This is a genomic window from Bradyrhizobium mercantei (assembly GCF_001982635.1).
Taxonomy (GTDB): Bacteria; Pseudomonadota; Alphaproteobacteria; order Rhizobiales; family Xanthobacteraceae; genus Bradyrhizobium; species Bradyrhizobium mercantei.
Window position 1 is genome coordinate 1,143,121 of record NZ_MKFI01000002.1, and the last position, 57,671, is coordinate 1,200,791.

General features: G+C 63.6%; 48 protein-coding genes and 1 pseudogene (2 of these 49 only partly in view). 33 read left to right on the forward strand and 16 right to left on the reverse strand.

The annotated features are described in order from the left end of the window. Positions 1 to 869: the 3' portion of a LysR family transcriptional regulator gene (locus BI327_RS12940; RefSeq protein ID WP_076860790.1), read on the forward strand. Its footprint begins 28 nt before the window's first position; only the last 869 of its 897 coding nucleotides appear in the window; its start codon lies beyond the left edge, outside the window; its stop codon occupies positions 867 to 869. A gap of 9 nt (positions 870 to 878) precedes the next feature. On the opposite strand, the gene dusA is transcribed toward BI327_RS12940, so the two are convergent. After that, on the reverse strand, positions 879 to 1,865 hold the full coding sequence (gene dusA / locus BI327_RS12945) for a tRNA dihydrouridine(20/20a) synthase DusA (RefSeq protein WP_076860585.1): 987 nt from the start codon (positions 1,863 to 1,865) through the stop codon (positions 879 to 881). Positions 1,866 to 2,228: 363 nt separating this feature from the next. On the opposite strand from dusA, the gene BI327_RS12950 reads away from it, so the two are divergent. Both BI327_RS12950 and BI327_RS12955 read left to right on the forward strand, forming a co-directional pair. Then, positions 2,229 to 2,561 (forward strand): hypothetical protein, encoded by a 333-nt coding sequence (locus tag BI327_RS12950; RefSeq protein ID WP_083742040.1) that lies wholly within the window; start codon positions 2,229 to 2,231, stop codon positions 2,559 to 2,561. A gap of 299 nt (positions 2,562 to 2,860) precedes the next feature. Further along, a complete protein-coding gene (locus BI327_RS12955) occupies positions 2,861 to 3,562 on the forward strand; it encodes a transglycosylase SLT domain-containing protein (protein WP_083742041.1) in 702 nt (233 codons plus the stop codon). On the opposite strand, the gene BI327_RS42275 is transcribed toward BI327_RS12955, so the two are convergent. Continuing rightward, positions 3,534 to 3,704, reverse strand: coding sequence for a hypothetical protein (locus BI327_RS42275; RefSeq protein WP_159450440.1), 171 nt, complete (start codon positions 3,702 to 3,704; stop codon positions 3,534 to 3,536). The two genes, BI327_RS12955 and BI327_RS42275, sit on opposite strands and share 29 nt — an antisense overlap. A 292-nt stretch (positions 3,705 to 3,996) precedes the next feature. Between BI327_RS42275 and BI327_RS12960 the strand changes: the two genes are divergently transcribed. Next, entirely contained in the window at positions 3,997 to 6,180 is a 2,184-nt protein-coding gene (locus tag BI327_RS12960; protein WP_143271589.1) for a hypothetical protein, read from the forward strand. Positions 6,181 to 6,205: 25 nt separating this feature from the next. Here BI327_RS12960 and BI327_RS12965 read toward each other — a convergent pair whose 3' ends face one another. From BI327_RS12965 to BI327_RS12980, 4 genes are all read right to left on the reverse strand, one after another. Next, entirely contained in the window at positions 6,206 to 7,093 is an 888-nt protein-coding gene (locus tag BI327_RS12965) for a 2-hydroxy-3-oxopropionate reductase (RefSeq protein WP_076860588.1), read from the reverse strand. A 120-nt stretch (positions 7,094 to 7,213) separates the two neighbouring features. Further along, positions 7,214 to 7,999: a hydroxypyruvate isomerase gene (gene hyi / locus BI327_RS12970; RefSeq protein ID WP_076860589.1), complete on the reverse strand. Its 786-nt coding sequence runs from the start codon at positions 7,997 to 7,999 to the stop codon at positions 7,214 to 7,216. Between the two features lie 38 nt (positions 8,000 to 8,037). Next, the gene (gcl, locus tag BI327_RS12975; RefSeq protein ID WP_076860590.1) at positions 8,038 to 9,825 is read right to left on the reverse strand and encodes a glyoxylate carboligase; all 1,788 of its coding nucleotides are present in this window, start codon (positions 9,823 to 9,825) and stop codon (positions 8,038 to 8,040) included. Positions 9,826 to 9,997: 172 nt separating this feature from the next. Beyond that, complete coding sequence (locus tag BI327_RS12980) at positions 9,998 to 10,837, reverse strand: IclR family transcriptional regulator (protein ID WP_076860591.1); 840 nt, start codon at positions 10,835 to 10,837, stop codon at positions 9,998 to 10,000. Between the two features lie 237 nt (positions 10,838 to 11,074). Here BI327_RS12980 and BI327_RS12985 point away from each other — a divergent pair, with 237 nt between their 5' ends. The 6 genes from BI327_RS12985 to pyk all read left to right on the forward strand — a co-directional run bounded on the left by BI327_RS12985 (position 11,075) and on the right by pyk (position 17,557). After that, positions 11,075 to 11,488, forward strand: a complete 414-nt coding sequence (locus BI327_RS12985; RefSeq protein WP_076860592.1) for a CBS domain-containing protein — start codon at positions 11,075 to 11,077, stop codon at positions 11,486 to 11,488. A 96-nt stretch (positions 11,489 to 11,584) separates the two neighbouring features. After that, a complete protein-coding gene (locus BI327_RS12990; protein WP_076860593.1) occupies positions 11,585 to 12,604 on the forward strand; it encodes a 2-dehydropantoate 2-reductase in 1,020 nt (339 codons plus the stop codon). Between the two features lie 5 nt (positions 12,605 to 12,609). Then, positions 12,610 to 13,392: a fumarylacetoacetate hydrolase family protein gene (locus BI327_RS12995; protein ID WP_076860594.1), complete on the forward strand. Its 783-nt coding sequence runs from the start codon at positions 12,610 to 12,612 to the stop codon at positions 13,390 to 13,392. A 59-nt stretch (positions 13,393 to 13,451) separates the two neighbouring features. After that, positions 13,452 to 14,813, forward strand: a complete 1,362-nt coding sequence (gene oxlT, locus BI327_RS13000; RefSeq protein ID WP_076860595.1) for an oxalate/formate MFS antiporter — start codon at positions 13,452 to 13,454, stop codon at positions 14,811 to 14,813. 29 nt (positions 14,814 to 14,842) lie between these two features. Next, complete coding sequence (locus BI327_RS13005) at positions 14,843 to 16,138, forward strand: glycerate kinase type-2 family protein (RefSeq protein ID WP_076860596.1); 1,296 nt, start codon at positions 14,843 to 14,845, stop codon at positions 16,136 to 16,138. A gap of 3 nt (positions 16,139 to 16,141) precedes the next feature. Next, positions 16,142 to 17,557, forward strand: a complete 1,416-nt coding sequence (gene pyk, locus BI327_RS13010; RefSeq protein WP_076860597.1) for a pyruvate kinase — start codon at positions 16,142 to 16,144, stop codon at positions 17,555 to 17,557. A 33-nt stretch (positions 17,558 to 17,590) separates the two neighbouring features. Here pyk and BI327_RS13015 read toward each other — a convergent pair whose 3' ends face one another. Next, positions 17,591 to 18,511: a LysR family transcriptional regulator gene (locus tag BI327_RS13015; RefSeq protein ID WP_076860598.1), complete on the reverse strand. Its 921-nt coding sequence runs from the start codon at positions 18,509 to 18,511 to the stop codon at positions 17,591 to 17,593. Between the two features lie 97 nt (positions 18,512 to 18,608). On the opposite strand from BI327_RS13015, the gene BI327_RS13020 reads away from it, so the two are divergent. The 21 genes from BI327_RS13020 to BI327_RS13120 all read left to right on the forward strand — a co-directional run bounded on the left by BI327_RS13020 (position 18,609) and on the right by BI327_RS13120 (position 42,669). Continuing rightward, positions 18,609 to 19,385, forward strand: a complete 777-nt coding sequence (locus BI327_RS13020) for an ABC transporter ATP-binding protein (RefSeq protein WP_245334782.1) — start codon at positions 18,609 to 18,611, stop codon at positions 19,383 to 19,385. Then, positions 19,382 to 20,104, forward strand: coding sequence for an ABC transporter ATP-binding protein (locus BI327_RS13025; protein ID WP_076860599.1), 723 nt, complete (start codon positions 19,382 to 19,384; stop codon positions 20,102 to 20,104). The genes BI327_RS13020 and BI327_RS13025 overlap by 4 nt, the downstream gene beginning before the upstream one ends. Position 20,105: 1 nt before the next feature. Continuing rightward, entirely contained in the window at positions 20,106 to 21,020 is a 915-nt protein-coding gene (locus BI327_RS13030; RefSeq protein ID WP_076860600.1) for a branched-chain amino acid ABC transporter permease, read from the forward strand. Between the two features lie 3 nt (positions 21,021 to 21,023). Then, positions 21,024 to 22,097 (forward strand): branched-chain amino acid ABC transporter permease, encoded by a 1,074-nt coding sequence (locus BI327_RS13035; RefSeq protein WP_076860601.1) that lies wholly within the window; start codon positions 21,024 to 21,026, stop codon positions 22,095 to 22,097. 27 nt (positions 22,098 to 22,124) lie between these two features. Further along, positions 22,125 to 23,312 carry an ABC transporter substrate-binding protein gene (locus BI327_RS13040; RefSeq protein WP_076860602.1) on the forward strand — a complete coding sequence of 396 codons (1,188 nt, stop codon included), beginning with the start codon at positions 22,125 to 22,127 and terminating at the stop codon, positions 23,310 to 23,312. 93 nt (positions 23,313 to 23,405) lie between these two features. Next, positions 23,406 to 24,134, forward strand: a complete 729-nt coding sequence (locus tag BI327_RS13045; RefSeq protein ID WP_076860603.1) for a LamB/YcsF family protein — start codon at positions 23,406 to 23,408, stop codon at positions 24,132 to 24,134. A 42-nt stretch (positions 24,135 to 24,176) separates the two neighbouring features. Beyond that, positions 24,177 to 24,419: an acetyl-CoA carboxylase gene (locus BI327_RS13050; RefSeq protein ID WP_076860604.1), complete on the forward strand. Its 243-nt coding sequence runs from the start codon at positions 24,177 to 24,179 to the stop codon at positions 24,417 to 24,419. A gap of 8 nt (positions 24,420 to 24,427) precedes the next feature. After that, positions 24,428 to 25,828, forward strand: a complete 1,401-nt coding sequence (locus tag BI327_RS13055) for an acetyl-CoA carboxylase biotin carboxylase subunit (protein WP_076860605.1) — start codon at positions 24,428 to 24,430, stop codon at positions 25,826 to 25,828. 42 nt (positions 25,829 to 25,870) lie between these two features. Next, positions 25,871 to 26,746, forward strand: a complete 876-nt coding sequence (locus BI327_RS13060; RefSeq protein ID WP_076860606.1) for a 5-oxoprolinase subunit B family protein — start codon at positions 25,871 to 25,873, stop codon at positions 26,744 to 26,746. After that, positions 26,736 to 27,713: a 5-oxoprolinase subunit C family protein gene (locus BI327_RS13065; protein ID WP_076860607.1), complete on the forward strand. Its 978-nt coding sequence runs from the start codon at positions 26,736 to 26,738 to the stop codon at positions 27,711 to 27,713. The genes BI327_RS13060 and BI327_RS13065 overlap by 11 nt, the downstream gene beginning before the upstream one ends. Before the next feature lie 171 nt (positions 27,714 to 27,884). Continuing rightward, entirely contained in the window at positions 27,885 to 28,850 is a 966-nt protein-coding gene (locus BI327_RS13070) for a LysR family transcriptional regulator (protein WP_076860608.1), read from the forward strand. 105 nt (positions 28,851 to 28,955) lie between these two features. After that, positions 28,956 to 29,915 carry an AraC-like ligand-binding domain-containing protein gene (locus BI327_RS13075; protein WP_076860609.1) on the forward strand — a complete coding sequence of 320 codons (960 nt, stop codon included), beginning with the start codon at positions 28,956 to 28,958 and terminating at the stop codon, positions 29,913 to 29,915. Positions 29,916 to 30,092: 177 nt separating this feature from the next. Continuing rightward, on the forward strand, positions 30,093 to 32,117 hold the full coding sequence (locus BI327_RS13080) for a hydantoinase/oxoprolinase family protein (protein ID WP_076860793.1): 2,025 nt from the start codon (positions 30,093 to 30,095) through the stop codon (positions 32,115 to 32,117). A gap of 3 nt (positions 32,118 to 32,120) precedes the next feature. After that, positions 32,121 to 34,082, forward strand: coding sequence for a hydantoinase B/oxoprolinase family protein (locus BI327_RS13085; protein WP_076860610.1), 1,962 nt, complete (start codon positions 32,121 to 32,123; stop codon positions 34,080 to 34,082). Positions 34,083 to 34,188: 106 nt separating this feature from the next. Continuing rightward, positions 34,189 to 35,295 (forward strand): TMAO reductase system periplasmic protein TorT, encoded by a 1,107-nt coding sequence (gene torT, locus BI327_RS13090; RefSeq protein ID WP_076860611.1) that lies wholly within the window; start codon positions 34,189 to 34,191, stop codon positions 35,293 to 35,295. 64 nt (positions 35,296 to 35,359) lie between these two features. Beyond that, a complete protein-coding gene (locus tag BI327_RS13095) occupies positions 35,360 to 36,898 on the forward strand; it encodes a sugar ABC transporter ATP-binding protein (protein ID WP_076860612.1) in 1,539 nt (512 codons plus the stop codon). Then, positions 36,895 to 37,911, forward strand: a complete 1,017-nt coding sequence (locus BI327_RS13100; protein ID WP_076860613.1) for an ABC transporter permease — start codon at positions 36,895 to 36,897, stop codon at positions 37,909 to 37,911. Before BI327_RS13095 ends, BI327_RS13100 begins: the two co-directional genes overlap by 4 nt. Continuing rightward, positions 37,904 to 38,917: an ABC transporter permease gene (locus BI327_RS13105; RefSeq protein ID WP_083742042.1), complete on the forward strand. Its 1,014-nt coding sequence runs from the start codon at positions 37,904 to 37,906 to the stop codon at positions 38,915 to 38,917. Before BI327_RS13100 ends, BI327_RS13105 begins: the two co-directional genes overlap by 8 nt. Beyond that, positions 38,914 to 39,807 carry an FAD binding domain-containing protein gene (locus BI327_RS13110; RefSeq protein WP_076860614.1) on the forward strand — a complete coding sequence of 298 codons (894 nt, stop codon included), beginning with the start codon at positions 38,914 to 38,916 and terminating at the stop codon, positions 39,805 to 39,807. The genes BI327_RS13105 and BI327_RS13110 overlap by 4 nt, the downstream gene beginning before the upstream one ends. A gap of 27 nt (positions 39,808 to 39,834) precedes the next feature. After that, a complete protein-coding gene (locus BI327_RS13115; protein WP_076860795.1) occupies positions 39,835 to 40,293 on the forward strand; it encodes a (2Fe-2S)-binding protein in 459 nt (152 codons plus the stop codon). 15 nt (positions 40,294 to 40,308) lie between these two features. Continuing rightward, positions 40,309 to 42,669, forward strand: a complete 2,361-nt coding sequence (locus BI327_RS13120) for a xanthine dehydrogenase family protein molybdopterin-binding subunit (RefSeq protein WP_076860615.1) — start codon at positions 40,309 to 40,311, stop codon at positions 42,667 to 42,669. A 97-nt stretch (positions 42,670 to 42,766) separates the two neighbouring features. Here the strand turns inward: BI327_RS13120 and BI327_RS13125 are convergent, their stop codons facing one another. After that, positions 42,767 to 43,420, reverse strand: coding sequence for a LuxR C-terminal-related transcriptional regulator (locus BI327_RS13125; RefSeq protein WP_245334783.1), 654 nt, complete (start codon positions 43,418 to 43,420; stop codon positions 42,767 to 42,769). A gap of 474 nt (positions 43,421 to 43,894) precedes the next feature. Between BI327_RS13125 and BI327_RS13130 the strand changes: the two genes are divergently transcribed. Next, positions 43,895 to 44,812, forward strand: a complete 918-nt coding sequence (locus BI327_RS13130; protein ID WP_076860617.1) for a LuxR C-terminal-related transcriptional regulator — start codon at positions 43,895 to 43,897, stop codon at positions 44,810 to 44,812. Between the two features lie 637 nt (positions 44,813 to 45,449). Here the strand turns inward: BI327_RS13130 and BI327_RS13135 are convergent. From BI327_RS13135 to tnpB, 7 genes are all read right to left on the reverse strand, one after another. Continuing rightward, positions 45,450 to 46,877: an HlyD family type I secretion periplasmic adaptor subunit gene (locus BI327_RS13135; protein ID WP_076860618.1), complete on the reverse strand. Its 1,428-nt coding sequence runs from the start codon at positions 46,875 to 46,877 to the stop codon at positions 45,450 to 45,452. Beyond that, positions 46,864 to 49,590 (reverse strand): type I secretion system permease/ATPase, encoded by a 2,727-nt coding sequence (locus tag BI327_RS13140; protein ID WP_076860619.1) that lies wholly within the window; start codon positions 49,588 to 49,590, stop codon positions 46,864 to 46,866. Before BI327_RS13140 ends, BI327_RS13135 begins: the two co-directional genes overlap by 14 nt. Before the next feature lie 511 nt (positions 49,591 to 50,101). Continuing rightward, positions 50,102 to 52,180 (reverse strand): right-handed parallel beta-helix repeat-containing protein, encoded by a 2,079-nt coding sequence (locus BI327_RS43085; RefSeq protein WP_245334784.1) that lies wholly within the window; start codon positions 52,178 to 52,180, stop codon positions 50,102 to 50,104. Between the two features lie 514 nt (positions 52,181 to 52,694). Next, a complete protein-coding gene (locus tag BI327_RS43735; protein WP_159450441.1) occupies positions 52,695 to 53,132 on the reverse strand; it encodes a hypothetical protein in 438 nt (145 codons plus the stop codon). A 263-nt stretch (positions 53,133 to 53,395) separates the two neighbouring features. Further along, positions 53,396 to 54,331: a right-handed parallel beta-helix repeat-containing protein gene (locus BI327_RS13155; RefSeq protein ID WP_076860620.1), complete on the reverse strand. Its 936-nt coding sequence runs from the start codon at positions 54,329 to 54,331 to the stop codon at positions 53,396 to 53,398. Between the two features lie 420 nt (positions 54,332 to 54,751). Next, complete coding sequence (locus BI327_RS13160) at positions 54,752 to 55,663, reverse strand: acyltransferase family protein (protein ID WP_076860621.1); 912 nt, start codon at positions 55,661 to 55,663, stop codon at positions 54,752 to 54,754. A gap of 301 nt (positions 55,664 to 55,964) precedes the next feature. Then, positions 55,965 to 56,120, reverse strand: coding sequence for an IS66 family insertion sequence element accessory protein TnpB (tnpB, locus tag BI327_RS13165; RefSeq protein WP_083742044.1), 156 nt, complete (start codon positions 56,118 to 56,120; stop codon positions 55,965 to 55,967). A 104-nt stretch (positions 56,121 to 56,224) separates the two neighbouring features. On the opposite strand from tnpB, the gene BI327_RS13170 reads away from it, so the two are divergent. Next, complete coding sequence (locus tag BI327_RS13170) at positions 56,225 to 57,046, forward strand: FkbM family methyltransferase (RefSeq protein ID WP_076860622.1); 822 nt, start codon at positions 56,225 to 56,227, stop codon at positions 57,044 to 57,046. A gap of 167 nt (positions 57,047 to 57,213) precedes the next feature. On the opposite strand, the pseudogene istB reads toward BI327_RS13170, so the two are convergent. After that, a pseudogene (istB, locus tag BI327_RS13175) lies at positions 57,214 to 57,671 on the reverse strand (IS21-like element helper ATPase IstB); it runs 377 nt beyond the window's last position.

Here is a 57,671-nt window from a genome sequence, read left to right on the forward strand (position 1 = left end):
TCGCCGTCGCCGAGGAATTGCATTTCGGCCGCGCCGCCTCGCGGCTTGCGATCGCGCAGCCGCCGCTGAGCCGGCAGATCGCGCAGCTCGAGACCGATCTCGGCGTGATGCTGATCGACCGCAGCCGAAGCCAGATCCGGCTGACCCAGGCCGGCAGCGTGCTGCTGGAGCGTGCGCGCGACGTGCTGGAGCGGCTCGACCGCACGCATCGCGAGATCAAGCGGATCGGAGAAGGCTTTTCGGGACACCTGCGCGTCGCCTTCGTCGGATCGGCGACCTATGGCGTTCTGCCCAACGTGATCAAGGCGTTTCGTTCGGCCTATCCCGAGGTGGAGCTCGCGCTGTCGGCGATGAACAACGCCGAGCAGAAGCGCGCGGTGATCCAGCGCGAGATCGATATCGCGGTGGCCCGGCCTTCACTCGACGACGAGGAATTGAAATCGGAGCCGCTCTTGCAGGAGCCGCTGATCCTCGCGCTGTCAGACACCTCGCCGCTGCTCGAACAGCAGGTGACGCGGCTCGCGGCGCTGAAATCCGAGACGTTCGTGCTCTACCCGCGCAAGCCGCGCCCGAGCTTCGCCGACCACATCCTCAACATCTGCCTCGAAGAAGGCTTCATTCCGAAATCCCAGGTGCTGGCGCAGGATTATCAGACCGCGATCAGCCTGGTGTCGGTCGGCGTCGGCATCGCACTGGTGCCGAAATCAGTCTCGCAGGCGGAGCGCCCCGGCGTCGCCTACCGCGCCTATGAGGGACACAATCCGGGCACCGCGCTGTCGCTGAACTACCGGCGCGACAACCGGATGCCGCACATCTTCAATTTCCTGAAGGTCGCGCAGGACGTGATGCGGCGTCAGCGCAAGCCATAGCCCTGGCCGTCAGGCCGCGACCGCCGCCAGCGCGCGGTCGTCAACGCGTGCGATGGCGTCGCGCAGCACGTTGATGTCAGCGCCCGGCCGAACGCCGTTCTCCGCAAGGTGCCTGCGGAACGCACGCGCCCCGGGCACGCCATGGAAGGCGCCGACAAAGTGGCGCGTGATCGAATGCAGCCGCGTGCCTTCGGCCAGTTGCCGCTCGATATAGGGCAGCATCGCCGCAAACACGTCCTTCATCGTCGCATGCGGCTGTGTCTCGCCGAACAGCTCGGAATCGACCGTGAGCAGCCGCCACGGCTCCTGATAGGCCGCGCGCCCCAGCATCACGCCATCGACATGCGCGAGATGCTGCTTCGCCTCCACAAGGCTGGTGATGCCGCCGTTGATGATGATGGGCACGTCCGGCAGTGCCGCCTTCAGGCGATAGACCCGATCGTAATCGAGCGGCGGGATGTCGCGGTTCTCCTTCGGCGACAATCCGTTCAGCCAGGCCTTGCGCGCGTGCACGACAAGCACGTCGGCGCCGGCGGCAATCACGCCGCGGGCCAGCGTATCGAGCGCGATTTCGGGATCCTGGTCGTCGATGCCGATCCGGCACTTCACCGTCACGGGAATCTTCACGGCGCGCTTCATCGCCGCAACGCCGTCGGCGACCAGCGCCGGCTCCGCCATCAGGCAGGCGCCGAAACGGCCGTCCTTCACCCGATCGGACGGACAGCCGACGTTGAGATTGATCTCGTCATAGCCGAACTCCTCGCCGATCTGGGCTGCGGTCGCGAGATCCTGCGGATCGGAACCGCCAAGCTGCAGCGCCACCGGATGCTCGCTGGCATCGAAGCCGAGCAGCCGCGCCCGGTCGCCGTGGATCACGGCGCCGGTCGTCAGCATCTCGGTATAGAGCCGCGCCCGCCGCGACATCAGGCGATGGAAGACGCGGCAATGCCGGTCAGTCCAATCCATCATCGGGGCGACGGAGAATTTCCAATCCATCTCAATTACTTACCCGCAACGCCAGTGCAATGCAACATGGCGCGTTTGATAACCTTGCCGGATGATCGACCGAAATATCGAAAACAACCCCATGCAAAGGCGCACCCTGGTGGGGATCGTCGCCCACTCTGCCCCTTGCATCTGCATCATTCCACGGACACCTGATCCGGCGACCATCCCCTCCGGGCCGGCGGCACCTTCTTCCTACCGCCGTGCCACCCAGCATCTGATAGACATCAACCGGGCTTGAACATATGCCGCGCAGGTCGGGGCACGGTTCAGGTTTTAAGACACCGTGAAGGTTGCGTGTGATTGATGCCACCGGAGATGACACGAACAATATTCCGATACCTGGCCTGGGGGTTGATCCTAGGCCTCTTCATCGTCACCGATACGTCGCTGGCACTGCGTCCCCACACGTTGATATCGCCAAACATCGATCGCTTTGCGGCGCTGTTCGTGGTCGGCGCCGTGTTTTCGCTGGCCTACCCGCAACACGTGCTGCCCATTTTGCTCGGACTTCTGGTCGTCATCATCGGCTTCGAGCTCATCCAGAAGCTGCTGTCCGGCAGGCATGGATACGTGAAAGACATGTTCGTCAAAGGCGCCGGCTGTTGTGCGGGTGTTTTCGCCGCAACCGCTTTGAGACGCGCGCTGTCCGCAATGTCCGGGCGCGCAGATCAAAGCAAATCGTGACGCCCCCCGTCAGGACACTGGCAACCTTTCTGCTCCAGTATGGTCCGCATGTCGAATTGGCCTTGAGGTAAACGAGCCGCGCGCCCCAAGCAAATTCGAGACAGCTCCGCGCAGCCTGCAACGGCTACGCGCCCGCCGCACAAAGCAGGCCTGACATCTCCGTGTCCTCATTGCCCGCCACCAGGCCGGCCGCTCGCAAAAGGCGCGTCCGGCAAGCCTGGACCCCGGCCATTCGGATCGCTCGCGGCTGGCAGGGCGCGCGCAGGAAATGGCGGAACCTGGACGCGCTGCCCACCGCGATGCGGATCGCAATCGTCTGTGTGGGGCTTCTCGTGCTCCTTCCGCTCGCCAACCTCGCCTATCAGATCGTCCGCAAGCCGACTGAGCTGTTCTTTTTCGTCGGCACGGCGCTCGACAAGGAGCCGCCCGAGATGTGGCGGCGGTACGGTGCTCACTTCCGCGCCTACGCCACGGACGCGATCACGCCGGAGCTACTGGCGGCCCTGGCGCAGACCGAGAGTTCGGGCAATCCGGTGGCGCGCACCTACTGGCGCTGGCGACTGACGTGGAATCCCCTCGCGATCTACAAGCCCGCCTCGAGCGCCGTCGGCCTGTATCAGATGACGGACGCGGCGTTCGCGGAGGCGAATGGCTATTGCATCCGCCAGCACACGGTCGTCGCCACGGAGTGCGGGTTCAAGAGCCTCAATGTCCGCACGCTGCCGGCTCATGCCACGGAGCTCACTGCGATATACCTGGACCGTAACGTCGCCAGAGTTCTCGCCGCCGCACCGAAGGCCACCGCGAGTTCCCGGCAGAGGCAGGATCTCGCGGCGCTCATCCATCTCTGCGGCACCGGCCCCGGACGGGCCTTCGTGCGCCGCGGCTTCCAGCCGGCCACCGGAGAGCGCTGCGGCGACCACCTCGTCGCAGCGTACATTGCGAAGGTCAAGGGGATGAAACGCCAATTTCTCAGGCTTGCTGAGAACGATAGAAGCTGAGCCGCAAATGGCAAGCTGTGGGCATCGATTGCAGAATCGCCGAATAGTCCCAGGCCTTGCCGCCGAGGGCGGTACAGCTGTTGAACAGCTGCTGGCCCGGCAGCGGCAGGCGATAGCCTGCAGCGAGAAGATGGCCGGCCATCGAACGTTCTGAGCTCGGGCTGCCTTGGTCAAAGCCCCAAGTGGCGCCGAAGCACAAGCTACCCCCTCGTCTCATGAAGCTGGTGTCAGCGACGAGAACCACAACATTTGGGTTACAACCAGTAGCTCAATGTGAACCAGCTTACACCTCGCCATCCGCCACATCGATATGATCGTTGCACGGAGCTAGTGCTTGACCGGCATTCAGCCGTGTTTCCCAATTGGAGTTCAGAGAACCAAGCAAGCAAAGATCACAAAGGACTCGTCGGTAACGCGTACCCAGGGAGTTGGCCATGCATACGGTCGTAAATCATGGGTTGTGGATCGTATCAGGTCTGTTGTTATTTGTGGTTGCGCTAATACGCTTCAGTAGACCGCCGACAAACCGTACGGGAACGACTTTTCTCCTGTTTTACACGGGAGTGCTGTTCTACTACGCCCTCCTGATCGGGCTCTGGCTCCTGGTCATCATTCTCGTCAGCGCAGGAGGGTATGGAATCGAAGGCGTTCCAATCGCCCAATCCCTAAAGGCAAATGAGTGGCTAAGTCCATCTCTTCCCGTCGTGGGCTTTCTTCTCATTACGGTAGCCTCGCAGTTCAAGTTCGTCAGCAAACTGGATACAGCCGCTCGGCAGTTCTGCATTCAACTCGCCGCAATCCCGGCCGAAGCTGAGCAACTCGCCGTCGAATTGGCGCATGGCCAATTGCTACTCACGGATCGAACTCTCATCGAAAACGTCTCCCGGGAGATCACCAAGAACATTGGCGCGAACGCTCTTCGTCTTGCCAACGATGGCTCGCTGGAGTCACGTTTTACGCGTGCGGTGTCGCTCTATTGGCTGTTCATCATGCCTGACAACATCGGCATCCCTCTACCGTTTCCAACGAACGTCAGTGGGCGATCGACCTACACACGAATAATGCGGCTCAACGAAAAATCCGTGGAGCAGTCAATCGCTCTATACGACAGCCTCTTGGAGAACGCCCTGGCCTGCTTCACGTCGTCAAAGCCGACGCGACCAATGGAGGAGGCCCTAAAGAAGAATATTCATGATCTCTCATTGACGATCTGCAGGCTTATCGCGAGGTGGGTGCTTTATCTTGAGGTAACGGAGAACCAGCGACGCAAACGTCTCTCAAACATGGGCCTCAATCCGCGAGATCACTCTCCGGCGTTCGGGCGTGACCAATGGGTTGCTTCGATCTTGGTCATCATCGTCTTGTTCCTGTTCATGTCGATCGCGATACCCGGACAACAGCCGTTCAGCCAAACTTTCATGTACTCCGTGTTGATGGCAATCCAGTTGGGGATGGCTGTCATAGCGGGCACGGCGGTTGCCCAACGGTTCATCCGTCGACAGGAAGAGAATGTCTGGCAATTTCCTCCTCTCGCGGAGCTCACGATTTCTGCGCTCGTCGTGGTCGGCTTGTGCATCGTGCTGCGGATCGGGTGGCCGTTGGTACCGGATCTTCTCAACACCGGAAGTGTTTCGCTGACGCAATCGCTCACCGAATTCGCGGATCGCTGGCCATTTGTCCTTTTGCCGTTCCTTTGCACCTTCTCAATCGGATTGATGTGCGCTCTCTTGGGTACACAAGCGTGGGGATCGCTTCGGTTCGCACTCCTGGGAGGGATACTCAACGCGGGGACATTCGCAGTTGCGACAATTCTGATTGCCCAGCTCCTGAGCGGTGAGTTCCTGCAACGAATTCAGGGCAACAGCCCAGGCATTGCCCGGCTGCTTGTACCGCTAAGTGTCGCCGGCTTCGTGCTGGGTGCGATCGTGCTTGCGATTTTCCCGAGATCCATTCGTTCGAACAAATTGCCGACCATCTTTGACCCGTTGCGGCCGCTCTCGCTGGGCGCAGATGCAGGTTCAGCGGTTTCCGGAGATCCGTCAGCCGACATGGTCAGCGAGGCCGCTGACCGGACAGGCTCCCGCGCTGCATCGAGGGAACTCGGGGCCTATAATCGAGAGGGTGTGGACGAGTTGCAGGGACGCTATGTTTGCTTCCGGCCAACATTTGGCAATCCCGCTATTGTCAACGCTTACGAGGTGACCATCCATTGGGACGATAAACGCGCGAGCCTTGTATTTGAGGAGCGGAATCGGCCGGACAGCAGCCATTCCCAGGTTGGACTGGTTTACATACCCGATGGCAAGCCCTTCATGAGCTTGGTCACCGCCGACAAGGGAGCCGTTCGCGTCATCATGGTCGCCCGGCCCGACCATGACGGCATCGCTCGCGGACTAATCCTCACGCTCTCGACCCCCGGGGGTATCCACTTTATTCCGGCCAGCGCTCCGGTCGTGTTGCGGCGGCTGAACGAGAAGATTCCGCAATTGGGATTTGTGCATCAAGACTCCGAGGACTATGCGGCATATGTCAGCCAGCTTAGCGAGGTCGCACCGGAATTTGCGACCTTTGCCTCGCTTCCGCACGGCTTGAAGGTCGTAAAGACGTCTGCCGCGTAACAGAGACCCGACATTTGCGCATGGGTCAGGCGGCCGCGACCTCGTGGCCCGACATCACCTCCAGCGCTTTCAGAATCGCCGAATGGTCCCAGGCTTTGCCGCCGAGGGCGGTGCAGGTGTTGAACAGCTGCTGAGCCGCGGCCGTGCCCGGCAGCGACAAGCCGAGCGCCCGCGCACCTTCCAGCGCGAGGTTGAGATCCTTCTGATGCAGCTCGATGCGGAAGCCCGGATCGAAATTGCGCTTGATCATGCGATCGCCGTGCACTTCTAGGATCCGGGACGAGGCGAAGCCCCCCATCAGCGCCTGGCGCACCAGCGCGGGATCCGCGCCCGCCTTCGACGCGAACAGCAGGGCCTCGCTCACCGCCTCGATGGTCAGTGCCACGATGATCTGGTTCGCAACCTTGGTGGTCTGGCCGTCACCATTGCCGCCGACATGGGTGACGTTCTTGCCCATCGTCTCGAACACGGGCTTCATCGCATTGAAGGCCCGCTCCCGCCCGCCAACCATGATGGTCAGGCTCGCCGCCTTTGCGCCGACCTCGCCGCCGGATACCGGCGCGTCGAGATAGTCGGCACCGAGCGCATCGATCTTCCGTGCGAACTCCTTGGTCGCCAGCGGAGAGATCGAGCTCATATCGACCACGATCATGCCCTTCGAAACGCCCTCCGCGACGCCACCCTCGCCGAACAGCACGGCTTCGACATGCGGCGTATCCGGCACCATGACGATCACGGCGTCGGCTTCCTGCGCCACCTGCTTGCCTGACTCGCAGGCGACGCCACCGGCTGCGATCAGTTCGGGCGGAAGCGGCACGACGTCATGCAGGAACAGGCGATAGCCGGCAGCCTGGAGGTGGCTCGCCATCGGACGCCCCATGGTGCCGAGCCCGATGAATCCGATGTCTTTCATTGTCGTTGCTCCTGTCAGCCTGATGAGAGCGTTTTCCAGCGAAGTGGATACCGGTTCGCGTGCAGAAAACGCTGCAAGAAAAAATCTAGAGCTCAGTTCCGATTCAATCGGAACTGAGCTCTAGGTCACGAACGTGTGCGCGGCGTGCCAGGCGAGGCTCTCGAGCGTGGTCGTCCGCGGCTTGTATTCGCATCCGATCCAGCCGCGATATCCGATGCTGTCGAGATGCTTGAACAGATAGGAGTAGTTGATCTCGCCGGTGCCCGGCTCGAAGCGGCCCGGATTGTCGGCGAGCTGGACGTGCGCGATCCGGTCGAGATGCTTTTGCAACGTCCGCGCCAGGTCACCTTCCATGATCTGCATGTGATAGATGTCGTACTGGATGAACAGGTTGGGCGAGCGCACTTCGGAAATCAGCTGCACCGCCTGTTCCGTCCCGTTCAGGAAGAAACCGGGAATATCGAGCGTGTTGATCGGTTCGATCAGGAGCTTGATGCCATGCTGGGCGAGCGCGCCGGCCGCGAAGCGCAGATTGGGCACGAGAACTTCGTTGAGATCCGCGGCATCCGCACCGGCGGGCGCGATGCCGACCAGGCAATTCAGCTGCCGGCAATCGAGCGCCTTCGCGTAGTCGATCGCGCGCACCACGCCGTCGCGAAATTCATCGACCCGATCGCGCAGGATCGCGATGCCCCGCTCGCCGGCGGCCCAATTGCCGGCCGGAAGATTGTGCAGCACCTGGGTCAGTTCAGACCGTGCCAACTCTTCCCGCAACTCGCTTTTTTCGTAGTCGTAAGGAAACAGATACTCGACCGCATTGAAGCCGGCGGCCTTGGCGGCGGCGAACCGGTCGAGGAACGGCAGCTCGTTGAAGAGCATGGTGAGGTTGGCGGCAAATTGAGGCACGGGTCGTCTCTCCGCTTGGAACGCGCTGGATGATGTGGTCAGGCCGGCAGCAGCGTGCCGGATCGTTGTGCGCTCGGCACGTCATCGAGCGGAAGATCGAGCACTTCCTCGAACTCGACGATGTTGTCGATCTCCGTGCCCATCGCGATGTTGGTGACCCGCTCGAGGATGAATTCCACCACCACCGGCACGCGATGCTTGGCCATCAGCTCGCGTGCAGTCGCGAACGCGGCCTGCGCCTCGTTCGGATCCGTAACCCGGATCGCCTTGCAACCCAGCCCTTCGGCGACGGTGACATGGTCGACGCCGTAGACGCCGATCTCGGGCGCGTTGATGTTCTCGAACGAGAGTTGGACGTGATAGTCCATATCGAAGCCGCGCTGCGCCTGCCGGATCAGCCCGAGATATGAATTGTTCACGACGACGTGGATGTAGGGCAGATTGAACTGCGCCCCGACCGCGAGCTCCTCGATCAGGAACTGGAAGTCGTAGTCCCCCGACAGCGCGACGATGTCGCGGTCGGGATCGGCGGCGCGCACACCCAGCGCGGCCGGCAGGGTCCAGCCGAGCGGGCCGGCCTGCCCGGCATTGATCCAGTTGCGCGGGTTGTAGACGTTGAGGAACTGGGCCCCCGCGATCTGCGACAAGCCGATCACGGTCACGTAGCAGGTGTCGCGGCCGAATGCCTTGTTCATCTCCTCGTAGACGCGCTGCGGCTTGATCGGGATGTTGTCAAAGTGACTCTTGCGCAGCATCGAACGCTTACGGTCGCGGCAGGCGGCGGGCCAGGCCTGCCGGTCGCGCAGCTTGCCGGACTTCCGCCACTCCCTGGCGACGCCCACGAACATCTCCAGCGCCGCCTTGGCGTCGGACACGATGCCGAGATCCGGATTGAAGACCCGACCGATCTGCGTCGGCTCGATGTCGACATGGACGAATTTGCGGCCCTTGGTGTAGGTCTCGATCGAGCCGGTATGCCGGTTGGCCCAGCGGTTGCCGATCCCGAGCACGAAATCGGATTCGAGCATCGTGGCGTTGGCGTAGCGATGGCTGGTCTGCAGGCCGACCATGCCGGCCATCAGCGCGTGATCGTCGGGAATGGCGCCCCATGCCATCAGCGTCGGAACGACGGGAACGTTGACCGCTTCGGCGAACTCGACCAGCAGCTTGGATGCATCGGCGTTGATGACGCCGCCGCCGGCCACGATCAGCGGCCGCTCCGCGGCGTTGAGCATCTCGAGCGCCTTCTCGATCTGCTTGCGCGTTGCCGTCGGCTTGTAGACCGACAGCGGCGAATAGGTCTCGTCGTCGAACTCGATCTCGGCCAGCTGCACATCGAGCGGAAGATCGATCAGCACCGGTCCCGGCCGCCCCGACCGCATGACATGGAAGGCCTGGCTGAACACGCGCGGCACCAGCGCCGGCTCGCGCACGGTCACGGCCCATTTCGTCACCGGCTTTGCGATCGACTCGATGTCGACGGCCTGGAAATCTTCCTTGTAGAGCCGCGCCCGCGGCGCCTGGCCCGTGATGCAGAGGATCGGAATCGAATCCGCGATCGCCGAATAGAGGCCGGTGATCATGTCGGTGCCGGCGGGGCCCGAGGTGCCGATGCAAACGCCGATATTGCCCGCGTTCGCCCTGGTATAGCCTTCCGCCATGTGCGAGGCGCCTTCGACGTGCCGCGCCAGAATATGCCGGATCGAGCCGTTGCGCTTCAATGCGGAGTAAAACGGGTTGATCGCCGCACCGGGAACGCCGAAAGCGCAAGTGATCCCCTCGCGTTCCAGTATGCGGACTGCCGCATCCACCGCTCGCATCTTCATGTGATGATCCCGTTTCGCTATGAGTTGGCCTGAGCAGGATCATCAGGCCGGCAACCGTCGATCTCAACGCAAACGCTGGGAATTTCCGCGCTGTGGCAGCGCTCGCGATTTCTTGCATGTCTCCAATTGATTAGCGCCAACTGAAAAATGGAAATCGGAAAGCCCGCGGACCTCAGGCCGCGGGACTGCTGCCACGCAGCTCCGCTGTGAGCTCGGCTGCGATCCGATGCACGGTGGCGCCGATCTCCGGCAGACGATCGTCCGTCATCCGATCCGCGGTGCCCGATACCGAGATCGCGGCGAATGGCTCGCTGCAATCGTTGAAGACCACCGCGGCCACGCAGCGCAAGCCGAGCCGCGCCTCTTCATCGTCCACCGCATAGCCCTGGCGGCGCACGGCCTCCAATTCCCTGAACAGCTCGCCCGGGCGAATGATCGACTTTTCCGTCAGGCGCGGCATGCCGCGGCGGCGGATGATCGCGTTGATGTCGACATCGGAATACGCCGCCAGCACCGCCTTCCCCACGCCGGACGCGATCAAGGCGACCCGTCCGCCGACCTTGGTCAGCGACCGCATGATCTCGCGGCTTTCGATGCGGGACACGATGATGATGGATTCATCATCGACCACCGCAAGGTTGGCGGTTTCCCTGGTCTGGTCGCGCAGCTTGCGCAGATAAGGCAACGCCCGCGCGGAAAAATTGCGCCGGCGCATGAAGGTCGAGCCGACCACGAAGCTTTGCGCGCCGATGTGCCATTTGGATTCCTCGCGGTCGAACTGCACGAACCTGCGGTTCTCCAGCGTCGTCAGCAGCCGATGCGCCGTCGACGGCGGCAAGCCGATGCGGATCGCAAGATCGGTCAGCCGATAGCCTTCGTCATCCTGTGCAAGGGCTTCCATGATCTGCAGCGCGCGATCGACCGATTGAACGCCGCCGTCGCGCGCGTCCTGATCCGGCTGCGCGCGAAAATCGGGATCGGACGGCTTGCGCCGGATCGGCTCTCTTTTCATCACGACCTGCCCCTAACCGGTTGCGGTTCTGAACGGAATTGGCTCGGAGAACGAGCGCTTCAATTGGCATATGGCATGCCAAAAGACTAAAGAGTCAAGGTCAGAGAATTCGCGAATAGGTCAGTATTTTTGCCATTTTAATCGTGAAATGCGTCGATTCTTTTGTTTGACTTCTGGGATAATGTATACCACGATTATTCAATAACGACCCAATCACACAACCGGGAGAACGCTGCCATGTACGTTGGGGACATCCTTCGCGCCAACAGTGCGCACGTGGTGACGATCGGCTCGAACGAATCCGTAAGCATTGCGGCGAACCTCATGTACGCGAGCAATGTCGGCACATTGGTGGTCAGGAACGCCTCGCGCAGCAAGGACGCCGCGGTGGTCGGAATGTTCAGCGAGCGCGACGTGGTCGCTGTGGTTGCCGAGCGCGGCACCGGCGGCCTGGCGATGAAAGTCGCGCAGTTCATTTCGCCGCGGCCGCTGGTGTCCTGCAATTCGCAGGACACGCTCACCGATGTCGAGCATCTCATGGCGCGTCACGGGATCCGCCATATGCCCGTCATCGACAACGGCCGGCTCGTCGGCGTCGTGAGCATGCGGGACATCACCGTTGCTTTCGAGGAAGCCGCCTGCGCGGCCTGACGGACGTTCCCGAGACAATTTGAAGGCCATTGCAACGCTGTACGGTCCGGGCCGCCAAGGCTCGCGCTGTGTTCCCACCCTGCTCGCGAGGATTTCATGAGAGTTTGCATCTACGGCGCCGGCGCTATCGGCGGCTATCTCGGTGTCGAATTGATGCGCGCTGGCGCCGATGTCAGCCTGGTCGCGCGCGGCGCGCACCTCGCCGCGATGCGACAGAACGGCCTGAAGCTCCTGATCGGCCAACAGGAGCGCGTAGTGCATCCCCGCTGCACCGACAATCCCGCCGAACTCGGCGAGCAGGATGTCGTCATCATCTGCCTCAAGGCGCATTCGATCACCGGCGTGATCGAACCGATGCGGCCCCTGCTGGGTGATCGGACCCGCATCGTCACCGCCGTCAACGGCATTCCCTATTGGTATTTCTACAAGCATGGCGGACGGCACGAAGGATCGGCGCTCGAGAGCATCGACCCGGGCGGACGGCAGTGGAACGAGCTTGGCCCCGAGCGCGCGATCGGCTGCGTGGTGTATCCCGCGACCGAGATCGAAGCGCCCGGTGTGATCCGCCACGTCTACGGCAACAACTTTCCGCTCGGCGAGCCCTCCGGCGAGATCACACCCGACGTCCAGCGGCTCTCCGAGCTGTTCGTCGCCGCGGGCATGAAGGCGCCGGTGCTCGACCGCATCCGCGACGAGATCTGGCTGAAGCTGTGGGGCAATGTCTGCTTCAACCCGATCAGCGCCCTCACCCACGCGACCCTCGACGTGATCTGCAGCAATCCCGGCACGCGCGCGCTGTCGCGAGCGATCATGCTGGAGGCCCAGGCGATCGCCGAAAGCCTCGGGGTCAAGTTCCGGGTCGATGTCGACCGCCGCATCGAGGGCGCACGCAAGGTCGGCGCGCACAAGACCTCGATGCTGCAGGATCTCGAGCGTGGACGTCCCGTCGAGATCGATCCGCTGATCACCGTGGTGCAGGAGATGGGCCGGATGACCGGGATTGCAACGCCCGCGCTCGATGCGGTGCTGGCCCTGGTCGCGCAGCGCACCAGGCAGGCCGGCCTCTATGACGGGGCGGCCGGCGCCGCCGTAGCCGAAACCCTGGCGGTCGCGTGATCCCGATGGCAAACGTGACACGCTGGGTTCGCTTCCGCCACCGTGCCGATCTCGGCTTCGGGCAACTCACCCCGTCCGGCATCGCCGTGCACGCCGGGGACATGTTCACCAACGCGCGGCCGACCGGCCGAATGCTGGCGCTTGATGATGTCGAGCTGCTTGCGCCGACCGAACCGAGCAAGATCATCGCGCTCTGGAACAATTTTCACGCGCTTGCGGCGAAACTGCAATCGCCTGAGCCGCCCGAGCCGTTGTACCTGCTGAAGGCGCCGACCAGCGTCACCGCGCCGGGCGCCGTCATCACGCGTCCGGTGGGCTATGACGGCAAGACGACCTATGAAGGCGAGCTCGGCATCGTCATCGGCAAGACCTGCACCGCGGTCGCGCCCGAACAGGCCGACGCCTTCATCTTCGGTTACACCTGCACCAACGACGTCACCGCCGCCGATATCCTCAATCGCGATCCGACCTTCCCGCAATGGGCGCGGGCCAAGGGCTTCGATGGATATGGCCCGTTCGGTCCCGTCATTGCCTCGGGCCTCGACCCCGCACGCCTCGTGGTGCGCACGATCCTCAACGGCGTGGAGCGCCAGAATTACCCGATCGCCGACATGATCTTCAGCGCGCAGACGCTGGTCAGCAAGATCTCGCACGACATGACGCTGTTGCCGGGCGACCTGATCTGCTGCGGCACATCGATCGGCGTCGGCGTGATGAAGGAGCCGGTCAATACGGTCACCGTCGCGATCGACGGCATCGGCGAATTGACCAACGAATTTCGTCAGTAGGCGTCAGGACGACAGCTGACGCCCGGACCAAACGACCAACACCTGCCCTGGGAGCACACATGATCTCCAGCACGACACAGGCATCCTTGCCCGGCGGCTTCCGCTGGTTTCAGCTCGCGATCGGAATCGTCTGCATGGCGATGATCGCCAACCTGCAGTATGGCTGGACGCTGTTCGTCGATCCGATCGACGCACAGTTTCACTGGGGCCGTCCGGCGATCCAGCTCGCCTTCACGATCTTCGTGATGACGGAAACCTGGCTGGTGCCGGTGGAAGCCTGGTTCGTGGACAAATACGGGCCCCGCATCGTCATCATGTTCGGCGGGCTGATGATCGGATTGGCCTGGGTGATGAACTCTTACACCTCCTCGCTGGTCACGCTTTATGCGGCAGCTGTCGTCGCGGGCATCGGCGCCGGCGCCGTCTACGGCACCTGCGTCGGCAACGCGCTGAAATGGTTTCCGGACCGCCGCGGCCTGGCCGCAGGCGCGACCGCCGCCGGATTTGGCGCCGGCGCAGCCCTCACCGTCGTGCCGATCGCCAACATGATTGCCACGAGCGGCTACCAGAACGCCTTCCTGACGTTCGGAATAGGCCAAGGCCTGACGGTTCTCCTGCTCGCCTGGTTCGTCCGTCCGCCTGTCGGCGTCGAGGCTCCCAAGAAGAAGCGTCACAATCTGCCGCAGAGCGCGATCGACTACACGCCGCCCCAGGTGCTGCGCGCGCCGATTTTCTGGGTGATGTACCTGGTGTTCGTCATGGTGGCCTCCGGCGGACTGATGACCGCCGCGCAGATCGGGCCGATTGCCCATGACTTCAAGATCGCGGATACGCCGGTGACGCTGGCGGGCTTCCAGATGGCCGCGCTGACCTTTGCGATCTCGCTCGATCGCGTGTTCGACGGGTTCGGCCGGCCATTCTTCGGCTGGGTCTCCGACAATATCGGCCGCGAGCACACCATGTTCATCGCGTTCGCGACCGCGGCGCTGATGCTGCTGACACTGTCGGTCTACGGCCACATTCCGGTCGTGTTCGTGCTGGCGACAGCCGTCTATTTCGGTGTCTTCGGCGAGATCTACAGCCTGTTTCCGGCGACCGCCGGCGACACATTCGGCTCCAAATACGCAACCACCAACAACGGCATGCTGTACACGGCGAAGGGCACGGCGGCGCTGCTCGTCCCGCTTGCGAGCATCATCTCCTCGCAATTCGGCTGGCAGGCCGTATTCGTCGTGGCCGTCGCGCTCAACGCCACCGCAGCCCTCATGGCCGTGTTCGTGATCAAGCCGCTGCGGCGCGCGTTCATTCTCGGCAGCGAAAGCACGGCAAGCGCTGCAATCTCGCGCGCCAAGGCCCTGCCCGGCGAGAGCGACCTGCTGGAGACACCGGTGTCTTACGACCGTCTCAAGAAGGCGCCATAACACGAGACCACTCGGCCGGGAGCGCAGGATTGAACGACCAATGGACCGACGTGCGAGCACGGACCGCACTGCGGAGAATCTTCGACGCCGCCGTCGCCAGCGCTGATCCCAGGATCACGATCGCCGGCGCCTTGCCGGCAAAGCCGAAGGGCCGATGCATCGTCGTCGGCGCCGGCAAGGCATCGGCTGCGATGGCCGCGGGCCTCGACGCGGCATGGCCCGACGTCGCGCTTTCGGGTGTCGTGGTGACGCGCCACGGCCATTCGGTTCCAGCGGGCCGCATCGAAGTGCTCCAGGCGTCTCACCCCGTGCCCGATGGCTCGAGCGAGGCGGCTGCGCGTCGCATGCTGCGTGCCGTCGAGGGACTTTCGGCCGATGATCTCGTCATCGCCCTGATGTCCGGTGGCGGCTCGGCGCTGATGACCCTGCCTGCGGCCTCGATGACCCTCGCCGACAAGCAGGCGGTGAACCGGGCGCTGCTCGCAAGCGGCGCGACGATTGCCGAGATGAACGTCGTCCGCAAGCATCTGTCCGCGATCAAGGGCGGACGGCTGGCGCTGGCCGCCCGTCCCGCACGTCTCACCACGCTTGTGATATCAGACATTCCCGGCGACGACCCGGCGGCAATCGCGTCCGGTCCCACGCTTCCGGACCCCAGCACCAGAGCTGATGCGCGGGAGATCGTCAGGCGGTTTGCAATCGACCTGCCGGATGCCGCGCAGCGTGTCCTCGCCCAGGCCGATGAGACGCCGAAGCCCGGCGAGATCGATGCCGATGTCCGCATCCTCGCCGCGCCGTTCCTCGCGCTGGACGCAGCAGCCAGAACGGCCCGCGACGAAGGTCTTCATCCGATCATTCTCGGGGACGCCATCGAAGGCGAGGCGCGCGAGCTCGGAACCGTGATGGCCGGCATCGCCCGTTCGGTCGTCACACAGGCGCAACCGGGCCCGGCTCCCGCAGTTCTGCTCTCCGGTGGAGAGACGACGGTCATGATCGGCCGTGGACCGGCCGGCCGCGGCGGCCGCAACACCGAGTTCCTGCTGGGACTTGCCGTCGCCCTCTCCGGCGCGTCCGATATCTGGGCCATTGCCGGAGACAGCGATGGAATTGATGGAACGGAAGACGCGGCTGGAGCTTTGATCGGTCCTGATACGCTGCGGCGCGCCGCCGCTGATCGCCTCGACGCACGGGCTTACCTGGCGGCCCATGACAGCTACACATTCTTCGACCGCCTTGGAGACCTCGTGCGCACCGGGCCAACGCTTACCAATGTCAACGATGTCAGAGCCGTGCTGATTGCAGCCGGCAAGCCAGCAATGAGGTAACCCATGCGTCGTCATCGACGGGCCAAGATCGTCGCAACCGTCGGCCCAGCCAGCAGTTCCCCCGAGATGCTCAAGGCATTGCTGCTGGCCGGCGTCGACACGTTCCGCCTGAACTTCAGCCACGGAACGCAGAGCGACCACGCGCGCATCCACGCGGCGATCCGAAAGCTGGAACAGGAGGTCGGCCGGCCGATCGGCATTCTGATGGACCTCCAGGGTCCGAAAATCCGCGTCGGGACCTTGCGCGATGGCAAGATTATCGCGGCGGCCGGCGAAACCATCCGGTTCGTGCTGTCCGGATCGGACGGCGACCGGTCCTCGATTCCCCTCCCGCACCGGGAGATCTTTGCCGCCGTTGCCCCTGGCCATGACCTGCTGATCGACGACGGCCGGGTCCGCGTTCGCGTCACCGGGCTCGGTGACGATTTCATCGACGCCAAGGTGGTGGTGGGCGGCACGATCTCGAACCACAAGGGCGTCAATCTGCCGGGAACGGTGCTCGATCTGTCGCCGCTGACCGAGAAGGATCGCCTCGATCTGGAGTTCGGCCTCAACCTCGGCGTCGATTGGGTCGCCCTGTCATTCGTGCAGAAGCCCTCCGACATCATCGAGGCGAGAGGCCTGATCGGCGACCGCGCCGGCGTGATGGCCAAGATCGAGAAGCCGGCGGCGCTCGAGCGGATCGACGACATCATCCAGCTCTGCGACGCCATCATGGTTGCCCGCGGCGACCTCGGCGTCGAAATCCCGCACGAGGACGTGCCGGGCCGTCAGAAGGAGCTGGTGCGGGCCTGCCGGCTCGCGGTGAAGCCCGTGATCGTCGCCACCCAGATGCTGGACTCGATGGTCGCGGCGCCCACGCCGACGCGTGCGGAAGTCTCCGACGTCGCGACCGCCATCTATGATGGCGCAGACGCCGTGATGTTGTCGGCGGAATCGGCGACGGGCCGCTATCCGCGCGAGGCGGTCGAGATGATGGACCGCATCATCCGCAGCACCGAGCAGCACAAGATGTACCGCTCGATCGTCGAGGCGACCCAGCCCGGCGAAGAGCAGACCGCGCCGCATGCCGTGGCAACCGCCGCTGCCGATCTCGCCTCGGTGATCCACGCCGCAGCCATCGTGGCCTATACGTCGAGCGGCACCACCGCCGCACGCGTCGCGCGCAAGCGGCCGAGCCTGCCGATCCTCGCCATCACCCCAAGCCGCGAAGTGTCGCGCCGCATGTGCCTGCTGTGGGGAGCGCACAGCGTGCTGTCCGACGACGTCAAGAGCTATGAGGAGATGGTCGAGCGCGCGACGGCGTTTGCGCGTGCGGAGCAGTTCGCATCCAGCCGGGACCTGCTGGTCGTCGTCGCCGGCATTCCCTTTGCGCAGGCGGGAACGACCAACAATCTGCGCGTCGTCTCGCTGCCCTGAGTTTCGAGCCTGGCTGCGAGAGGGCCGCAGTCGCTATTCAAACTGGACCGGCTCGGATCCGGGATAGGAATGGGCCACGAACTCGCAGAACGCGCGGGCCGCGGGCGACAGCTTGGTGTTGTCCTTCCAGGCAAGCCCGACATCCATGGTGTGGACATCGTCATCGAGCGTCTTGAGGTCGATGCGATGTCCCTCGAGCGACCACGGACGGTAGACCATGTCGGACAGGATGGTGATTCCCATGCCGGTTGCGACCATGCTGCGGACCGCCTCGACCGACAGGGTACGGAAGATGACGTTCGGCACATGCGCGGTATGTTGCCAGTAACGCATCGCGGAACGCTCGGCTTCATCGACGGTCAACATCAGATAGGGTTCGCCCGCGAGGTCCGCGAGCTTGATGCTGTCCTTGCGCAGCAACGGATGATTGACGCAGGTCCACAGGCGGCGCGGCGAGCGCAGCAACAGCCGCGAACGAATGGAGTGCCGGTCATGCAAATTCGCGATCAGCATGATCGCCGCATCGACGCTGCCGCTGATCAGGCTCTGCTCGATCGCGTCGCGCGAGAATTCGTGCAGCCGCACCGTGATGTTCGGAAACGATCGCCAGAAGCGCGACAATAGCGGCGGCAGGAAATATCCGGCGACGGTGTAGCTGACGGCAACATCGACGGTGCCGTCGACCTGCGTTCCCCAGCGGGTCGGTCCGCGCACCGCATCCGATACGCTCGACTCGATGGCGCGGGCGCGCTGCAAGAACTCGCGTCCGTCGAAGGTCAGCGTCACCCCGTTCGAGTGACGGTCGAACAGCTTGTGGCCGAGCTCGGCCTCGAGCGCCTTGATGGACGCGGTGACAGCCGATTGCGTCACGCCGAGCGCCGCCGCGGCCGCCGACACCCGCCCGGTCTCGGCAGTTGCAATGAAGTGCCGGACCTGACGGAACGTCAGAGACATAAAAATTTCCGATATCAGCGAACGATATTTCGAATTTTACAATCCCCCGGTGGATCGGAAAAATCAATCCGGCGGTTGCGGGCGAGAAGGCGTTGAGATGATGTCCGATGGTTTGGAGTTGGTCTCTCGCGACGTCAGCGTCCAATTTGAAGGCCTGAAAGCCCTGTCCAACGTCACTTTGGCCGTGCCACGAGGTCGCATCGTCGGACTGATCGGCCCCAACGGGGCCGGCAAAACCACTCTTATCAATGTGCTGACGGGCTTCCAGCCGGTCGGCGCCGGCACCGTGAGGCTGGAGGGCGAGACGCTCGACGGCATTGCAGCGCACATGCTGCGACGCAAAGGCGTGGCGCGAACCTTCCAGTCGGGCCGCCTTTTCCGAGAGCTGCCGGTGACGGACAACCTGGAAGTGACCGGCGTCGGCCTCGGTCAAACCCGCCATGACGCGATCGAGGAGGCCGAACGGGTGATGGCCTGGCTCGGCATTTCGCATCTTGCCGGCACCATTGCCGGCGCGCTGCCCTACACCGACGAGCGCCGCGTCGCGATCGGCCGCGCGATCATGTGCACGCCGCGCTATCTGCTGCTCGATGAACCCGCGGCGGGAATGTCTGAGCACGAGAGCCACGAACTCGCTGCGATCATTCGCCGGATCGCAGGCGAGCTCAATGTCGGCGTGCTGCTGATCGAGCACAATATCGGCTTGGTGCTCGAGCTCTGCGAGCGCATTTTCGTCCTCGATTCCGGCGAGGTCATCGAAGTCGGCCCGCCCGCTCAGATCCGCGACAGCGATGCGGTTCGGCATGCCTATATGGGCACGCAGCGCGACGAATTGATCGCACAGGTCACCGCCGAAGTGGCCGCCGCGTCATGACAGCCCTCGCCGTCGACGACATCACGGTGAGCTATGGCCGCCTCACGGCGCTCCGCGGCGTGACGCTGAAGGTCGATGAGGGCGAGATCCTGTTCGTCACCGGCCCGAACGGCGCCGGCAAGTCGACGCTGCTCAACGCCATCGCAGGCGTCGTACCGACGGGTTCTGGGTCGATCGCGATCGACGGCGCGAAGATCACCGGTGCGGCGCCCGAGGACATCGCCCGCCGCGGATTTTCGCTGGTGCCCGAGGGGCGCAACGTCTTCGGCGCGCTGACGATCGAGGAGAATCTGAAGGTCGGCACCGGCATGCGCGCCGATCGCAGGAAGATCGCCGACGACCTGGATCAGGTCTACCAGGAATTCCCGATGCTGGCCGAGCGCCGCCACACCCCGGCCGGCATGCTGTCCGGCGGCCAGCAACAGATGCTGGTGATCGGCCGCGCGCTGATGGCCGCGCCGCGCATCATGGCGATCGACGAGCCGTCGCTCGGCCTCGCGCCGAAGATCATCGACCAGGTCTACGAGATCCTGCTGCGGCTGCGGGCACAGCGCAAGCTCACGCTGCTGATCGTCGAGCAGAGCTCGACGCGCGCCATGATGACCGGCGGGCGGATGGTCCTGATCCGCGGCGGCCGCATCGTGCTCGAGGGCCCCGCGGCCGAGATGGTCCGGGATGATCGCCTGAAGCAGAGCTATTTCGGCTTTGGAGATCATTGAGATGCGCGAGCTGCTCCAGATCATCTTCGACGCGCTGAGCCTCGGCAGCCTCTATGCGCTCGGCGCGCTCGGGATCGCCCTGATCTTCGGCGTGATGCGGCTCGTCAACTTCGCCCATGGCGATTTCATCGCCTTTTGCGTCTTCGCCATGCTGTGGCCGTCGATCGATGCGGCGGCGGTCGTCTTCGCCGGCCGGCTGCCGTTCTATCTCTTGATCCCGCTGCTGCTGTTGATCGGAGCCGCATTGTCGATCCTGTCGGAGGTCGTCGTCTTCCGCCGCTTCCGCAACGCCAATCCGGCGACGATGATGATCGCATCCTTCGCGCTCGGCTTCGTCATCCGCCACCTCCTCTTGATGCTGTTTTCCAGCCGGCCGAAGTCGATCACGCTGTGGCCGAGCCTCGGCCTGCCGGTCGAATTCCTCGGCGCCCACATCCCGATGCTCCAGGTCGTGACCATCATCATCACCCTGGCCGTGCTGGTGATCCTGGTCCTGTTCCTCAAGCGCACCCGCTACGGGCTCGAGATGCGCGCGGCAGCCGATAATTTCACCATGGCGCGCATGCTCGGGGTCCGCGCCAACGGCGTGATCCTGCTCGCCTTCGCCATCAGCGGCATGCTGGCCGCGGCGATCGGCCTGATCCTGGCAACCAATTCCGGCACCGCCGACATCGGCATGGGCGCCAACGTCATGCTGATCGCGTTCATCGCGACCGTGATCGGCGGCCTCGGCAGTATTCCGGGCGCCGTTGCCGCCGGTTTCCTGATCGGTGCCGCCAGCGTCGTGTTCCAGGCGACCCTGCCGCACGACGCCCGGGTGTTCCGGGACGCCTTCGTCTACGGCGCCGTGATCGTCGTCCTTCTGGTGCGGCCGCAGGGCCTATTCGCACCAAAATCCGCCAAGCAGAGGGTCTGATCGATGTCGCAGCGGCCGTCCGTCATCCGGCAAACGATCATCACGCCGATCGTGCTGATCGTGGCGCTGCTGATCATGGCCGCCCTCACCTATCAATTCGGCAGCCGGGCGTTCAACCGCACCGTGGTCGAGATGTTCATCAACATCATGGTGGTGGTCGGCCTCTACGTCTTCGTCGGGAATTCGGGCCTGCTGTCGTTCGGCCATATCAGCTTCATGTGCCTCGGCGCCTACACGACCGCCTGGCTCACGATTCCGCCGGTCATGAAGTCGATCACGCTCAAGGGTCTGCCGACTTGGCTGCTCCATGCGCAATTGCCGATGTGGGTGGCGACGCCGATCTCCGGCCTGTTTGCCGCATTGTTCGCGCTGATCGTCGGGCGCGTCATCATGCGCCTGTCGGGCATCGCCGCCTCGATCGCGACCTTCGGCCTGCTCGGCGTCATCAACAATGTCTATTCGAACTGGGACTCGGTGACCGGCGGACAAGGATCGATCGTCGGCATTCCGCCCACCATGAATGTCTGGACCGGATGGATCGGCGGCGGCGTGGCGATTGCGATCGCCTATCTCTACTCGATCTCGCGCTCGGGGCTCGCGCTTCGCGCTACGCGCGACGAAGCGGTCGCGGCCAGCGCCTCCGGCATCGACATCGTCCGCGAGCGGCTGATCGCCTTCGTCGTCAGCGCCTTCATCATCGGGCTCGCCGGCGCGCTGTACGCGCATTTCCTGAGCATCGTCAATCCCGGCGCATTCTATCTGCGCACCACCTTCATCACGCTGTCGATGCTGGTGGTCGGCGGCATGTACAGCCTCAGCGGCGCCGTCTCGGGCGTGGTCGCGATATCGGTGCTGATCGAGCTGTTCCGCAATCTCGAGAAGGGCATCAGCCTCGGCGGCCACATCATCGGCTTGCCGAACGGCGCGCAGGAGATCGCGATCGGCATCATCACCATCGTGATCCTGATGTACCTGCCGACCGGACTGACCCGCAACCGGGAATTCTCCTGGCGCCGCTGGCCGTTGCAGCGGCGCATCCCACGCCCGGTCCAGACCGCGCTCAAGGAACTGCACTGACGTTTTGAACAATTGGAGGAGTGGCCTATGCGTTTTGCGACATTGCTCAGTATCCTGGCCGGGGCATCCGCGCTCTGGTTCACGCCGGCCCAGGCGGCCGACGAGATCGTCGTCGGATTTGCGACCGCGGCATCCGGATTCATGCAGGCCTATGACAAGCCGGCGCAGGATGCGGCGCTGATCCGGATCGACGAGATCAACAAGGCCGGCGGCCTGCTCGGCAAGAAGCTCAAGCCGGTGTTCGCCGACACCAAGACCGATCAGGCCGAAGGCGCCAAGGCCGGCCTCGCGGTGCTCGACCAGGGCGCCGATCTCGTCATCGTCTCCTGCGACTATGATTTCGGTGCGCCCGCGGCGCTGCAGGCGCAGGCGGCCGGCAAGGTCTCGTTCTTCCTCTGCGCCGAATCGATCAAGGCCGGCATCCCCGGCGTCGGCCCGTTCTCGTTCTCGGCCTCCGTGCTGGCGCCGGTGCAGGGCGCGACCATGTCGGAATGGGCCTACACCAAGAAGAACGCACGCAGCTTCTACCGGCTGCTCGACAGCTGGACCGTGTACAACAAGGGTATCTGCGACGGCTTCGACTGGATGCTGCCGCGCCTGAAGGACGCCAAGCTGGTCGGCAGCGACACCTTCAAGAACGACGATGCCTCGATCGCCTCGCAGATCACGCGGATCAAGGGCCTGCCGCAGGAGCCCGACGCCATCATGCTCTGCACGATGATGCCGGGCGCCGTCTCGGCCATCAAGCAGATCCGCGCCGCGGGCATCAAGTCGATGATCCTCAACGGTTCGGGTGTCGACGGCAGCTATTGGATGAACGCCGTGCCTGACCTCTCGAACTTCTACGTTCCCGTGCAGGGCTCGGTCTACGGCGACGATCCGAACCCGAAGGTCAACGAGTTCAACAAGAAGTACAAGGAGGTCACCGGCGGCGACCCGTCCAGCCAGTACGTCTATCCGGGCTACGTCCTGATCGACGTCTGGGCCAAGGCGGTCCAGCGCGCCAAATCGACCGACGCGGCGGCGGTCGTGGCCGAGCTCGAGAAGATGAACAACGAGCCCACGCTGTTCGGGCCGCGCACCTTCACCAAGGACATCCACCACCAGAACCAGGGCCGTTACCTGATCGTCGACACCGAGGCCGGCAAGCCGAAGGTGATCGACCAGTGGACGATCTCGGAAAAGATTCCGCTCGACTATCTGGTGTCCAAGTAACCCGGCAATGTGCCGCCCCGGGGGCGCCAGCGCACCCCCGGGGCGACCTTGCCTCCGGTCATATGCAAGAGCCTTTTGGAAGGAACTCAGGAGATGGTCGTGATCAACTGCGACATGGGCGAGGCCTACGGCCTCTACAAGATGGGTGACGACAAGGCGCTGATGCCGCATATCGACGTCGCCAACGTCGCCTGCGGCTTTCATGCCTCCGACTTCAATCACATGCGCAAGACCGTACAGCTCGCCAGGCAGTTCGGCGTCAAGGTCGGCGCACATCCCTCGCTGCCGGATTTGCAGGGATTTGGCCGCCGGGAGATGAAGATCAGCCGCGAGGAGCTGGCCAACTGTCTGCTCTATCAGATCGGTGCGCTCAAGGCGTTCCTGGATGCCGAGGGCATGCCGCTCAATCACATCAAGCCGCATGGCGCGCTCTACGGCATGGCATCGCGCAACGAGGAGATCGCCGAGGCCGTGGCCGACGCCGCCGATGTCTACAAGGTGCCGCTGCTCGGCATGAAGGGAACGCTGCACCAGCAGGTCTATGAGCGGCGCGGCCACGCTTTCGTCGCCGAATACTATGCCGACCTCGACTACAATGCCGACGGCAGCCTGATCATCACGCGCGAGCACGAGGCCAAGGATCCGGCCGATGCCGCCACCCGATGCGCAAGGGCCGTCAATGAAGGCAAGACGCGCACGGTGGCCGGCAACGACATCATGGTCGGCGCCGATTCGATCTGCATCCACTCCGACACGCCGAACGCCGTCGCCATCGCGGAGGCGGTTCGCGAAGCGGTCCGCCCCTATCTCACCGCGCGCTGAGCCGTCGCGCCAACAACCAAGCAATCACCTCAAGAGGAAACCATGGCAACGCAGCAGATCTTCTCGCCGCTCCCGGGCATCTTTTACCGCAAGCCCGCGCCCGACAAGCCGGTCTACAAGAACGACGGCGACGTCGTCGCCGACAACGACACGATCGGGCTGATCGAGGTGATGAAATCCTTCAATGAGGTGAAGGCGGGCATCGCCGGCAAGATCATCCGCTTCCTGGCCGAGAACGAGGACGCCGTGATGGCCGGCCAGCCGATCGCCGAAATCGACGTTTGAGGCCACCGGTGGCGATCAAGAAGCTCCTCATAGCCAATCGCGGCGAGATCGCGGTGCGCATCATCCGCGCAGCGCGCGAGCTCGGCATTGCGACCGTCCAGGTCCACAGCAAGGCCGACAAGGATTCGCTTGCGGTCAGGCTTGCCGACGAAGCGGTCGACATCGGGCCGCCGCAGGCGTCGAAATCCTATCTCAACCAGGCGGCGATCCTGGCCGCGGCGCAGAGCAGTGGCGCCGATGCCATTCATCCCGGCTACGGCTTCCTGGCCGAGAACGCCGAGTTCGCCGCCGCGACCGAGGCCGCCGGACTGATCTTCGTCGGCCCGACCGCGCACTCGATCCGGCTGATGGGCGACAAGGTCGCGGCACGCGAGGCCGCGGCCTCAGCCGGCGTACCGACCGTCCCCGGCAGCCAGGGGCGGCTGGAATCGGCGGACGCGGCCTTCGCTCTGGTCGAGCGGACCGGCTTCCCCGTGATGATCAAGGCCGCCGCCGGCGGTGGCGGACGCGGCATCCGCATCGCGCGCTCGGCCGAGGAATTCCATCATCTGATGCCGCAAGCACAGGCCGAGGCGCTCGCGGCATTCGGCGATGGCGGGCTCTATGTCGAAAAGCTCGTCGAAGGCGCGCGGCACATCGAGGTTCAGGTGCTCGGCGACGGACACAACGTGATCCATTGCTTCGAGCGCGAATGCTCGTTGCAGCGCCGCCGCCAGAAGGTCTGGGAAGAGGCGCCCTCGCCCTCGCTGACCCAGGCCGTGCGTGAAAAACTCTGCACCTCGGCCGTCGCGCTTGCCAGGGCCGTCAATTACCGCGGTGCCGGGACGCTCGAATATCTCTATGATGACACCACCGGCGCGTTCTATTTCCTGGAGATGAACACCCGCATCCAGGTCGAGCATCCCGTCACCGAAATGGTCACCGGCATCGACCTCGTCCGCGAGATGATCCGGATCGCCGGCGGCGAGCCCCTGCGCTTCCGCCAGGACGAGGTGCGCGTCACCGGCCATGCGATCGAGGTCCGTATCAATGCCGAGGACCCCGCCCGGAACTTCCTGCCGAACCCCGGCACGGTGAGCGCGCTCGGCGTCCCCGGCGGTGACGGCGTGCGCTTCGACAGCATGCTCTATCAGGGCTACACGGTGCCGCCGTTCTACGACAGCCTGCTCGGCAAGCTGATCGTGCACGACAGGGATCGCCCGGGCGCCATCCGAAAGCTCGAGCGCGCGCTCGCCGAACTCCACGTCGAGGGCATTTTCACGACAAAGCCACTGCACCAGGCCTTGACGCGCGACGCCGACGTGAAGGCCGGGCGCTTCCATACGGCCTGGCTCGAGCCATGGCTGGAGTCCCACGCTGCCGCCCTTGCCACGGACGAGCCCCCATTGGCCGCAAAGGTCGCCCCATGATCACGAGACAATCCGCCCCGTCAGCAACAGGAGGCCGCTAGCATGCAAACCCGATTTTCCTTCGGCGGCGACGAGCACATTTTTGCCGAGGTCGGCGAAGCGATGTCGCTCGAAGCCTTCTTCAAGAGCCTGTTCATCACCAATGCGGTGCGCGACGCCAAAATCAAGGGCGTGACCGAGATCTGTCCGGCGAACGCGTCCTATCAAGTGAAGTTCGATCCCGATCAGATCAAGCCGGACGATCTGCTGACCGAGCTGAAGCGGCTGGATTCCGCATCCGAGAAATCCGAACCGGTCATCAAGACTCGGATCATCGAGATTCCCGTGCTCTACAACGATCCCTGGACGCACGAGACCCTGATGCGTTTCCGCGAGCGTCATCAGAATCCTGAAGGCACCGACCTCGAATACGCCGCGCGCATCAACGGCCTCGACAGCGTCGACGCCTTCATCAAGGCGCATTCCAGCGCGCCCTGGTTCGTCTCGATGGTCGGCTTCGTCGCCGGCCTGCCCTTCCTCTACCAGATGGTCGAGCGCAAGCGGCAGCTTCAGGCGCCGAAATATCTGCGCCCGCGCACCGACACGCCGAAACTCACCGTCGGGCATGGCGGCTGCTTCAGCTGCATCTACTCGGTGCGCGGCGCCGGCGGCTATCAGATGTTCGGCATCACGCCGATGCCGATCTACGATCCCAACCAGAACATCAGCTATTTGCGCGACTTCATGTGCCTGTTCAAACCGGGCGACATCGTGAAGTGGAAGCCGATCGACCGGGCGGCCTATGACGCCGCGGTCGCCGACGTCGATGCCGGCCGCTTTGCGCCCGTGATCCGCGACGTCTCATTCTCGCTGACCGAGTTCAACCGCGACGTTGATGCCTACAACAGCAAGCTCGATGGAGTTCTCCATGGCCGTTAAGGTTTTGAAGCCGGGTCTTGCGACCACCGTCCAGGACCTCGGACGTCCCGGCTATTATCACATCGGCATCCCCCTCTCCGGCGGCATGGACCGTCACGCGCTGGCCGCCGCCAACCTGCTGGTCGGCAACGAGGCGGGCGCGGCCGTGCTCGAAGCCGTATTCATGGGACCCGAGCTCGAATTCACCGCGGACACCACCGTCGCGGTCACCGGCGCCGAGCTGCCGCCAAAACTCGACGGCGAGCTGCGCGAGACCTGGACCAGCTTCAAGGTCAAGCGCGGCCAGATCCTCTCCTTCGACTTCCTCAAGCAGGGTGCGCGCGGCTACATCGCTGTCGCCGGCGGCATCGATGTGCCCGTCGTTCTCGGCTCGCGCTCGACCTACGCGCTCGGCGCGCTCGGCGGCTTCAAGGGCCGCAAGCTCGAGGCCGGCGACGAGTTGCCCGTCGGCAATGCCGCCGCGACGGGCAAGGACGGCCGCAGCGTTGCCAGGGATCTGCGCGGGCAACCGGCGGGAATGCCGACCGAGCTGCGCGCGATGCCCGGGCTCTATTGGCACCGCATCACCGAGGCGGCCGGCAACGGCTTCTTCTCCGACACCTGGAAGGTCGCGCCGGAAGCCGACCGGATCGGCTATCGCTTCAAGGGCGGCCAGCCGCTCGACTTCGTGCCGCGCGAACCGCCGTTCGGCGCCGGCTCCGACCCGTCCAACATCACCGATGCCTGCTATCCCTACGGCTCGATCCAGGTTCCCGGCGGCACCGAGCCAATCGTGCTGCATCGTGATGCAGTTTCCGGCGGCGGCTATTTCATGGTCGGCACCGTCATCGCCGCGGACATGGACCTGATCGGCCAGCTTCAGCCCAACACGCCGGTGAAGTTCGTCAAGGTCGACATGGATCAGGCGCTGGCGGCCCGCAGGAGCCGATCGGAATTGCTGAGCAGACTGCACAGCGCCCTGGCGTAACTGCCGGTGGCCGGCCTGATCCGATAAGGACAGACCCCGGCCACCGCCGGGGTAATTGCGCACGGCCGGCGTCACCCCTGCGTTCGCAGGCCTGTCGGCACGAGAGTTGCAATGCATAGCGCCGGGCTGAGAAACACCGCTCATGGGTTAGGCAACATCGGAACAAATGCGATGTCCGTTTCTCTGAAACAAATCCGCTACTTCGTCGCTGCCGCCGAGACCGGGCGGATCAGCCAGGCGGCGATCGACCTCAACGTCTCGCAATCCGCGGTCACCGCGGCCATTCAGCAGCTCGAAGCGACGGTCTGCGCCCGCCTGCTGGAGCGCACGCCGAACGGCGTGACCGTCACCATGGAAGGCAGCCGCTTCCTGTCGCAGGGCCGGCAGATCCTCGCCTCGGTCGCCGAAGCGGTGCGCAGCACGCAGATGTCCGCCGGACCGCTGTTCGGGACGGTTCGCATCGGCGTCACCTACACCGTGTCGGGTTATTTCCTGCCGCGCCATCAGATGCGCTTCCAGGCGAGCTTTCCGGGCATCACGGTCGAGCTGTTCGAGGCCCCGCGCGACGTGCTCGAACGGGCACTCGTCGACGGCGCGCTCGATCTCGCCGTCATGCTGGTCTCGAACCTGCGCGACAACGCCATGCTGAGCAGCGAGACATTGCTGCGCTCGCCGCGCCGGCTGTGGCTTGCACCCGAACATCCGCTGACCCGCGCCGAGCGGGTCCATCTCGCCGACATCGCAACCCATCCCTACGTCATGCTCACGGTCGACGAGGCCAAGCACACCTCGATGCGCTATTGGAGCAACGCTGCGCTCGAACCGAAGACGGTGTTCCGCACCTCCTCGGTCGAAGCCGTGCGCTCCATGGTCGCCGGCGGCATGGGCATCGCCATTCTCTCCGACCTGATCTACCGGCCGTGGTCGCTGGAGGGACAGCGGATCGAAACCCGCGTCATCGAGGACGAGGTGCCCAGCATGGATGTCGGTCTTGCCTGGCGCCGCGACACCAAGCCGTCGGAAGCCGCCAAGGCGTTCCACGACTTCATGCGCTTTGCGGTCGCCGGCGTGGGGCCGGGCCGGCCCCCTGTCAGCATGGATCATCGGCAGCAGGCCGAGGAGGCGATCGAAATCTAGAATATCCGGTTCCGTTTTATTCGACTTGACGCCGTCCGGCCGTCCTCGCCACACTTTCACCGGGACGCGACGACCGGAGGCACAGCCGGCGGCGGGGAGTGAAACATGCAAGTCACCTACACCACCAACGACATCCCGTTGCAGAGCCGCCGCCAGTACTGGCAGGAGGTGGTTTCCCGAACCTATTACTCGCTCGACCTGCGCTTCCCGAGCACGCGCGACTTCAATGCGCGCCTGGGCGCCTGGTCGATGGGTCCCCTCTCGGTCTCGCGCAACATCGCCAACGGCCTGCTGTACAAGCGCCACGAGCGGCACCTGCTGAGCGAGCGGGAGGAATCCTTCCTGATCACCGTGCCCGAGCTTGCGGAAATCCGCTTCGAGCAGGACGGCAAGGTCGTGCACTGCCGTCCCGGCGCATTCCTGATCGAGCGCAGCCATCTGCCCTACGAATTCAGCCATCAGGATCCGACAGCGCTGTGGTGCCTGAAGATCCCGAGCGCAGTGCTGCGCGGCCGCATTTCCCGGCCCGAGCGGCTCGCGACGCTGCAATTCGACGCCAGCCGCAGCGTCGGCGCACTGTTCGTCGATACGCTGCGGCTCTCCGCCGAGCGGATTGAGGAAATGGACGAGACGGCGCGCGCGATGATGGGCAAGCACCTGATCGAGCTGCTTGCGCTGGCCATCGAATCCGACGACCGCGTGCTGACCGGCCACTCGTCCTCGGTGCGCAACGGCCATCTGCTGCGCTGCGAGCAGTTCATCCGCGCGCGCCTCGACGACATGCGGCTCACGCCGCAGATGATCGCCGATGGCTGCGGCATTTCGCTGCGCTATCTGCACCAGATCTTCGAGGGCGAGGGCCTGACCGTCTGCGCCTACATCCGCAACCAGCGGCTCGCGATGTGCGACGCCCTGCTGCGCGATGCAGGCTGCCGCAAGAGCATCTCGGAAATCGCCTATCAATGGGGCTTTGCCGACCAGGCGCAGTTCAGCCGCAATTATCGCGGCCGGTTCGGCTGCACCCCCAGCGAGGCGCGCGCCAGCTCGCGTGCCGTCAGTTCCTAGGGACCGTCGGCCCACCACCTGCCCGATCGATTTTTAGGCTGCCCGCCGCCGGTTCGGGCAGGCCGCCCGCGGTGCGATGCGCTCTCTCGCACAAATCTTCCTGCACTCAGCGTCAAGAAGGCGAGCCGCCGCTCTGTCTAAGATCGGCGAAACGCTTGTTCGAAAGGAAGACGCATGGTGCAGACCCTTCGTGTGGCCGTCGATGTCGGCGGCACCTTCACCGACATCTGCATCATGGACGAGACGACCGGTCTCGTCCGCATCGAGAAGACCTCCTCCACGCGCGATCCGATCGAAGGCATCATGGGCGGCGTGTCCAAGGCGGCAATCGATCTCTCCAAGGTTGCCCTGTTCTCGCACGGCACCACGATTGCCACCAACGCGCTGATCACCCGCCGCCTGCCCCGCACCGCTGTTGTCACCACCAAGGGCTTCCGCGACGTCATCGAGATCCGGCGCGCCAACAAGGAAGACCTCTGGGACACCTACAAGGACGTTGTCCGGCCCTACGTGCCGCGGCGCGACCGCCTGACCGTGCCCGAGCGCGTCGATGCCGGCGGCAAGGTGATCGAGCCGCTCGACGTTGAAGCCGCGCGCGAGGTGGCCCGCATCCTCAAGCGCCGCGGCGTCGCCGCCGTCGCGGTCTGCTTCATGAACGCCTATCTCAACGGCGCCAATGAGCGCGCCATGCGCGACATCCTGCTGGCGGAGATGCCCGACATCCCGGTGTCGATCTCCTCGCAGGTGCTTCCCGAGATCTTCGAGCATGAGCGGTTCTCGACGACGGTTGCCAACGCCGTCGTGAGCCCGGTCGTCGTCAACTACACCAGCCGGCTCGGCGAACGCCTCGCCGATGAGGGCTACACCCGCGATCTCCTGCTGCTGCATACCGGCGGCGGCGTCATGACGCCCGCCAGCGTCAAGGATTTTGCGGCGCGCCTCGCCGGCTCCGGCATTGCCGCCGGCGCCATCGCCAGCCGCCATATCGCGGGCCTCTGCGGCTTTCCCAACTCGATCGGCCTCGACATGGGCGGCACGTCCACCGACGTGTCGCTGGCCTATGAGGGCCACTCGCGCGTCACCAAGGACTGGCACATCGAATTCGGCTATCCCATCCGCTTCGCCTCGATCGAGGTGCTCACCATCGGCGCCGGCGGCGGCTCGCTGGCCTGGACCGACCCCGCCGGCTCCTTGCGCAACGGCCCACAATCGGCCGGCGCCCATCCGGGACCGGCCTGCTATGGCCACGGCAACACGCAACCGACCAACACCGACGCCAATGTGACGCTCGGCCGGCTCGGCACCGACCTCGCCGGCGGCAAGGTGAAGCTCGACCCCGAGTTGGCGCGGCAGGCTGTCGAGGACGGCGTCGCAAAACCGTTCGGCCTCGGCCTGCATGAGGCGGCGGATGCGATCGTCAAGGTCGCCAACGCCAACATGTCGGATGCGGTGCGGCTGATCTCGATCAGCCGTGGCTATGATCCGCGTGACTTCGCGCTGGTGGCGTTCGGCGGCGCCGGCGCCCTGCATGGGGTCGACGTCGCACGCGAGCTCGCGATCCCCGTCGTGATCGTGCCGCCCAATCCCGGCGTGACCTCGGCGCTCGGCTGCCTGCTCGTCGACATGCAGCACGACTTCTCGCAGAGCTGCATGGTCGACGCGGCCGAGGCCGACGCCACCGAGATCGAAGCGCAGTTCGCGGAACTCGAAAGGGCCGCGCTCGCGCGGCTGACCCATGAGGGCGTCGCGCAAAAGGACATCGTGCTGCAGCGCTCGATCGACATGATGTATCGCGGCCAGTGGCGTTCGCTCGCCGTCAACGCACCGCAACCGATCGGCGCGATCGCCGATCTCGTGCAGAGCTTCCACGCCGAGCACGCGCGCGAATACAATTTCCGCCGCGACAGCGCGCCGGTCAGCTTCTTCCGTCTCAATTTGAAGGCGGTCGGTGTGGTTCCCAAGGCCGAATTCGCCATTCACAAGCCGACCGGCGTTAGCCCCGGACCGGTTGGCCGCCGCAGGGTCTGGTTCGACGGCAGCGGGCTCGATACGCCCGTCTATCAGCGCGACGACCTGCCCTGCGGCTTCTTCTTCCAGGGCCCCGCCATCATCGAGCAGGTCGATGCCACCACCGTCGTGCCGCCCGGCGCCAGCGCCGAGGTCGACAAATATCTCAACATCATCATCCGCGTGAAGGAGTGAACCATGGCCGGAGCTCTCCCGCTCGACCCCGTGACCTTCGAGGTTCTGAAGAACTCCTTCATCACCAGCGTCGACCAGATGGGCGAACAGGTGCTGCGGACCTGCTACTCCTTCGTGATTTACAACCGCGACTTCTCGAGCGCACTGCACGACGCCAACGGCGAATGCGCGGCGCAAGGCAACCAGGATATCGCCGTCCACGTCGGCACGCTGCATTTCACCTGCAAGGACGTCATGCGCCATTTCGAGGGCGACATGCATGAAGGCGACGTCTTCGCGATCAACGATCCCTATGCCGGCGGCACGCATTTCTCCGACGTCCGCCTGATCCGCCCGATCTTCGCCGACGGCAAGATCATCGCCTTCAGCCAGTCCAACGGGCACTGGTCCGATGTCGGCGGCAGCGTGCCGGGATCGTTCGACGTCGCCGCCCGCGAGATGTTCCGCGAGGGCCTGCGCATCACGCCGGTCCGCCTGTTCGACAAGAACGGCCTGCGCAAGGACGTCGCGCATCTGATCGCATCCAACACCCGCGACCCCGCCTCGATCATCGGCGACATCCAGGCGCAGGCCGAAGCCACCGCGGTCTGCGAGCGCGAGATCCTGCGCCTGGTCGGCAAATACGGCCGCGACACCGTCGAGACCGGGCTTGCCGCAGTGCAGGACTATGTCGAGCGCTCGGCCCGCCAGCGCATCGCAGCACTCCCCGACGGCGAATGGGAAACGGTCGACTTCATCGACCGCGATCCGGCCGGCGGCGAAGGCATGATCCCGATCCGCATCAAGATGACGATCAAGGGCGACCGCGCGGTCTACGACTTCACCGGCAGCCACCCGACCATCGGCTCGATCTACAACTCGGCCTTCGGCGCGACCTTCTCGGCGGTTGCGGCCGGCATGAAGACCTTCTTCCCCGACCTGCCGCTCAATTCCGGCTTCTATCGCTGCTTCGACATCATCGCGCCCGAAGGCTCGATCGTCGATGCCAAATGGCCGATCGCGGTCACCGGCTTCCTGATGCCGTTCGAGAAGATCATGAACTCGATCTACGAAATGTGGTCGAAGCTGATGCCGGAGCGTGCGCTCGCCTGCGCGTTCAATCTGGAATATCTGCTCACCGGCGGTCTCGACGCCCGCAGCGCCGACAAGCCGATCTTCATGTTCTACGACTGGCTGCCCGGCGGCTGGGGCGGACGCAACGGCAAGGACGGCAGCAATGTCACGACCGCCTGCTTCGGCACCGGGCTGATGTCGCAGCCGGTCGAAGGCCAGGAACGCGCCAACCCGATCCTGACCACCGAGTGCGAGATCCTCAAGGACTCGTCCGGCCCGGGCAAATGGCGCGGCGGCGCGGGCGTGGTGAAGACGTCGCGGATGCTGCAGGCCGAGAAGACCGTGATCTCCTATATCTGCGACCGCGAGCGCGCCATCGTGTGGGGCATCGAGGGCGGCCTGCCGTCGATGCCGCATGGCCTGACCCTGAAGCGCGCCGGCAGCGCGGCCGAGGAGCGGCTCGGCTCGATCTTCTCGGACGTGCCGATCGGCGAAGGCGACGTGTTCTCGCGCCCGACCGCCGGCGGCGGCGGCTTCGGCGATCCGCTGGAGCGCGATCCGAACCTCGTGATCGAAGACATCAAGGACGACTATGTCTCGGTCGAACGCGCCGCCAAGGATTATGGCGTCGTGGTGCACACGATCGACGCCGAGCTCTGCAACTACGAGGTCGACAAGGTCGCGACCGCGGCGCTCCGTGCCAGGATCCGCTCTGAGCGCGTCGCCAATGTCCGGCTCGATCCCGAGACGGTGGCGCAGCGTTACCGCAACAGAGAGATCGACGCGCTCGACGTCATCCGCAGCCACGCGGTGATCCTCGACTGGGGCACCGGTGCCTTGCTGCCCGAATCCACCCGCCAGTTCCGCGAAGCCTTCGAGCGGCGCTCGGTCGCGATGTGGAAAGCGGGCTGACCGTCATCGGCATCTGTGCCGCCGGCAAACGATGCGGTTCATCCACCCAAAGAGGACTCGAAGCCGTCGCCCCCTGCACTTTCATTCAAACCATGAGGATTGCGCTATGACGATCTCGACGTGCCTTTCTTCCAACCGGCTGTGGCCGATCCGCTCCGTGCTCGGCATCGCCGCCGCCCTGGCCCTTGGCGGCGCCGCCGCTCCGGCGGCAGCGGGGGCCGAGACGCCGTGGTTTCCCATGAAGGTCTACGACGCGTCATCCGGCACGCCGAAGCCGGCGGACTACACACCGCTGCCGAAGGCCGAAAAGCCTTACAAGCTGTGCGTGCTGTTTCCGCACATGAAGGACAGTTTCTGGGTCGCCGTCGCCTACGGCATCGTGAAGCAGGCCGAGGCGATGAACGTCAACATGAACCTCTACGAGGCCGGAGGTTACGAGAACCTGCCCAAGCAGCTTTCGCAATTCGATGACTGCATGGCGAGCGGACCGGACGCGATCATCGTCGGCGCGATCTCCGGCGCGGGCCTCAGCAAGAAGTTCGAGGAGGCCAAGGCCAAGGGCGTGCCGGTGGTCGGCGTCACCAATCCGCTGCCGCCCAATGCCCTGCCCGCGGCCAATTATGTCGACTTCGTCGCCATGGGTGAGGTCACCGGCGAGGGTCTGCTGGCGCAGACCAAAGCCGGCGACAAGCTCAACATCGTGACGTTCCCCGGTCCGGCCGGCTCGGGTTGGGCGGAGTCGTTCAACGAGGGCTTCAAGAAGGCGATCGCCAAGAACTCCAACGCCAAGATCCTGGCTGAGAAGTTCGGCGACTCCGGTGTCGCCGTGCAGCTCCAGCTGATCCAGGACGCGCTGCAGGCCTATCCCGCCATGAACGTGATCTGGGGCACCGCACCGACCGCCGAAGCCGCGATCGGCGCGGTCGCCGAGGCCGGCCGCAGCGACCTGAAGATCGTGTCGTCCTACGAGAACCAGGCCATGCTCGACGCGCTGAACCGCGGCGACATCCTCGCCTTCGCAACCCAATACCCCGTCGGCGAAGGCGCCATCGCGATCGACCAGGCGATGCGTCTCATCGAGAAGAAGCCGGTCATGAGCCTGGTCCAGCCGGTGGCTACCGTGATCGACAAGACCACCGTGCCGAAATTGCAGATGGACCTCGTGCTGGCGCCGGCAAGCTGGACGCCGGTCTATTCGGTCAAGGCCAAGTAACTCGGCCAGTACGGATCAAGGCGGGAGCACCCGCTTCCGCCTTTGCGGCCCCACGGAGAAGCCGATGTACGTCGAGATCGACCCAGCACCGGCCGAGCCTCTGCTTCGATTGCGGGGGATATCGAAGCGATTCACCGGCGTCCGTGCACTCGACCGCGTCGACCTCGATGTTCGCGCCGGTGAACTTCACGTCCTGTTCGGCGAGAACGGCGCCGGCAAATCGACCCTGATCAATGTCGTGTCGGGAACGTTTCCGCCCGACGAGGGCGCGTTCCGTTTCGGCGGCGAGGAGATCCACCACTTGACGCCGCAGCGGGCGCGCGCGATCGGCATCAGTCCGGTGTTTCAGGAGTTCTCGCTGGTCCCGAGCCTCACCGTGGAAGAGAACCTGTTCCTTGGCCGCGAAGTCACGCATGGCGGCGTGTTGCGCTCAGGCGAGATGCGCAAGCGCGCCAGGGCGCTGATCGACGAGCTCGGCTTCGACCTCGATCCATCGCAACGGGTCGACGACCTCTCCCGCGCGCATCAGCAGATGGCGGAGATCGCCAAGGCCCTGCTCGGCCGCGTCCGCCTCTTGATCCTCGACGAGCCGACCGCTTCGTTGACCGAGCGCGAGACCGGACGGCTGTTCGAGCTGATCGCGCGCCTCAAGAGCCAGAATGTCGGGCTGATTTACGTCTCGCATCGCATGCGCGAAATCCGCGCCCTGGCCGACCGCGTCACGGTGCTGCGCGACGGCCGGCACATCCGGACCCTCGATGCCGCGACCTCGACGGACGGCGAGCTGGTAGAGCTGATGACCGGCCGGGCCATCGACCTGCTGTTTCCCGCCATCGCGCACCGGCCCGACAAAGTGATGGTCGACGTCGAGAACCTGACGCTCGCCGACGGCAGCGTCAGGGAAGTCAATTTCCATGCCCGGGCCGGCGAGATCACCGGCATCGCGGGCCTCGTCGGCTGCGGCAAGTCGGAACTGATCCGCGCCATCTACGGCATCGAGCCCGCGACGTCAGGCATGATCCGGATCGATGGCCTGCCCTACGAGCTCCCGACCCCGAGGCACAGCCTCAAGCGCGGTGTCGCCTACTTCCCGGCGAACCGGATCGCCGAAGGGCTGGCGCTGTCGCGTCCGATCCGCGAGAACGCGTCGATGACCGGGCTCGACCTGCCCAGCTTCGCCCGCTTCGGCGTATTACGGCAGGCCGCCGAGCGCGCGACGATCGCCGGCATCATGGATCAGTTGCAGCTGAGGCCGCCGAACATCGAGCGGAGCGCCGGCGCGCTGTCGGGCGGCAATCGCCAGAAGGTGATGCTGGGACGCGCGTTGACCCGCGAGCTGACCGTGTTCCTGTTCGACGAGCCGAGTGTCGGCATCGACGTCGGCGCCAAGCTCGAGGTCTACGAGTTCATGAAGCGCCTCGTCGAGGCCGGCGCCGCCGTGATCGTGGTGTCTTCCGAATTGCCTGAGGTGCTGGCGCTGTCGAACCGGCTCTATGTCATGCATCAGGGCCGCATCGCCGCCGAGCTGACCGGCACTGAGAAGACCGAGCAGAACGTGCTTTCAAGCTTCTTCCGCGATCATCTCACCGCGGAGGTCGCATGAACACGGCCCTGGTCGCCGCCGCGCCACGACACGTGATCAGCCTGCGGTCGATCGCAGGCCGGATCGGGCTCCTGCCGGCCCTGCTGGTGATGCTGGTGGCCGGCATGTCGGCGGTCGATGCGCAGTTCTACGGCATCATCAATGTCCTCAACATCCTGCGCAACGCTTCGCTGCTGGCGATCGTCGCCTGCGGCCAGGCGCTGGTCATCATCGCGGGCGGCTTCGATCTCTCGGTCGGCGCCGTGGTCGCCCTCGCGAGCGTCGTCACTGCAAAAACCATGGCGGCGACCTCAGCCGCCTTTCCCGGCTCCAACGGCCTCATCATCGCAAGCGGGGTCGCGGCCGGGCTCGGTTGCGGCGTCGTGGTCGGGCTCGTCAACGGCTTCTGCGTGGCACGGCTCAAGGTCTCCGGCTTCGTGGTGACCCTCGGCACGATGTCCGCGACCGCCGGTGTCGGCCTCATGATCACGAACGGCATCCCCGTCTACGGCATGCCCGAGCTCTTCGTGAAAGGCTTCGGCCGCGCCCAGGCGCTCGGTCTGCCGACCGCCGCCCACGTCGCGCTGATCGTGATCCTGGCGATGGTGTTTGCACAGCGGCGCACGCTGTTCGGCCGCTACGTTTACGCGATCGGCGGCAATGTCGATGCGGCGGTGGTGTCGGGCGTCTCGATCCGGCGCCACATCGTCGGCACCTACGTCGTCTCCAGCGTCCTTGCGGCACTGACCGGCATTCTGCTGACGGCGCAGGTCGGCTCCGGCCAGGCCAGCTTCGGCGGCGACCGGATGATGCTGCAATCGATCGCCGCCGCCGTCATCGGTGGCGTCAGCCTGCGCGGCGGCGTCGGGCGCATCGAGATCGTCGCCGTCAGCGCGCTGTTCCTGACCATCCTCGGCAACGCACTCAACCTCCTGCACGTCGACTCGCGGCTTCAGCCGGTCTTCCTCGGCGTCATCATGGTCGCCGCCGTGGCGCTCGACGAACTCAGCCGACGGAGCAAGCCGCGTGTCTGACCTCGAATTGACCGTCGTCACGAAGGACACCGACCGCCCGAAGCTCGCACTGGGCCGCCGGCTCTGGAATGCGGTGCTGCCGGTCGCATTGGCGGTGCTGTTGCTAGGCTTCGCCGCCGTCGACCACGGCGTGTTGTCGCCGGCCAATCTGCTCAACATCGCGCAGCAGACCAGCTATCTGGCGCTGTTCGCGATGGCGCAGACCGTGGTCATCCTGACCCGCGGCTTCGACCTTGCCCTTGGCCCGACCGTATCGATGGTCAGCGTCGGCAGCGCGCTGGCGATGGCCGGCGCCACGGCGTCGGGCCACGGCGCGGCTGCCGTGCTGCTCGCGGGGCTCGGCGCCGGATTTGCCCTCGGCATCGCGTGCGGCCTGTTCAACGGCGTGGTCGTCGCGCTGCTCGGGGTCAATCCCTTCGTCGCGACCCTCGGCAGCTACAATATCGCAATCGGGATTGCGACCACGCTTTCGTCCGGACGGCCGGTGCAGGGCGTGCCCGCGCCGTTCTCGCAGATCTTCTACAGCGGCAGCATCTTCGGCGTGCCGGCGGCGATTGCGATCACTGTCGCGGTCGGCGCCGGGCTGCATTTGCTGCTGGCGCGCACCGTGTTCGGCCGCTCGCTCTACCTGATCGGCACCAACCCGCGCGCCGCGGCGGTCGCCGGCCTGCCGGTCAAACGCATCCTGGTCGCGACCTACGTGTTGTGCTCGGGCCTCGCTGCGCTGGGCGCGATCATGATGACGGCGCGGACCGGCTCGGGCGAACCGAACCTCGGCGGCGCACTCTCGTTGCAGGCGATTGCCGGCGCCGTGGTCGGCGGAACCAGCCTGGCCGGCGGCCGCGGCGGGGTCGGCACCGCCGTGCTCGGCGCCCTGTTCATCACCATCCTCTCCAACGGCATGAACCTCACCCGGATCGACGGCTACGTGCAGATGGTCGTGCTCGGCGCCATCGTCATCGTAGGCGTGCTGCTGGATCGCCTACGGCAGGAGCGGAGCCAATGACGTCAGGCTCTCCCACCCCGGCCGTCGCGGTCGCGGCACGCAATGCGCCGACGTCGATCTACGTCGCCACCTCGCTCGAGGCCGCACTCGATGCGCTGGGCGAATACGGTGCCGCAGGTGCTCCGTTCGCCGGCGGCACATGGATCATGCGATCGCCGATCCGGCACGAGCCGCTCGGGACCCACTATGTCGCAATCGGAAGGCTCGCCGAGCTGTCCGCGGTTCGGATCGGCAGCGATGCCGTCGAGATCGGCGCGGCGGTCACGCACGCGGCGCTTGCGGCCGCCTTGGCCGACCTTCCGGAATTTGCCGGCCTCGCCGCGGCTGCCGGACGCGCCGCCAACCCCGCTATTCGCGCGATGGCGACCATCGGCGGCAATCTGTCGACATCGGCATTCGCCGCGGCGGATTGCGTGCCGGCGCTGCTCTGTCTGGATGCCGATGTCGAGATCGCGGGCCGCGACAGTCGCGAGCGCATCAGCCTGGCGCAATTCCTCAAGGTCCGATCAACGCTCGCTCCCGGCCTCCTGCTGACACGGATCATCGTGCCGCGAGCCGAACGCCGGACGGCCCATGTCCGCCTGCCGCTGCGCAAATCGGGCGACTATCCGGTCGCGATCGTCAGTCTGTCGGTCACCATCGATACGGCCGGTCGTGTCCAGACGGCACGGGTCGCGGTCGGCTCAGTCGAACCGGTTGCGCGCCGATGGGAGCGGCTTGAAGCGGCGCTGCTCGGACGTCCGCTCGACGCCGCCGCGGCGGCACGGACTGCGGCCGAGTTGACCGACGAGTTCGCCGGCCGCGACAGCGTCGACGCACCGGGCTGGTATCGCGTCAGCGTGCTAGCCGGCCTCGTCCGCCGCGCGGCGATCGCTACTCTTGGCTCATGAATGCGCGGGAATGACATGGGATTCAACATGGGATTCAACCTGAGTGTGAACGGCGATCGCCTCTCCTCCACGGCCGACCCTGCCACCCCGCTGGTGGATATCCTGCGCGAGGAGCTGCATCTGACCGGCGCGAAGCCGGTTTGTCGCGAGGGCTTTTGCGGTGCCTGCATGGTGCTGGTCGACGGCGAGCCCACTCCGTCGTGCCTGCTGCCCGCGGCACTCGCGGATGGCCGCGAGATCCGGACAGTCGAAGGCCTTGCGCCTCTCGGCCAATTGAACCGCATCCAGGCCGCGCTCGAGGCCAGCGATGCCGTGCAATGCGGCATGTGCTTTCCCGGCATGGTGGTGAGCCTGACGCATCTCCTGACGACGCGGCCGGATGCCACACGTGACGATATCCTGATAGCGCTGACCGGAAATATCTGCCGCTGCACCGGCTATGAACGCATCGTCGAGGCGACGTTGCTCGCCTTGGCCACGACCTGATCGGGAGGCGCAAGCATGTCCGACGTTTCCGCGACGATGGATTTGCGCCGGCGTGACGCCGCCGACAAGCTGCGTGGCCGGACGCGCTACACCATCGATCGCTACCTGCCGGGCATGCTGCACGCCGCGGTGCTGCGCGCCAGCTTGCCAGCGGGACGGATCATTCGCCTCGATACGTCCAGAGCGGCCCGGATGCCGGGCGTGCGGGCGATCGTGACGGCAGCAGATGCGCCCGGCATGATCGGGATCGGCATCGCCGATCATCCCCTCTTCGCCCACGACGTCATTCGCTACGACGGCGAACCGCTCGCCGCGGTCGCAGCCGTCGATTTGGCGCAGGCGCATGCCGCGCTGGCGGCGATCGACCTGGAGATCGAGCCGCTGCCAGAAGTGCTGACCATGGCGGATGCGCTCGCGCCCGGCGCGCCGCTGGTTCATCCGGACTGGCGCAGCTATGAGGTCTTGCTCGAGGGCGGCGCGCGTGGCGGCAACGTTGCCTGGGAAGCGACCGTGGTTCGCGGCGACGTCGATGCCGCCTTTGCCCGGCCCGACGTCGAGATCATCGAGAGCTCGTTCCGTGTCGGCCGGCAGAACCATGTCGCGTTCGAGCCGCGCGCTGTGGTCGCAAGCTACGAAGACGGGCGCTTCCATGTCGAGACGTCGACGCAAGTCCCCTGGAGCATCCGCAATGCGACCGCGCGCGTGCTTGGCGTCCCCGCATCGCAAGTCCGCGTCACGGTGCCGCCGGTCGGCGGCGGCTTCGGTCTCAAATTCGATCTGGCGATCGAGCCCTTCGCCGCCCTGCTCGCCCGCGCCAGCGGCCGGCCGGTGCGCCTCGTCAATTCGCGCGAGGAGGAGATGCTGACCTGCCTGTTCCGCGAGAACGCCGATATCCGCATCCGCTCCGCGGTGACGCGCGAGGGAGACATCGTGGGCCGCGAGGCCGTCGTCCTGATGGATTGCGGCGCCTATGGCGGCGAGCAGATCTTCCTGACCACCATGACCGCGCACACACTCGGCGGCAACTACAGGCTCGGCAGCGTGCGCATGGTCTCGCGTGCGGTCTACACCAACACGGCGCCAAACGGCGCGTTCCGTTGCTGCAACGGCGTCTACAACACCTTTGCGCTCGAGCGGCACACCGACGAGATCGCAGCCAGGATCGGAATGGATCCACTCACCTTCCGCCGCCGCAACGTGCTCGGCGACCGGGACATCGGCGCCACCGGCCAGGTCTTCGAAGGCGACGTGCTCGGCCCGATGCTCGAGCGGATGGATACGCTGCGCGATGCGGCAGCGCCGCCGCCGGCGCGCGGCGACGGACGGCTCTATGGCCGCGCGACCACCGTCGGCACCTGGTTCGTCTTCGTCGGCCCGTCGGCCGCGACGGTGAACATGAATGCCGACGGCACCGCGACGCTGGTCACGTCGGGCGTTGAAATCGGATCCGGCTCGATGATGCAGAGCCTGCCGCAGATCGTCGCCAGCACGCTCGGCATCGCGCCCGAGCATGTCATCGTGCGCGCAGCCGATACCGATGCGGCCGGCTATGACGTCGGCGTCGGCGGCGGTCGTACCACCGTCTCGCTCGGCGCCGCCAGCCTGTCGGCCGCGCAGGAGGTGCGCACCAAGCTGCTGAAGGTCGCCTCCGAGATGATCGAGGCTGCGCCCGATGATCTCGTCATGCGCGACGGGCGTATCGAGATCGCCGGTGCGCCGGGCTCGGGCCGTACGGTCACGGAGGTCGCAACCCGCGCCCAGGCGCTGGGCGGCCCGGTCTCCGGCACCGGCGCCTTCACCGGCGCCGGCGTGCCGGCGATGCCGGGCTGCGTGGCCGGACATTTCATTGACGCGATCGACATCCCCGTGTTCGCCGTGCACGACTGCGAGGTCGCCGTCGATCCCGAGACCGGACACGTCGAGGTGCTCAGCTATCGCGTGGTCCAGGACGTCGGCCGTGCGCTGAACCCGCGCGCCATCCACGGCCAGATCCAGGGTGGTGTCGTGCAGGGGCTAGGTTACGCGTTGTACGAGGAAGTCACGATCGGCGGCAATGGCCGCGTTTGCCAGAACGGTTTCGAGACCTATCGCGTGCCGCTGGCGCTCGACGTCGTGCCGGTCGAAATCAGTCTCTATGAAGGTGCGCCGTCGATCGGTCCGCTCGGCACCAAGGGCGCCGGTGAGGTGCCGATCCTCAATGTCGGCGCGGCTGTTGCCTGCGCGGTTGCGAATGCGACGGCAAAGCGGGTGCAGGAGCTGCCGCTGACGCCACCGCGCGTGCTCGCACTTCTACTTGGCCACAAGCCGGAGCTCGCATTGTCGCACGTTGCCGAGGTGTGGGCGGACAACCTTGTTCGTCCTCACAAGGGGCTCTAGGCAATGTCGGCTCGGAGCAATACCGCGGCCGTACGCCGCGAAAGTCCGGAGACTCAAGCCAAGGGGGCAACGTTCCAGGCTCGCGCGACATCGCGTGTTAGGTAGACGGAAATCCGCCACCTGGCCCGGAGTGCGAGACCGCGAGCGTCGCAAGCACCGTCCTGTTGCTGATCTCGAGCTTGCGGAAGATGTGGTGCAGGTGAACCTTGATGGTGCCGTCCGCCACTTTCAGACGGCGGCCAATCTCCTTGTTCGACAAGCCCTCCGACACCAACCGCATGATCTGACGCTCGCGATCCGTCAGCATCGCAAGGTACTTCTCCGGGATCGCGGTTTGCGCACGGGAGATCGGCTCCTCCGACGGCAGCGGCAACATTCTCTGGCCGTCCGCGACCTGGCGCAATGTCTGCACCAGAGTTTCGGGCTCCTCCTCGCTCAGGATGACGCCATAAGCGCCGGCCGCCGCCAACGCGGCGAGATCGCGATCCTCGATCGAGGTAGCCAGGAACACGAGCCGCACAGGAGGCGTGCTCGAATTTGCGATATCCAGCATCGCCTGCCCAAGAACGTCAGGCATCGACATGTCCAAAATGGCTATGTCGGGCGCAACGCCCCGGATCGCTTCGAAACAGCTCGCACTGTCGTTGCAACGAGCAACAACCTGGAAATCACGTTCCGCTTCGAGCAGGCAGTTCAAACCCAATAAAACAACTGGATATCTGCTAGCAATCACCACACGACTGAAATGCATCTACGACCAATCCTCGGTCCCCCTTCAGGTTCAGCTCGGCGCCCATTTCATTGATAAGTTACTCCAATATTGAGCATTTCCGTAATGTTTTGTTGTTTCTGGCGCCCGTGAATCTACTACCCGAGCGCGCCAATAGGCCGCATTTCAGCAACGCGTGATCGCAGCGGCGCGCCGACTCACCCCAAGCGAGCGTCTTCATCAACGGGAGAAAGCGATCGCCCGCCCGCCGAAGCCGCAGTCTTCCGGGGTCCCAAAATGCCTATAACCAACGGTATATAGGGATATTGGGGATTAGCATCTAACATTCCTAAATATTTAAGTGGGCTCGGGACTTTTTCGTCCCCCAATCGACCAAATCTGACGGAAGCATTTTTCATACGTTGTTCTTTCTAACTGGGCGGGCGATCAAAAATATGTACCGGAGTCAACCGAGCAGCCGCTTGTTTTTTCATTGTAGCGTCCGGGAGAGTTTCCATGAGACGGCGTTATCCTTTTTCCATTGTGCTTACTGGTGAAAATAGTCTCCGCAAAGAAGGCCTTGCCAGAATTCTGAACGCAGAGAGTTTTCAAGTTCTGGCTTCGATATCCGATGCCGATCATTTGCTCGGCAACGACACGCACCAGAAGGTCCCCAACAGTCTGGGAGTGCTGCTCCTCATCGTTCACACCGGCGATGATTTTCGTCCGACGATCGAGCAGATCGATTCCTTCAAGCGCCGTCACGCCGATGGACGCGTAGCCGTCGTCGCAGATCAATATCGTTTGGGCGACCTGGCTGGCGCACTTCGGGCCGGTGCCACCGGATACTTCATCGACGTGATGAATTGCGATGCGTTCATCAAGTCCATCGAACTCGTCATGATGGGCGGGACGGTCTTCCCGCCGGCATTCCTGACGTCTGCGCTCGACGCTGAAGAACGCGACGCAGACGATGCTGCTGCATCCAGCGATGACGATCCCGCCGTCGCAGAGGCGAATGACAGGCTCGCGCCGCAACTCTCGCCGAGGGAAATCTCGATTCTGCAGTGCCTGATCGAGGGCGATTCCAACAAGTGCATTGCCCGCAAGATCAATATTGCCGAAGCCACGGTGAAGGTTCACATCAAGGCGATCCTTCGTAAGATCCGTGTTCAGAACAGAACACAGGCAGCGATCTGGGGGTTGAACCATCGACCTGCGGTTTGGCTGTCCAACAGGACTGCGCATCAGGCCGCCGACGCAGTCGAGCGTCCACTGCCACCCCAGAGGGACTCTTCCAAGATCACGACGGCCGGCCGGCCTGCGCCGCTTAGCGCAATCGACCACGCGGCAAGCTACTTTGAAATGCCGCTTACAAACGGCCACGTCCACAAGGGTATGAGCTCAAAACTCGACAGGGCGATCCGCAAATAGCCGAAACTCATCCGGTCTGGCGCCCCCCGCCAGGTAACCTGCGGCGGGACGTCGGGCTCGGAATCCGTGCCGCACGGCACGGATGGATGCGGCACCAGGCGACTGTGCGGTGGTTCACCATCGGTGCCCGCCTCTACACCGCTCGGCTTTAGCGGGATTGATTTCGCCCGCGGCAAGAATTGACCACTTAGGCGCGAAACGGAAGCGGAAATGATCTTGTTGACCGGAGGCGCCGTTGCGTAGCGATTGCGGTGGTCGCACTCGGCATTCACGTTGTAGACGACAGCGACTGCCAGCGAGGCCGCCGCCCGCACAGAATTGAGGCGATGCAAGAGCCCGCGCTGATGCCGGCGATCTCACCACAAGCGACCAATCCTTTGCCCTTCTGGCCTTGTTCATATTCTATGCAGGAATAATGGACATTGACTATCGCTTCGACAGGCAGGATGGACAATAGACTTCAATCCACGCAACCGGGGCGCAGTTTCGCGTCTTCGTGGACGACAACGGCCTCGATGTCGCGAGAGCACTCTGCCACGACATCACCGGACGAACGGTGCGACGCTCCAGGCAGATCGACGGACGCGCCTTCGTTGTAGAGTCGTATGATCTCCGCTCCAGAATGCCTCGGCCTCGTCTAGCGCTCCCGCAGAGACTCCTGCTTGTACCGTGCCAGCGGCGAGAGCAGATAGCTAATGATCCTGCGCGTGCCAGTCTTGATCTCGACCGTCACCGCCATGCCCGGGCCAAGCTTGACGAGCTTGTCCTCGATCTGCATGTGCGTCCGATCGAGCGAAACGCGCGCGGCATATTCCAGCTCCTGACCTTTCGGCTCGCTGCTGCTCTGCGTTGCGCCCGATGTCCGGTCATTCGATCCGCCCTGTGACCTGTCGCGCGTGATGGCATCCGTCGACACGCTGAGCACGTCGCCGTGGAGCAGCCCGTAGCGCGTAAAGTTGAAGGTATCGACCTTGATCTCCGCCTTCTGCCCCGGATGGACGAATCCGATGTCGCGGTTGGAGAGCATGGCCTCGATTTCGAGCTGGCTCTCGCTCGGGACCACCACGGCCAGCGCCTGAGCCGGCGTCACCACTCCTCCCACCGTATGAACGGCAAGCTGCTGCACGACGCCGTCGACCGGTGCGGTCAAACGCTGGAGCTTCGTGCGCCGATCCGCCTTGACCACCTCCTGTGCGGCGCTCGCAACCTTTTGCTCGGCCTTCGCAAGCGCATCATAGGTCGCGCGGCGATACTCCGCGGCAGTCTTTTCCTTGGTTTCCTTCAGCAACGCGATCGCCGCATCGGCTTCGCGCAGCCGGCTCTTCTGCAGCACGAGATCCTGCTGCATGGCGACCAGCTCCTGATACTCGGAGAGATAGACGACCTTAGACGCCAGAGCCTTGTCGACGAGGCCCTTGCGGATATCGACCCGTTCCTGCAGCACGGGGATGGTTGCTTCCAGCTTGGCAGCGGCCGCCGATGTGGTCGCCCGTTCCGCTTCCTTCTGACCCTGCTGCCGCTCGATTTCGGAAAGCTTGGCGTCTTGCTCGGCACGCTGGCTGATCAGGAACTGGCGATGCATCTCGATCTCGGCGGCGCTTGCGTTTTGCGGCGCACGGAAGGCGGCGAGCGGATCCGGCGTGAGTGCGGCCCGCAGCCGCGCAGCGTCGAGTTCGGCCGCAAGCAGGTCGCTCTTCTGGCGCTCCTGGTCGGCTTCCGTCATCGTCGGGTCGAGCTCGATGAGGACGTCGCCGGCCTTGACGCTCTGGCCGTCGCGGACCCGGATGGCGCGGACCACACCTGTCTCGAACGGCTGGATCAGCTTGGTACGGCCGCCCGGCACGATCTTGCCGGTCGCGGTGGCGACGATATCGACGCTGCCGAGCGTCGCCCACACCAGCGCGATACAGAACATCGCGATGATGCTCGCCCCGATCGCGCGGCCGATCGGCGACGGCGGCGATTCGGCGATTTCGAGCGCCGCCGGCAGAAATGCAATTTCGTGCTCCCTGCGGCGAAGTTCGCGTCTCGGAAACGGGACGATGTTGCGGCTAGCGGACGTCATGGATACCGGCCTGCAGATAATGAAGGTTCGCGTAACGACCGTTGGTGCGGATCAGCTCATCATGGCTGCCGTCCTCGACGATGCGGCCATGCTCGAGGGTGATGATGCGGTTCGCATTGCGCACGGTCGACAGCCGATGAGCGATGACGAACACGGTCCGCCCGGCAGAGATTCGCCTCATGTTCTGCTGGATCGCGCGCTCGCTTTCGTAGTCCAGCGCGCTGGTCGCCTCGTCGAGGATCAGGATCCGTGGATCGGTGATCAGTGCGCGCGCGATTGCGATACGCTGGCGCTGACCGCCGGACAGGCTGCTGCCGCGCTCGCCCACGATGGTGTCGTAACCCTCGGGGAGCTCCAGGATGAAGTCGTGCGCGCCGGCCAGCGTTGCCGCCTCGATGACGCGCTCCATCGGCATGGCCGGATCGGCCAGTGCGATGTTGTCGCGGATCGTGCAGTTGAACAGCACGTTTTCCTGCAAGACCACGCCGATCTGGCGCCGCAGCCAGCTCAGGTCGACCATTGCGAGATCGACGCCGTCGACCAGTACGCGTCCGCTCTCCGGAACATAGAGACGCTGGATCAGCTTGGTGATGGTGCTCTTGCCCGAACCCGACGAGCCGACGACGCCGATGACCTGGCCCGGCTCGACGCTGAAGGACACGTTGTGCAGCACCTCGGGGCCGTCGATGCGGTAGCGGAATGTCGCGTGCTCGAACTTCACCTGGCCGCGGATCGGCGGCAAGGAGGCGCGGGCTGGAGTGAAGCTCGGCTCCGGAATGGTGTTAAGGATGTCGCCGAGACGATCGATCGACAGACGGGCCTGGTGGAAGTCCTGCCAGACCTGCGCGAGCCGGAGCACCGGCGTGCTGACGCGCGCGGCCAGCATGTTGAACGCGACGAGCTCGCCAACAGTCAGGTCTCCGCCGATCACCAGCCGCGCACCGAAGTAGAGGGTCGCGGCGATGACCAGCTTGTTGATCATCTGGACTGCCTGGCTCGCCGTGTTGTTCAGGCTGAGCACGCGGAAGCTTGCGGCCACGTAGCCGGCGAGCTGCTCCTCCCAGCGGCGTTGCATCTGCGGCTCAACCGCCATGGCCTTCAGCGTCTCGACCCCGGTGACGCTCTCGACCAGGAAGGCCTGATTTTCGGAGCCGCGATTGAATTTCTCATCGAGGCGCGCGCGGAACAGCGGCGCGGCTCCCGCGGAGATACCGATGTAGAACGGGAACGACGCCACGACGATCCAGGTCAACGTCGTCGAGTAGTAGAACATCACCGCAAGGAAGACGACGGTGAAGAGAAGGTCGATGACCAGCGTGAGCGCCGAACTCGTCAGGAACTGGCGGATATTCTCGAGCTCGCGGACGCGCGCCACCGAATCGCCGACGCGGCGGGTCTGGAAATAGGCGATCGGCAGCGCCATCAGGTGACGGAACAGCCGGGCACCGAGCTCGACGTCGATACGGTTTGTCGTATGGGCGAACAGATAGACGCGCAGCGTCTCGAGAATGGCCTCGAACACGGTCAGCACGACAAGGCCGATGACCAGAACGTCGAGCGTGCTCATGCTTCGATGCACGAGTACCTTGTCGATGACCACCTGGAAGAACAGCGGTGAGACGACGGCGAAGATCTGCAGGAAGAACGACGCTGCCAGCACCTCGCTGAGCAGGCGGCGATACTTTTGCATGGCGCCGACGAACCAAGAGATATCGAAGCGCCGCGCGAGATCGGTCAGGCTCGCGCGCCGGGCCATCAGGATGATGCCACCGTCCCAGATGGCCTCGAGCTGGGCCTGGGTGATTGCTTCGGGTCGCGGAGACAGCGGGCGCTGAACGAGAAGCTTGTCGTCGATGACCTTGCCAAGGATCAGAAAGCTGCCGTCGCGCAGCAACGCAATTCCCGGCAGCGGTGTGATCGCAAGCCTGTTCCAGCTCGTCCTCTGCACCTTTGCCTTGAGCCCGAAATCCTTGGCACAGCGCAGGATTTCGGTCACGCCGAGGCGCGCCGCGCCCACCCGGTGGCGGATTTGGCCGGGGTCGGCAGCGATTCCATGGCAACGCAGCAAAATCGCGAGCGCAATGAGTCCGGATTCATCGACGTCTTCGGAATCGACGCTGGCGGCCGGGGAATCGGTATCCACCGCCTCGTCCGCAATATCGCCGCGAGCGGCGAAACGCCCGCGCGTCAGGGTGTCAGGGGCCTTCGTCACGAAGCTATCGCGGGCACGCATCAGGACGTCGCTGGCGTGGCGCATCAGACCGGCGCCCAAGCCAACCCCGAGGGGGCGGATGCCGGCAAACGCATGAAGTGCCCGATGCGCGAGGCTCTGTGAGCCGGGCGAAATCAAACCGCCATCCCAGATCGCTTCGAATTCCGCGCGCGTCATCCGGCGCGGATGCGACGAGGTCGGATGCAGCACAAGCGCCACCTGGTCGTCGATCTTTCCCAGAAGCAGAAATCCGCCGTCACGCAGCGACGCGATTCCGGGCAGCTGGATGCTCGCTAGTCGCTTCCAATCCGTGGTCCTCGAACGGACCTTGACCCCGAATTCGCGCGCGCAACGAAGCATTGCGCGGATGCCGATCCCATTATCTCCGCAGCGATCGCGGAGCTGATCGGGTTCAGTGTTCACGCCATGAAGGCGGAGGAACAGAGCCAGCGCTCGAAGCCCTAGATCTGCTGCGTGGGCATTTCCGTCCTGGATCGCCATATCTTTATTCTACCCTTCGCGGCTACCCGGCCGCGTTTGTGTTCCTTCTCATGCATTTCCAAAGACTGGCAATTCCAATGCCGCCCATTGCCAAGGCGCGCGACATACGCCTGCTCGCAGCCAACAAGGCGCAAGCAGATATCAAAGCACTGGGGCCTCGAACCGCGAGGAGATTTCAAAGCAGTGGGATATTTGGAAACTGCCCCCCGACTGCTGAGCCGGCTGGTTAATGAGCAAAAATGGCGAAAAAACCTTCGAATTGTGATTTATGCACACGTACGTTGGGCCCGAAATTGACGTATATGCAGCCGTTTTGAGCTCACACGCCCGCGATCAATCGGACGCCGTGCGATCGACTTTCTGTTAAACGGCAGTTCCGGCGATCCTCCGTTCTGGATTGGTTTCAACGAGCCCTTAGCGGCTGCCGTCGCGGCCACCTTTGCTGCTCGGCGTTTCCAAAATCTCAAACGATGCCGCACCCAGGCGCCGTACGCCTGGGTGCGGCAGTGCTTTAATGTTGAGGCCTGGTCAGGAACGAGTTCTGTGTCCAGGTCGCGCCATTCGAAATGGCTGCCGCGATCTGACCGCCGTCGACCCGACCGGAGCTACCCGCCATAGACTGGTTCAGCAGCGCAAAGCTCTGGTTTGCCTGGGACGCTCCGGCCGTGTCGTGACTCGACCAGGAGGTCGTCTGCGGCGCGGTGGTCGCCAGCGTGCTGGTGTCCGACCCCAGACGCTGCTGCAACTGCGCAAAGCCCTGGTTTGCCAGGCTCCCTGTGCTTGCTGCTGCGGTTGTGTGCGGCGACCAATTGGACGGCCGAGGATCCGTCACGGTGATGGTCTGCGGCGCCGCCGACGTCACAGCGCCGGTGACCGGGTCCTTCGCGCTCGCGGTCATCGTGAGGTTCGCGACCGGATGACCTCCGCCCCTGTACGACGAGGTCAGTGTCAGGCCGCTGTCGACCTGCGCGGCCGTCAAGGTGATGTCGCTGCCCCTGAACTTGCTGCCATCGCTGGTGGTGATCGTCTCGTACCTCGGCAGTCCCTGGATGCGTACAGAGACGAGGTCGTTGGGATCGGTCGTCGTTACGTTCACTCCCAGGTCGACATGACCGCCTCTGCCGGCCACCCAGAGCGAGGTGTCCGCGACATGGAGCACCGGCTTGGTCACGGTCGACGGGGTGGTCGGCGTCGTGGGGGTGGTCGGTGTTGTCGGCGTCGTGGTCGACGACGTCGAGATCTGGAGACCGGAGAACGTCTTCACCGCGCCCGAGAGGTTCGCAGCAAGACCGCCGGAATCCTTGATGCTCGCGCCGGTCGGGAGATTGACCCCGGTGATGGCGAGTGCCGAAGTATTCGTGTCGGTCGACGCGACGGTCGTTTTGAAGGTGAGCGAGTTCGTGCCCGAGCCACCGATATAGGTAGCCTTTGCACCATCGTTGAGCGACAGCGTCGGCGTGCCGGTGACGGTCACGGCCTCGCTGAAGCCGAGCGTCATTGTGACGGCATCGCCGACGTGCTCGACTCCCGTCCCCGGTGAAGCGGAGGCCTGGGTCACTGTCGGCGCGACGTTGACGGGGGTGGTTGGGGTCGTTGGGGTGGTCGGGGTCGTTGGGGTCGTTGGGGTCGTCGGCGTCGAAGGCGCACTGGTCGGGGGCGTCCCACTGGGCGCGGTCAAAGTGTTGTTGCTTACCGTGTTGTTCGTGGTGCTGCCCGCATAAGTGTTTATGAAAATTTGGGCGTCGCTCGCCGACAGACGTTGTTGCGTGTTGTTCCCATAGACGTTGTTCCCGGTGATGGTGGCGTTGGACGTCTGGAACGCCTCGATGCCGGCGCTGCCGTTGCCGTAGGCCGTATTGTTTTGGACGAGGAATTGGCCCGTAAATCCGGGATTGGTGTCCAGAATGATACCTTCACCATCGGTGATCGTGTTGTTGACGCCGCCGGTCGGGACCATCTGGGCGTTATTGTAGGCCACGTTGCCGCTTACGACCATGTGGACACCAGGATTCGTATCCACGTTCTTCGATTCAAAGACAGAGATACCGCTGGCGCCGTACGGCGACCAGTGCGCGTTGTCGTGCACAGTGTTGTTCAGGATCTGCACATAGTCAGCTCCGACCGAAGCGATGCCACCGCCGGGTTCGTTATAGACCGTGTTGTTCTCGATCGTGATGTGGTTCGGAATTACGCCATTGCCGGGTGACTGAACGATTATGCCGTTGCCATTGAGGTTCGGGTCTCCGCCGCTGTATTGCGCCATCGCCTGGCTCTGAGTAATTTTCGTCGCACCGCCTACGACGGTGAAGCCATTAATGACGATATTGGATGCCTCGATGTCGATCCCATTCCAATAGCCCGCGCTGTTGATGACGGGAGTCTGGCCAGGGGCCGCTTCGAAAGTGATAGGAGAGCTCGAAGTACCGCTGGTGCTGATCGTAAACGGCGAATAAGTACCGTTCATGACCTGGACGGTATCACCTGCCTTCGCAAGGTTCGCGGCGTCCTGCAGGGTGGCCAGAGGGGCCGTGGCAGATGTGCCTGCATTGTTGTCGCTACCAATCTGAGAGCTCACATAGTACGTCGTCATGGATTCATGTCTCCTGCCGCTGGCAGCTTCAAAGAAGCTCCGCGCCCAAGTTGTTGCATTTTCTAGGATCGTATCAACATGGCGAGTCGACCGCCGCCATCTGAAACTGCCCATCCAGCTTCGATTTTTGATTCACAGCGGGCCGAGACTTTTTTAAGACGATTCTTGGGACTTGCTGAGGAAAGTTGTGGACATCGCCGTCAAGCTTGAGGCGCAGCCTGTCTGATACCGATAGATAAATAAAGGTTGGTCGCACATTGCAGCCCGATTCCGATTTTAAATGCTCGCAACATCGGCAGGTTTGCCGTACCCGAAGGATGACGCCGACGCTTTGAGAACAAATAATCGAAAAATTATTTGTCCATAAACTGCGATGGTTATTGTTGGCGCACTATTTCAACCTCGCGAGCAGCAACCCTCGACACCACCGCGTCAATCTCAAGGATTCAATCTCGAGAGTTCTGTAAGGTCGCAAAGTAGGCGCGAACGGTGCGCTCTTGTCGTGAACGCGACCTCATAGAAGCCGGATTGAATAAAGCGGCGGTGGTTTGGGCACTATGGGGATTGGACGGTTGTAGCGACGAGCTGTCGCGGAGCCTTCGGCATAGCGCAGCGCCGGATCCCGGCGCGGTTGGCAGGTGATGGCGAACTCGCACGGGGTCTTCAATCCGAGCTGCGAGCGCAGTCGTGTGTTGTTGTAGTCGGCCCGCCAACATCCCAACATCCCAGTGCCAACTTTGTCGAAGCCGCACTCGTGATAGACGGAAGCCGGGATCCGATCGCGAGGCGGCGCTTTGATGAATTGTTCAAAGAAGCGAGCATCGGGGTTGAGCCGGTTACTAAGGAGCAGGCGCGCATCGCACGTCCTGCGTACCGCAATGTCGGCGATTGTTTCGCATACGCCTTGGCCAAGGCGACGGATGCCCCTGCTCTTTAAGGGTGACGATTTCATCCACGCCGACGTCCCGCCTGCGCTGGGCCAGTTGCGATGATCAAGCCGAAAACCGAAGAGTCCAAGAGTCCGACGAGGTCTAACCGTTCACTGGACAGATCAGCACGCTTGCGGCCCACCGCGCATGGTTACGGGCCAACTACCACTGTCGATTTTTCTTCCACGAGAATGGTAGCGGCCGGGCCGCGTCCCCACCGGTCATGACGAATCCGCCAATAATGACGTGGTTAGCCGGGCCGTTGGTCCAGAACCAAAACGAGGAGTTACCGTTCAGGGGCGGTCGTGTTGTTGTTGGTTACGGTATTGTTATTGGACTGGTTTATGAAGATTTCGGCGTCGCTCGCCGGCAGACGTTGTTGCGTGTTGTTCCCATAGACGGTGTTGCCGGTGATGACGGCGTCGGCTGTCTGGAGCGACTCGATCCCGGGGCCACCGTTGCCGTAGACCGTATTGTTTTGGACGAGGATTTGGCCCGCATATCCGGTATTGGTGTCCAGGATGATACCTTCACCATCGGTGATTGTGCCGTCGCCGGCCGTCGGGACCAACTGGGCGTTGTTGTAGGCCCGGTTGCCGATTATGATGAAATGGACACCAGGATTCGTGTCCAGGTTCGCCGAAGTAAAGACAGAGATGCCGCTAGCGCCGTACGCCGACCAGTGCGCGTTGTCGTGGACTGTGTTGTTTAGGATCTGCACATAGTCAGCCCCGATTGTAGCGATGCCACCGCCGGGTTGATTGTAGACCGTGTTGTTCGCGATCGTGATATGGTTGGGAACTATGCCATTGCCGGGTGAATTAACGGCTATGCCGTTCCCATTGAGGCTCGCGCTTTCGGTGCTATACCCCGCCAATGCCTGACTCAACGTGTAGTTGGCCGCACCGCCTATTACGGTGAAACCCTTGACGTTAATGTAGGATGCCTGGATGTTGATTCCGTTCCAGGTGCCCGAGCTATCAATGACAGGCGTTTGCCCGGGAGCGGCTTCGAAGGTAATCGGCGCGCTCGCGGTACCGCTGGTGGTAATATTGAGCACACTACCGCCCGCCGGTGCCGTATAAGTACCGTTCATGACCTCCACAGTGTCGCCCGCTTTCACCAGGTTCGCGGCTGCCTGCAGAGTGGCCAGAGGAGCACTGGCAGACGTGCCTGCGTTGCTGTCCTGCCCGATTACAGAGCTCACGTAATACGTGGTCATAGATCCTGCCGGCGAAGGGACGCCCGCGCTGCACAGATTTGTCGTTGGCACCGTACCGGTCAAATTGCCGTTTGCAGATCCGCAAATTCCGTCAACGGCCTGAGCGGCCCCTGCGCCAACGCAAGCCATGCCGACAGTAATAAAAAACACTCTCAACATTTTGCTGTGTACCGGTCCTCGTCATGAGCCCAAGCTTCACAAATCTGCCCTTCTGCCCGTTGTCGTTGCTCCATAGTCAAGATGGTGATCTCGAGCGGCTGAAGCTTCGTAAAATCAAAAGCCACTATTCGCAAAAAAGCAATCCACGGCCGTCGCACCACTTTTAGGTGGCCGTAAATTTGCCAGGTAGGAGCCACATCAAATGACCGAGGACGACGATCATTGCGAGGAATCCTGACCGCGTCAAAATTGTTTTGCCGTTTACAGGCCAACATCTTGGGCGCCTGAGCTGATGATCAAAGGCTTCCTCCTGGTCATCGCCTGCAACATTGGTCTTTCAATCATAATGTGAACTCCAAGGCCGGCGCCTGCCGCAACGACCATGCCCACCGGTACAAACCATGCCGATGGTGCTTCCCAGACTCGTAGCAGCATGGTGAGCGCGAACCCGTGCACGAGATAGCTGGAGTAGGATGCGTCGCCGAAAGGCTCCAGGAACTTGACTGACCTTGCGAGACCCTTCGGCTCCACGAAACCGGCCGACCGCCAAAGTGCGGCGATTGCTACCCCGACCACGAACCAAAGTACTATTGGGGAGCTCAGATATTTCAGGATGCCGGTTGGCAACACCAAGCCGACTGAAGTGAAGATGCCCAGTACAACTGCTATACCTGGCAAGGCGAATTTACGCGGGAATGTCAGAGCCCCGGCGAAGATTGCGTAGAACATCATTTCGTAGTTCAAGGTCCAGCCCTGGCTCAGTATGGGATGCCAGCCGCCATTCTCGTTGTAGTACGGAATAAAGAGGAGGGATTGCAGCAATTCCGCCCATCCCTCGGGTGCTTTATCGCTTGCCCTGTGGAAGACGAGCGCTGCTATGGTGGCAACCCAGTAAAGCGGCACAATGCGAACAATGCGTCGTCGCATGAATTTCTGTGCGGCGCCGGGCATGGCGAAATCATCCCAGCAGATGTGCACCATGATGAAGCCGGATATGACGAAGAAGATGTCGACGCCAATGGTGCCAAGCGCCCAAGCGAAAGATGTCATCGGGTTTGAGAGGTCATTATGGGTAACAGCAAGCAGGGCATGATCTGCGACGACTAGCCAAGCGGCTATCGCGCGGAGCGCCTGGAGAAAATAAAATTTACTGCTGGCTTTCGGAGCTCTCATTAGAAGGATTTACCAACAACCGATCCTTAATAATAACCACACCAACATTTAAATCAACTTAGAAATCAAATATCGAGCGCCCGGCTTCCGAGGGCGAAAAAGGGTTAGATTGATCTGCCCAAAAAGTTGCGGATCATTCTGCCAAGTCGGCGTTATCCCAACACAATCAACGGGTTCGCTCGCGAGCGGTCGGGCAATTTGAAGGGTGCGCGACGCGCTTGCTGAACGTTGCCCGTGCCAGCACCAGTCAATTTAAACACTTTAATAATTTAGTTATTTATATTAATATCAAAACCAGAACTTAATCACCGCAGCTTGGTTGCGACACCCAGGCAAGGATTTTGAGGCGGTCCGCCCGCTTTGAGCGGAAGACGAAGATCGTGCCTGAGAACGGATCATGCTTGAGCTGCTCGCGCACCAGCGCCACGAGGCTGTCGGCGCCGCACCGGAAGTCCACCGGCTTCGGCCACCAGCAACCCTACCGCGGCGGCGTTGCCCAGCAGATCGTTAATGTTTGCCTAGGATTACTCAGTGGCGGGGATTACTCAGCGGAGGCGTTTCATGGAGAATGTTCTGACCAAACTGACATCCCCGAAATGGCTCAGGGAAGCGATCTCGGGGCGTGTGCGAAACCTCGCCAACTCATTCAATTTCTCTCCCTTCGTAATAGAGCGCGAAGTCGCGGGCGAAAAGCACATATTTTATATTGGGAATGTGACCGGGAAGAGCTGGTACAATAGCAGAACCGACATCTCACCTGAGATGACCATGGTCGGGCGCGAGCTCGTCAGACCTGGTGCAATCGTCTTCGAATGCGGCGCGCACCACGGGGCGCAGTCGATCCTTCTGTCTCGGTGGGTGGGGACCGGCGGTAAAGTCGTGGCGATTGAGCCAATTCCGGAAAACGTTTCAATTCTTAGGAAGAATATAGAAATCAATAACCTAACCAACGTTCTTGTCGTTGACAGGGCGGTAGGGTCTGGTCGCGGCCACCTATCGATGGCGCCGAATTCCAATGGAAGTGTGCGGGCTGGCGGGAAGCGCACGATCTCAGTGGAAAGCATCACGTTAGATGCCCTCGCGGAGGAGCTTAAGATCATTCCAACGTTCCTCAAGATCGATGTGGAAGGCTACGAATACCAGGTGCTGGAAGGCGCCAGATCGATCCTAGCCACGACCCCTGCGGTGTTCGTCGAAGTGCACACGCCGACGCTCCCGCGGTACGGGAGAAAATTCGAAGATCTGTGGAAATTCATAGATCCCGGCAAGTACGACATCTTCATACAGGACGAGGATTTCAAAGAGCCGGAGGCATACTCTCCAGCAAACGTGCCGAGCGGCCGAGTGCATCTGTTCTTTCGACCACGGGCAGCAACACTCTAACAGCCCATCTGTGAAGTTTGGGCTCATGGCGAGGACCAGTACACAGCAAGATGTTGAGAGCGCTTCTTGTTACTGTGGGCATGGTTTTCCTTGGCACAGGCGCTGCTCAGGCCGTGGACGGAACATCCGCGGCCAGTATCTGTCAATCGGCTTGCAAATTTGCCCCCTCATCGGCGTCCAATTTTGACCCCTTTGCGCGGGGCTTTGCTGGTAGCACTCGTCTCGTCGGAGCTGGCCGGGATAGCGGAGGCGAGACGAGCGCGGGTGGCGTGATCGTCGTCTCGGCTTTTGAACCGCCAGCTATCGTTGTCGGTCTCGACAATGTCGCAGTGATGGGTCAATCGGTCGAGCAGCGCGGTGGTCATCTTGGCGTCGCCGAACACGCTCGGCCATTCGCCGAAGGCGAGATTGGTGGTCACGATGATGGAGGCGCGCTCATAGAGCCGGCTGACGAGGTGAAAGAGAAGCTGGCCACCGGACTGGGCGAAGGGCAAATAGCCGAGTTCATCTAGTGATGAAGTCCATCCGGGTCAGGTGCTCGGCGAGCCGTCCTTGCCGTCCGTTGCGAGTCTCAGTCTCGAGGCGATTGACGAGGTCGACTACGTTGAAGAATCGGCCGCGGGCA

Bases quoted from the DNA above. Each gene is read 5' to 3' on its own strand.
- BI327_RS13160 (WP_076860621.1), bottom strand. From the start codon at position 55,663: ATGAGAGCTCCGAAAGCCAGCAGTAAATTTTATTTTCTCCAGGCGCTC.
- BI327_RS13120 (WP_076860615.1), top strand. From the start codon at position 40,309: ATGTCCGACGTTTCCGCGACGATGGATTTGCGCCGGCGTGACGCCGCC.
- BI327_RS12990 (WP_076860593.1), top strand. From the start codon at position 11,585: ATGAGAGTTTGCATCTACGGCGCCGGCGCTATCGGCGGCTATCTCGGT.
- BI327_RS13060 (WP_076860606.1), top strand. From the start codon at position 25,871: ATGCAAACCCGATTTTCCTTCGGCGGCGACGAGCACATTTTTGCCGAG.
- BI327_RS13015 (WP_076860598.1), bottom strand. From the start codon at position 18,511: ATGTCTCTGACGTTCCGTCAGGTCCGGCACTTCATTGCAACTGCCGAG.
- BI327_RS13140 (WP_076860619.1), bottom strand. From the start codon at position 49,590: ATGGCGATCCAGGACGGAAATGCCCACGCAGCAGATCTAGGGCTTCGA.
- dusA (WP_076860585.1), bottom strand. From the start codon at position 1,865: ATGGATTGGAAATTCTCCGTCGCCCCGATGATGGATTGGACTGACCGG.
- pyk (WP_076860597.1), top strand. From the start codon at position 16,142: ATGCGTCGTCATCGACGGGCCAAGATCGTCGCAACCGTCGGCCCAGCC.
- BI327_RS13085 (WP_076860610.1), top strand. From the start codon at position 32,121: ATGGCCGGAGCTCTCCCGCTCGACCCCGTGACCTTCGAGGTTCTGAAG.
- torT (WP_076860611.1), top strand. From the start codon at position 34,189: ATGACGATCTCGACGTGCCTTTCTTCCAACCGGCTGTGGCCGATCCGC.
- BI327_RS13095 (WP_076860612.1), top strand. From the start codon at position 35,360: ATGTACGTCGAGATCGACCCAGCACCGGCCGAGCCTCTGCTTCGATTG.
- BI327_RS13125 (WP_245334783.1), bottom strand. From the start codon at position 43,420: ATGCATTTCAGTCGTGTGGTGATTGCTAGCAGATATCCAGTTGTTTTA.
- BI327_RS13070 (WP_076860608.1), top strand. From the start codon at position 27,885: ATGTCCGTTTCTCTGAAACAAATCCGCTACTTCGTCGCTGCCGCCGAG.
- BI327_RS13065 (WP_076860607.1), top strand. From the start codon at position 26,736: ATGGCCGTTAAGGTTTTGAAGCCGGGTCTTGCGACCACCGTCCAGGAC.
- BI327_RS13030 (WP_076860600.1), top strand. From the start codon at position 20,106: ATGCGCGAGCTGCTCCAGATCATCTTCGACGCGCTGAGCCTCGGCAGC.
- BI327_RS13040 (WP_076860602.1), top strand. From the start codon at position 22,125: ATGCGTTTTGCGACATTGCTCAGTATCCTGGCCGGGGCATCCGCGCTC.
- BI327_RS13100 (WP_076860613.1), top strand. From the start codon at position 36,895: ATGAACACGGCCCTGGTCGCCGCCGCGCCACGACACGTGATCAGCCTG.
- BI327_RS12960 (WP_143271589.1), top strand. From the start codon at position 3,997: ATGCATACGGTCGTAAATCATGGGTTGTGGATCGTATCAGGTCTGTTG.
- BI327_RS13025 (WP_076860599.1), top strand. From the start codon at position 19,382: ATGACAGCCCTCGCCGTCGACGACATCACGGTGAGCTATGGCCGCCTC.
- BI327_RS42275 (WP_159450440.1), bottom strand. From the start codon at position 3,704: ATGGCCGGCCATCTTCTCGCTGCAGGCTATCGCCTGCCGCTGCCGGGC.
- BI327_RS13155 (WP_076860620.1), bottom strand. From the start codon at position 54,331: ATGACCACGTATTACGTGAGCTCTGTAATCGGGCAGGACAGCAACGCA.
- BI327_RS13045 (WP_076860603.1), top strand. From the start codon at position 23,406: ATGGTCGTGATCAACTGCGACATGGGCGAGGCCTACGGCCTCTACAAG.
- BI327_RS13035 (WP_076860601.1), top strand. From the start codon at position 21,024: ATGTCGCAGCGGCCGTCCGTCATCCGGCAAACGATCATCACGCCGATC.
- BI327_RS43735 (WP_159450441.1), bottom strand. From the start codon at position 53,132: ATGAAATCGTCACCCTTAAAGAGCAGGGGCATCCGTCGCCTTGGCCAA.
- BI327_RS13050 (WP_076860604.1), top strand. From the start codon at position 24,177: ATGGCAACGCAGCAGATCTTCTCGCCGCTCCCGGGCATCTTTTACCGC.
- gcl (WP_076860590.1), bottom strand. From the start codon at position 9,825: ATGAAGATGCGAGCGGTGGATGCGGCAGTCCGCATACTGGAACGCGAG.
- BI327_RS43085 (WP_245334784.1), bottom strand. From the start codon at position 52,180: ATGACGACGTACTATGTGAGCTCTCAGATTGGTAGCGACAACAATGCA.
- BI327_RS13135 (WP_076860618.1), bottom strand. From the start codon at position 46,877: ATGACGTCCGCTAGCCGCAACATCGTCCCGTTTCCGAGACGCGAACTT.
- BI327_RS12995 (WP_076860594.1), top strand. From the start codon at position 12,610: ATGGCAAACGTGACACGCTGGGTTCGCTTCCGCCACCGTGCCGATCTC.
- BI327_RS13020 (WP_245334782.1), top strand. From the start codon at position 18,609: ATGATGTCCGATGGTTTGGAGTTGGTCTCTCGCGACGTCAGCGTCCAA.
- BI327_RS13075 (WP_076860609.1), top strand. From the start codon at position 28,956: ATGCAAGTCACCTACACCACCAACGACATCCCGTTGCAGAGCCGCCGC.
- BI327_RS12965 (WP_076860588.1), bottom strand. From the start codon at position 7,093: ATGAAAGACATCGGATTCATCGGGCTCGGCACCATGGGGCGTCCGATG.
- BI327_RS12955 (WP_083742041.1), top strand. From the start codon at position 2,861: ATGCGGATCGCAATCGTCTGTGTGGGGCTTCTCGTGCTCCTTCCGCTC.
- oxlT (WP_076860595.1), top strand. From the start codon at position 13,452: ATGATCTCCAGCACGACACAGGCATCCTTGCCCGGCGGCTTCCGCTGG.
- BI327_RS13110 (WP_076860614.1), top strand. From the start codon at position 38,914: ATGACGTCAGGCTCTCCCACCCCGGCCGTCGCGGTCGCGGCACGCAAT.
- BI327_RS12980 (WP_076860591.1), bottom strand. From the start codon at position 10,837: ATGAAAAGAGAGCCGATCCGGCGCAAGCCGTCCGATCCCGATTTTCGC.
- BI327_RS12985 (WP_076860592.1), top strand. From the start codon at position 11,075: ATGTACGTTGGGGACATCCTTCGCGCCAACAGTGCGCACGTGGTGACG.
- BI327_RS13130 (WP_076860617.1), top strand. From the start codon at position 43,895: ATGAGACGGCGTTATCCTTTTTCCATTGTGCTTACTGGTGAAAATAGT.
- BI327_RS13115 (WP_076860795.1), top strand. From the start codon at position 39,835: ATGGGATTCAACCTGAGTGTGAACGGCGATCGCCTCTCCTCCACGGCC.
- BI327_RS13170 (WP_076860622.1), top strand. From the start codon at position 56,225: ATGGAGAATGTTCTGACCAAACTGACATCCCCGAAATGGCTCAGGGAA.